Genomic DNA, 55,825 nt, shown 5'->3' on the forward strand with positions numbered 1-55,825 from the left:
CCGCCGAGCTCGCCCGCGCCCGGGCCGTGCTCAGCGCCGGGCCGGTGGCGGACGCGTACGCGTCGTTCCGCCTCGCACGCGATCTCCTGTCCGACGACGACGCGGCGCCGCGTCTCACCCTCGCCGCGACGCTCGGCGCGGCCGACGCCGCCTGGGCGGCCGGGGACCGGAACACCTGCCTGGCGGAACTCGGCCCGGCGACGGATCTCGCGGATGCCACGCCCGATCCCGCAGCCGGCCTGCTCACCGACCACCTGACCGGCCTGCGGGCGCTCCTCGAGGGCCGCACCGCCGACGCCACCACGGCCCTGCGGCGGGTGATCGCCCGGGGCGCGTCCGGGCACCGGCCGCGACACCTGCACCGGGCGGCCGTCGCGGCGCTGGTGCTCGGGGACACGGGCACCGCGGGCCAGATCGGGGCGCGGGCACTGGCCGCGGCCCGCGCGCACGGCGACGACGACCTCGTCGCCGAGGCCCTCGAGTACCTCGCCTACGCCGAGATGCGCGCCGGGCAGCACGCCCGGGCGCGCGCCCACGCGGACGCCGGGCTCCGGGCGGCCGTCCTGGCGGGACAGCACAACACGGCCGCCCACCACCGGGCCGTCCTCGCCCTGACCGCCTCCGTCGAGGGCGACACCGGCGAGGTCGCCGACCGCGCGGCCGAGGCGCTCACCGTCGCGCGCCGCCACGGCCTGGCCCAGACCCGCACGCTGGCCGAGTGGGCACTCGCGCGGGCGGACCTCGGCCGCGGGCGGGCCGAGGACGCCGCGAGCCGGCTCGCGGGGCTCGTGTCGGCGCGGCCGGGCGGCGGGCACTTCGCGATCCGGCCGCTGCTGATGCCGCAGTTCGTGGAGGCGGCCGTGATCGCCGGGCAGGCCCGCGCCGCGCTGCCGGTGGTGCAGGAGATCGAGATCTGGACGGACCTCGGGATCGACGCCGGCGCCGCCGCGCAGCTCGCCCGCTGCCGCGCGCTGCTCGCGGCCCACGACGGGAACGACGACGCCGCCGCCCGGCTCTGGGCCCGCGCGCTGGAACTGCACGGGGACGGCGGCGACGGCTTCGAGCGCGCCACCACCCAGCTGCTCTACGGGAAGTGGCTGCGCCGCAGGCGGCGCCCGTCGGCCGCCCGGGTCCAGCTGCGCGAGGCGCTGCACGCCTACGAGCGGCACGGCGCGACGGCGTGGGCGGCCCAGGCCGCCGACGAACTGCGGGCGACGGGCGAGCCGGCCGGCGCGACGTCGTCGGCCGCGACACCGGCGCTGGCCCGGCTCACCCCGCACCAGCTGCGGATCGCGCGGTACGTGGCCGACGGCGCGACGAATCGCGAGGTGGCGCGGCGGCTGTCGGTGAGCGTGCGGACGGTGGACCACCACCTGCGCAACATCTTCGTGACCCTCGGGGTGCGCAGCCGGGTGGAGCTGACCCGGGTCGTGGTGGGGTGACGCGCGCCGGAGACCGGTGAGATTGCCGATGCGCGCACGCCGGGAGTCGGGTAGATCTTGCTCCGGCGGTCAGGCCCCGATGGCCCCCCAGCCGCTGTCTACCTGGAAGAGCAAGGGAGCATCAACCGTGCACGCAGTCAGCAGCCGGCGCTCGCGCCACACCACCAGAATCTCGGCGGTCCTCGCGGCCGCCGCCCTCGGCGTCGCCGGGTACACGGCCATCGGGAGTCCCGCCGCGTCCGCCGAGAACCCCTACGAGCGCGGGCCCGCCCCGACCGAGGCCTCGATCGAGGCCACGCGCGGGGCCTACGCGACCAGCTCGCGCACCGTGTCCTCGTGGGTCAGCGGCTTCGGCGGCGGCACCATCTACTACCCGACCACGACCAGCGACGGCACGTTCGGCGCCGTGGCGATCTCCCCCGGGTACACCGCCACCCAGTCGTCGATCTCCTGGCTCGGGCCCCGCCTGGCCTCGCAGGGCTTCGTGGTCATCACGATCGACACCGACTCGCGCTACGACCAGCCGGCCTCGCGCGGCGACCAGCTCCTGGCGGCCCTCGACTACGTCGTGGCCAGCAACGACATCGGTCCCCGCGTGGACCGGAACCGGCTCGCGGTCATGGGCCACTCCATGGGCGGCGGCGGCGCGCTGGAGGCCGCCAAGGACCGGCCGGCGCTCCAGGCGATCGTGCCCCTGACGGCCTGGAACACCGACAAGACCTGGGGCGACGTGAGCGTCCCGGCGCTCGTCGTCGGCGCCGAGAACGACGACGTCGCCTCGGTCACCTCGCACTCCGAGCCGTTCTACACCACGCTCGCCGGCGAGAAGATGTACCTCGAGCTGGACGGCGCGAGCCACTTCGCGCCCAACAGCCCCAACACGACGATCGCGAAGTACAGCATCTCGTGGCTCAAGCGGTTCGTCGACGACGACGTCCGCTACGACCAGTTCCTCTGCCCGCTGCCCGACGACTCCACGTTGTCGGAGAGCCGCGGGACCTGCCCGATGAGCTGACGTACCAGGTACTCCGGCCGGCCGGGATCCTCCCACGCGCAGGGACCCCGGCCGCCCGGTCGGCTATGCTCCGGGTCATGGCAGGGCGGACAGCGTTGTCCCGGCAGCGGCCCGTACCCTCCGGGGCCGCGGAGCTCGCCCGTGCCCGCGCCCTGCTCACCGGCGGGCCCGCGCAGGACGCCTACGCCTCCTTCCGCCTCGCCCGTGACCTGCTGTCCGACGACGCCGGGCTCGTCGTGGCCGCCACCCGCGGCGCCGCGCTGGCCGCCTGGGCGGCCGGCGACCACGCCGCGTGCCTGGCCGAGCTCGCCACGGCCGCGGGCGCCCCCGCGCCGGACACCGCCGACGACGTCGTCGCCCTCGTCACCGACTACCTCACCGGGCTGCGCGCCCTGCTGGAACTGCGCATCACCGACGCCCTCGGCCCGCTGCGGCGCGTCGTCGCGCAGGGATCCGGCGACGAGCGGCCCGAGGCGCTGCACCACGCGGCCGTCGCCGCCCTCGCGCTCGGCGACGTCGGCACCGCCTGCCAGGTCGGCGCGCGGGCGCTCGCCGCGGCCCGCGCGCACGCCGCCGCGGGCCTGCGCGCCGCGGCCGGGCCGGGCCGGCGCAACACGGCGGCCCACCATCACGCGGTGCTGGCGCTGGCCGCGTCGGTGGACGGCGCCGCGGCCGAGGTCGCCGAGCACGCGGCCGAGGCCCTCAAGGCAGCGCGCCGGCACGGCCTGGAGCAGACGCGGACGCTCGCGGAGTGGGCGCTCGCGCGAGCGGATCTCGGGCAGGGCCGCGCCGAGGACGCCGTCGCGCGGTTCGGCGCCCTCGTCTCACCGGGCCCGGGCGGCGGGCACTTCGCGCTGCGGCCGCTGCTCACGCCCGGGTTCGTGGAGGCGGCCGTGCTGGCGGGGCGGGCCGAGGCCGCCCGGCCGGTCCTCGGCGAGCTGGAGATCTGGGCGAAGCTCGACCTGGACGACGCCGCCGCGGCGCGGCTGACGCGCTGCCGCGCCCTGATGGCCGCGCACGACGGCGACGCGGAGTCCGCCGGGCACCTGTGGGCACGGGCGCTGGAGCTGCACGGGGACGGGTGCGACAGCTTCGAGCGCGCCACCACGCAGTTCCTGTACGGGAGGTGGCTGCGGCGGCGGCGCCGGCCGTCGCAGGCGCGCCGCCAGCTGCGGGAGGCGCTGCAGGCGTTCGAGCGGACGGGCGCCGCGGCCTGGGCGGGTCAGGCCGCGGACGAGCTGCGGGCGGCCGGGGAATCGGCCGGGGCGGCGGCGTCGGGCATCCCCCCGGTGGCGACCGTCGCGCCGTCGTCGTCCCTCCCGGTGACGGCCGGCGACACGCGCGACGGCACGCCGCTGGACCGGCTCACCCCGCATCAGCGCAGGATCGCGCGGTACGTGGCCGAGGGCGCCACGAACCGCGAGGTCGCGTGCCGGCTGTCGCTGAGCGTGCGGACGGTGGACCATCACCTGCGGAACATCTTCGCGGCGCTCGGGGTGCGCAGCCGGGTGGAGCTGACGCGCATCGTCACCGGCTGAACGAGCTGGTCATGGTAGACATGCCCCCATGACGCTGATCGCCGTCGGGGGTTACGCCCGTCGCAGTCGCCTGGCCGAGATCGCCCGCGTGCGGGTGGGCGTGACCCGCGAAGGGCTCGAGCGCGGGCCCGTGCTCCGGGAGGCGAGCGACATCCACGCCACCCTCGTCGCCCAGCTGAAGCAGCACTCAGGCGACGGCGTCGTCGACACCTGGGAGTCCACGTCCGTGCGCGCGTACACGTACACGGAGTGGCGCGGGAAGCGCGAGAAGCGCGCCGAGCGGTTCCGCGCGACGTCGTCCGTGCAGGCCGACTTCGTGGACTTCGAGGCGCTGTCCCGCTGGCTCCCCGAGATCGCCGACGTCGACGGGGTGTCGATCGGCGGCGTCGACTGGGCCCTCAAGCGCGAGACCCGGGAGCAGATGCAGACCGAGGTCCGGGCCGACGCCGCCCGCGAGACCCGCGCCCGCGCGGCCGCCTACGCCGACGCCCTCGGCCTGGACGAGCCGCGCTGCGTGGGCCTGTTCGAATCCGGCCTCCGCCCGGGCAAGGACTCGGGCGGCTCCCCGAACTACCCGGTGCCCGCCCCCGCGGCGGCCGCCCCCTCCTTCCGCGGCGCGGCGGCCGGCGCGGCGGAACCCCCGCCCCCGCCCCAGTTCGAGCTGGAACCCCCGGAACTGGACGTCACGATCTCGATCACGGCGGACTACGAGGCGTAGGCGGACTGACCTGGGAGGCCGCGCGGAGCCTTGGTGAGGATGGGGAAACCAACCCATCCTGGGCACGCCGAAACTCGCGAGTCTGGCTTGCCCGACATATATGCTGCGGGCATGCTCATCGCTGAAGATCTCCTGCTGCTCGCCGTCGACGACGAGTCGGGCAAGACCGTGCACGTCGACAACCTGGGCGCCCGTCTCGCGGGTGCGATCCTTGCCGACCTCGCCGAGGCCGACCGGATCCTCACCCGGGGCGCGCCGGAGGCCGGCGCGTCACAGGAGGACCGCAAGAAGGCCGCCGAGGCCAACATCCTGATCACGAACAACGCGGCCACGGGCAACAAGGCCCTCGACGCCGCCCTCGAGATCCTGAAGAACGAGCGCCAGGCCGGCAAGGTCGTGAACCTGGTCGCCAAGGACGCCGAGGACAACATCCTCGAGGGCCTCGTCGAGCGCGGCATCCTGGAGAAGAAGGAGACCAAGCTCTTCGCCCTCCTGCCGCAGACCAGCTGGCCCGCGCCGGACTCGTCGCACGAGAACGCGCTGCGCGCGAACCTCCGGAAGGTGCTGCTGGAGGGCGCCGAGCCCGACGCCCGCACCGGCACGCTCATCTCCCTGCTGCACGGCACGAGCCTCGTCTCGAACGTGCTCGGCAAGGACGTCGAGAAGGACGCCCGCAAGGCCGCCGAGGCGCGCGCCGAGGAGATCGCCGGCTCCGAGTGGGGCGCCGGGAACGTCGCCGCCCAGGTCGCGATCGCGGCGTCGGCCGCCGCCGTCGTCGCCGTGGGCGCCGCCGTCGCCACCGCGATCATCCTGTCGCAGAAGAACGCCGCCGAGGCAGAGGCCGCCCCGGCCGCCCAGGCCTGAGCCCGGCGCTCGACCCGGACCGCCCGAGGCGGCATCCCCACCGGGGGTGCCGCCTCGGCCGTTGCCGCCCCGGGCGTGGCACGATCGAGTCATGACCAAACTCACCGGACAGCAGATCGCCGACCAGGGCCTTGCCGGCTGGGTGTACCTCGGGGACGCCCTGTACACGCGGATCGCCACGGGGAGCTTCACCGCCGGGCTGCAGCTCGTGAACGCCGTCGGCCTGGCCGCCGAGGAGGCGAACCACCACCCCGACGTCGACCTCCGCTACCCGCACGTCGACATCCGCCTGACCACCCACGACGCCGGAGGCGTCACGGACCGCGACATCGCGCTGGCCCGCACCGTCACGGACCTCGCCGAGGCCGCGGGCGCCGCCCTCGACGGCACCGGGCTGTCCCGCGTGCTGATCACCCTCGACACCCCGGCGCACGACGGGATCCTGCCCTTCTGGCGCGAGTTCCTCGCCTACGAACCCCCCGCCGGCAGCGAGAACGGGCCCTGGAGGGGCACCGTGCTCGGCGACCCCACGGGCCGCAACCCGAGGCTCTGGTTCCAGGAGTCGGGCGCCTCCGAGCCGCGCCAGCGCTGGCACCTCGACGTCTGGGTGGACCCGTCGCAGGTGCGCTCGCGCCTCGACGCCGCGGTCGCGGCGGGCGGCCGCGTGGTCGACGCCGGCGAGGCCCCCGCCTACTGGGTCCTCGCCGACGCCGAGGGCAACCGCTCCTGCCTGTGCACCTGGCAGTCCCGCGACTGAGGTCAGCCGACGAGGTAGGCCCGCCGCACCGTCTCGGTCACGGTGTTCCCCGCCGCGTCCGAGACCTCGGCCCGCAGTGACACGTGCCCGGCCGTGGCCGGCGCCGTGATCGCGGCCACGCCGCCGGTCACCTCGGCCGGATGCCAGGTGGCGCCGTCGTCGTCGGACCACGACAGGCCGACGACGGCGTCGCCGTCCGCGCCCGTCACGTCCAGCGCGACCTCGGTCTCGGCGGGCGCCCTGCCGTCCAGCCCGATCCCGGCCACGTCGTAGCTCACGTCGAGCAGCGCGTGCTCGCCGGACCCCGGCTCGGCGCGGAACGTCCACTCGGCCGAGACCTCGGGCGACGTCGCCCACGCGCCCGACCCGTGCGCCGCCTCCAGCGCCACCCGGTAGCCCGCGCCGCCCGCGGGCAGCGGCACGTCGACGACGCCGGCCGGCTCCTGGGCGACGAGCTCGCCGTCCTGCCACACGGTCAGCCGCACCTCCTCGTCGACGAGCGCGGAGTAGCCGTGCCCGTCCGCGTCCACCCACAGCCCCGGCGTCACGGCCAGCCGGTCCGGGGTGCGCACCGTCACGCCGACCGGCGAGTGCACGGCCCCGCCGAACGTCTCGGCCTGCTCGGACCCCGGCGCGTACGTGTCCAGCTCGGTCTCGAACGCGCCCTGCGGCCCGGCGTCGGACTGGAACCAGGTGGACTTGAACCACCGGACGTCTCCCGCGGTGACGAACTCCGTCCGGCTCGTCCCGGCGTCCACCGGCCGCAGCATGGAGAACGCGATCGAGCGGCCGGGCGGCAGCGCGCCCCAGCCGGTCTGCGCCGCCATGCCCTCGCCGGGCGCCGCGTAGGAGGCGCGCATCGCGGCCAGCTCGCCGGCCCGCACCGTGAACGTGCCGGTCGTGACGGGCTCCTGCTGGAAGGCGAGGTCGTACAGGTACGACGGCGTCGCGCCGTCGGCGACCGGTTCGGCGAGGGTCGCCTTGACGACGTGGTCGTAGCGGCCCACCGCCACCGCCCGCGTCGGCGTCACGAAGGCCGCCACCGGCGCCGGGGCGAGGAACGTGCTCGAGACCCCGGGCCCGGTCGCCGACAGCCGCTGGTCGTCCAGCCCGATCTCGACCGGCTCGGCGGACCGGGGCGCCGTGACCGACACGGGCAGCGCCTCGCGGGCGTCCAGCGTGACCGTCAGGTTCTTGTTCACCGTGAGCTCCGGCTCCAGGACGTCGGCGACCGCCTTGACCGGCCCGGCCGCGTCGGCCGTCACGAGGGTGCCCGTGATCGAGTAGGTCCCGCGCGGCACGCGGAACGTGCGCTCCGCCGTGTCCATCCCGTCGAAGTCCAGGAACTTGTCCAGGTCGTCGACGTTCATCACCGTCAGGTCCGTCCAGCCCGCGTGCGGCTGCCCGTCGCGCCCGATCGTCCTGACCGTCACCTCGAACAGCTCCGGCTCCTTCTCCCAGCCGACGGGCGTGCGCACGGCCGCCCCGTCCGCGCCCGTGGCGACGACGACGCCGCTGTACCGGCCCACGGCCCCGGCGGTCCGGTCCACGGTGACGTCCACCGTCGCGGTCCCGCCCGCGGGCACGGTCACCTGATCCCGCGAGAGCCCGAGCAGCCCGGCCGCCGGCGTCCCGTCCGGCCCGGTCACGGTCCCGGCGAGATCCAGCGTGACGTCCGCCGCGCCGCCGTTGGCGTAGGTGATCGTGTCCGTCGCCGATCCGCCGTGCGGGTACGCGAACAGCCCCAGCGACACCGACGCCGGGCTCGCCAGCACCTCCTGCCCGATCGCCGCGGGCACGTCGATCCGTCCCGCGCCCTCGTCCCAGACGGTCCCGCCGGTCGCGGCGGCCGACCCCATCAGGGCCGCCTTGGCCTGCGCCGGGGTGAGGCCGGGCCGCGCCTGCAGCAGCGCCGCCGCCGCGCCCGCGACGTGCGGCGTCGCCATCGACGTGCCGGACAGCGCGGTGTGCAGGTCGTCGACGACGTCGCCGAGCTCCGTCCCCGCGCCGCGCGCCGCCACGATCCCGTCACCGGGCGCGACGACGTCCGGCTTGATCGCGCCGTCGCCGCCGCGCGGCCCCCTGCTGGAGAACGCCGTGACCTGGTCGGCGTCGTCGACCGCCCCGACCGTGAGGGCCGACGACGCCGAGCCGGGCGTCGCGATCGTGCCGTGGTCGTGCGCGTTCCCGGCCGCGACGACGAACAGCGTCCCGTGCTCCCTCGTCAGCGTGTCGAGGGCGACCGCGGCCGGGTCGGTGCCGTCGGTGTACTCCGACGAGCCGAGCGACAGGTTCACGACGTCGGCGCCCTGCGTGGCCGCCCACTCCATCCCGTCGATCACCCACGACATCTCGCCCGCGCCGGCGTCGTCCAGCACCTTGCCGACCATGAGGTCGGCGCCGGGCGCGACGCCCTTGTTCGCGCCGTCCGACGCCGTGCCCGAGCCCGCCGCGATGGACGCGACGTGCGTGCCGTGGCCCTGGCCGTCGGCGACGCCGCCGGTCCCGGCGAAGTCCTTGCTCGCGACGACCCGGCCCGCCAGGTCCGGGTGGGTGGCGTCGATGCCGGTGTCGAGGACGGCGAGCCTCACGCCCTCGCCCGTGTGCCCGGCCGCCCAGGCCGCCGGGGCGCCGATCTGCGGCATCGAGTCGGCGTCGGAGGCCCGGAGGGTCGCGTCGAGCCAGACGTGCTCGATGCGCGGCACGCCCGACCGGGTGCTCGTGCCCGCGGCCTGCGCGGCCAGCACGTCCGCGAGCGCCGCCCCGGACTCGGGGCCGACGTCGGTGGACACCGCACCCACGGATTCCAGGCGGTGCTGGGGCTCGAGCCCGGCGGCCTGCCAGACGGTGGTGTCGGACAGCGGCCCGGCGCTGCCGGCGCCCGCCTCCTGCACGATGACGGGGAGGCGGCCGCCGGTGCCGTAGCCGCCGGCGACGAGCCCGGCGACGTCGAACAGCGCGCGGTCGAGGCGTTCGGGGACGAGGCGGCCGACGTCGGTGGGGATCACGTACAGGTGCTCGCCGTCGTCGCGGGTGACGAAGGCGACGTCCTCGCGCCCGGGGCCGGGCTGGACGGCGGCGGACCGGCGGCCGTCCGGGGTGGTGGTGAGGGTGACGCGGTCGCCGGTGACCAGGGTGACGGTGGTGGCGGCCGTGCCGTCGGCGGCCGGGGCGGGCTGGTCCGGCGGATCGGCGGACGCGGTGGCGCCGAGGAGCGCGCCCCCGCCCGCCACGAGTGCCGCTGCGATGACCGAGGCGGCTGTGGCTCTGATGCGCAAGGTTCCGTCCCTTCGTCGGGCCGGGGCGGTGCGTCCCGCCCGCGGGTGAAAAAGTGGTCCCGAAGCTACTGGGGGCGGCGGGGATGAACCACAGATTTCACCCAGGTGAAGCGATTAACAGCTATGCCGGGGCAACGAGGCGAGGCTGCGGACCGCTCCGGCGGGAAAGCTGCCGGGGTCAGGCGCGGCGCGGCAGCGGCCGCAGGACGCCGTCCTCCGTGCGGGCCTGGACCATCGACTCCGGGGAGGGCGCCGGCGGTTCCGTCATCTCCGAGGCGTCGGCGGTCGCGCGGCAGTAGACACCGCCCTGGCCGGCGCGGCACATGCCGTGCAGGCCCGCGGCGAAGGAGTACAGGTCCTCCCCCGCGGCGCCGCCGCGGCGGAAGCGGCGCGAGAGCGCCCACTGGTCGACCAGGAGCTTGACGGTGTCGGGCTGCACCTTCGCGTACAGGGACAGGACGTGCGCGGACAGCCGGATGACCAGGCGGGCGCCGTCCTCGCTCTCGGCGATCATCTGGGCCGACAGCAGCCCGTCGTCGTCCCGGCGGGCGCCGAGGAGCCGTTCGAGCTGACCGAGCACCGACGCCGGGTCCACCACCTGGGAGCGCACGGTGGCGTGCACGGGACGGCCGTCGACGGAGGCGGCGGCGGTCTCGTCGTCCGGGCTCAAGAAGTACTCGAACTGCATGCGGAGCATCATTCCCTATGTCGCGGCGTGCTCCCAAACCCGGTCAACCCGCGGGCTCAGGCGTTCGGGCTCGTGGCGAGGAAGCCGCCGAGGCCGATCATCATGACGCCGCCGGTGGCGCCGAGCCCGTCGAGCCGTTCCGGCTTGCGCGCGAACCAGGTCCGCGCGCTGCTCGCCAGCAGCACCCAGATCGCGTCGGACGCGAACGCGAGCACCGCGAAGATCGTCGCGAGCAGCAGGATCTGGGGCGCGGCGGCGGCGTCGGGCGCGAGGAACTGCGGCAGGAACGCCACGAGGAACACGATCGTCTTGGGGTTGGTCACCCCGACGACGAACCCGGCGCGCACGGCGGCGAACCCGGTGGTGCGGCGGTCGGGGGCGCCGCCGGTCAGCGCCGCGCGCGCGTCGGCGCGGTGCCGGATCGCCTGCACGCCCAGGTAGATCACGTAGGCCGCGCCGGCCAGCTTGAGCACGGTGAACGCCGTCGACGACGCCGCCACGAGCGCCCCCAGCCCGACGGCCACCGCGGCCCCCTGCACGAACATCCCGGTCGCGTTCCCCAGCACCGACAGGATGGCGTCCCGCCGCCCGGCCGTCAGCGCCCGGCCGAGCGCGAACAGCAGGCTCGGGCCGGGGATCTCGATGAGGATGATCGACGCGACCACGAACGCGGCGAGCTGGGCAAGGGTAGGCACGGGCGCCATTGTGCGGCACGCGACCGGGTGCACGGAAGCTGATTCCGCGGGCGCGGGCCGTCGGGCGGGCGGGCGACCGGTCAGTCGTCCCGTCCGACGTGCCGCTCGAGCCACGCGACCAGCGGCTCCATGGCGCGCCAGGCCGTGACGATCTCGTCCTTCGCGCGCGGCGTCGTCAGCCAGTCCGGCGACCCGAGGTCGCGGCCGCACGTCAGGGTCTTGTGGCGCAGCAGGTCGCCGCGCGGGTGCTCCTTGTCGAAGCCCGGCGGCACGCGCCGGAGCCGTTCGCCGTCGACGGTCAGCCCCGCGGCCGTCACCGCGCCGACAGCGGCGACCAGGTCCGGTCCCACCGTGTCCAGGGCGACCGCCCGCCGCAGCCGGGTCAGCTGCTCGCGCGAGGTGCGCCAGTACCCGCCCGCCACGAACAGCCCGGCCGCCGACACGTGCACGTACCGGCTCGACTCGCCGAACCAGATCCCCTGCTGGGTCTTGTAGGGCGACTTGTCCTTGCTGAACCGCACGTCGCGGTACGGCCGGAAGTACTTGCCCGGCCCGAACTCGTCCTCGACCTCCTCCGCGAGCGCCAGCAGCGGCTCCCGGACGGACCGCTCGTAGACGTCCTTGCGGGCGGTCCAGAACGCCTTGGAGTTGTCCGCCTCGAGGTCCTCGTAGAAGTCGAGCGCGGCGGTGGGGATGCCGGTGAACGCCATGGTCCCGACACTATCCGCGCTCGATGCGCGCCGCTCCCCGCGCGGCGGGCAGCGCGTCCAGGAGGCTCGTCAGGGGCGCCGGGATCCGGGCCAGGTCCACCGCGTCCGCGAGCAGGCGGCCGTAGCGTTCCTTGCGGCCCGCCGTGGTGCCGAGGAAGCGGTGCAGCTGCTCCGCGGCGGGCCGGCCGCGGTGCGCGGGCTGGTTCTGCAGCTTGCGGAACCGCGCCAGCTCGCCCTCGGCGGCGACGACGTCGAGCACGGCGGGCGTGCCGAGCGCGCGGATCATCTCGTCCTCGAGGTCCGCGACGCAGGCGTGGAAGCCGAGGGCCGCGAGCGCCTCCCGGGTGGGCGCGGGGCCGAGTCCCGCGGCCTCGGCGGCGCGCCGGAAGTAGGGCTCCTCGGCGGCGTCGTACAGCCCGGCGACGGCGAGGCCCGGCCGCGCGGCGAGTTCGCCCAGGTAGTGCCGGATGTTCGTGGCGCCGCCCATGGCGACGACCCGCACGCCTTCGGCGGCCAGGTCGCGGCCGAGGCGGGCCGCGACGGTCTCGACCGCGTTGCGGTCGCTGGCCCCCTCGACGAGGACGACGGCGCCGGTGTGCGGCGGCAGGGTGACGGGCTCCATCAGCGCGACGCTCCGGACGGGCTCATGAGGGCACCCTACGAGCGCCGCGGCCGCGGGTCACGGTGATTCCCGCGGGCCCCGCCGATGCGGCCCGATGAGTTCGTGGCGCCCGCGTCGTCGGTACCGGTGGGCGTCGTCGTGCCCTGCCCGACGACGCCGCCTGCGCGACCACCACGACCGCACGGAGGACACCATGACCGCCACCGAACAGAACGCCACGCTGCCGGGCCGCCCGCCCGTCGTCGACCGCACGACCTGGCAGACCGCGCGCGACGAGCTGCTGCTGCGCGAGAAGGCGCACACGCGCGAGGGCGACGCGATCGCCGCGGAGCGGCGGCGCCTGCCGATGGTCGAGTTCGACGGGACCACCGAGGTGACCGGCCCGGACGGGCCCGTCCCGTTCCTCGACCTGTTCCAGGGCCGTGAGGAACTGCTCGTCTACAAGCACATGTGGCACGACGGCGCGCCGCACCAGGGGCAGTGCGAGGGCTGCACGATGTCGGCCTGGCACCACCAGGTCGCGGTGCCGTACCTGAACGCGCGCGGGGTGTCGTTCGCGGTGGTCACCGAGGGGGCGTGGGAGGAGGTGCCGCCGTTCGTGGAGTTCATGGGCTACACCCAGCCGTGGTACTCGGTGCGGGGCACCCACTGGCCGGTCGGCGGGCCGATGGGGTACGTCACGTCCTACCTGCGCGACGGCGACCGCACGTTCCTCACCTACGAGACCACCGGCCGCGGCAACGAGCCCACCGAGGGCATCTTCGCCCTGCTCGACATGACCCCGTACGGCCGCCGGGAGTCCTGGCAGGAGGTCCCCGACGGCTGGCCCGAGGGCGACGGCCCCTGCTGGTACTGGCGCACGGACGTGGACGGCAACGCCACCTGGGGCGGCACCGGCCGGCCGGCGCCGCAGTGGACGCGGCCGGGGGTGACGGCGGAGGCGACCCTCGGGCGGCACGGCCACCACCACTGACCACCACCGACCACCACCGACGGGGAGTAGTCCCCGGCGACGGCGCCTGTCACCAGGCGATATGTTGTCGCCCGACCGGCGCGCCGCCCGTCCGGGCGGACCATGGGCGCCGGGTTCCCGGAAGGTGGAGACGTTGCGCAAGATCATGGTGCTCGCCCTGGCCCTCGCCGTGGGCGGGGTGCTCGGGGCGTGCTCGTTGCTGGCGGGGCCGGAGGTCGGGTCGTGCGTCGAGGAGTCGGGCGGCGGGTACGACGTCGTCGGCTGCGAGACGGCGGAACTGAAGGTGCTGGACATCGTGGACGGCGGCAGCGACGAGGGCTGCATCGCGGTGGCGGGGGTGTCGGCGACGTACTCCGGCGGCGGCTCGGACGGCACGCTGTGCCTCGGCCCGGTCGACGTCGACCCGGCCACGGCGGTCAACGTCGCGGCCAAGGGCGACTGCCTCACCGGGACCACGGGCGACGTCGCCGAGGTGCGCACCATCGGCTGTGACCGGCCGAAGGCCGAGGCCGTGGTGCTGAAGGTGGTCAAGGACGCCAGCGACCTCGGCGGCGACCCCACGGGGATCGGCGGCGCGTGCGCGAAGGTTCCGGGCACGACGTCGAGCTACACCTGGAGCCTGGACCTCACGGGCGACAGCGTGACGGCGGGCCTCGACACCTGGAGCTCGGACCTGACGTTCTGCCTCGGCGTCGTGGGCGTCGACCCCAAGGCCGCGCCCGAGCTGGCGGTCAAGGGCGACTGCCTGCGTGAGCTGCCCGAGAACCAGGGCTACGCGATCGTCGGCTGCGGCGCGAAGGAGGCCGCGTACCGGGTGACGAAGAAGGCGGACTCGTCGATCGGCGGCGCCGAGCTCGCCTGCCAGGACGCCCCGGGCACCACGTCCGCGATCGAGGGCGGTGACACCCTGACCGGCTGGATCCTCTGCGTGGCGGGCGTCTGAGCGGCGGGCCTGCGGCGATGCTTGAGGGCATGACCGATACCGGACATCCCCTCGCCCCGCCCGCCCACGAGCGGCCGCTGCTCGACGCCGCCCTGGACCTCGCCGCGGGCTTCGCCGGGACCGCGGCCGCGCTCGACGAGAGCGCGGCGATCCCGCTGGACAACCTCCGCGCGCTGCACGCCGCCGGCCTGGACGCCGCCACGCTGCCCGAGTCGCTCGGCGGGCAGGGCCTGAGCTACCGCGCGTACGGCGAGATCGTGCGCGCGGTGGCCGCCGCCGAACCGTCCACCGCCTGCATCTGGGTGATGCACATCGGCGCCGCCGGCGCCCTCGCCGCGCTCAGCCCGGAGCCGGAGGCCGCGCGGTTCGCCGAGGCGCTGCGCTCCGGGAGCCGCTTCGCCAACGCCCTGTCCGAGCCCGCGGGCGGCAACCTCTTCCTGCTGCCGCAGCAGGAGGCCGTGGCCGACGACGACGGCTGGCGCCTGTCGGGCACCAAGCGCTTCGTCTCCGGCTGCGAGATCGCGGACCACCTGCTCGTGAACGCGCTGGTGGACGGCGTCCCGACGTTCTTCGGCGTCGACCCCGACGACACGATCGGCTACGTCCCCATCTGGGACACGATGGGGATGCGCGCCACCCGCAGCCAGCTCGTCTCCTTCGACGGGACGCTCCTGCGCGGCGACCGGCGCTGCGCCCCGCCGGAGCCGGACCAGCCCAACCACGTCAGCGCGGGCCTGGCGTTCCTGTCGATCGGGATCGCCGAGGCGGCCCTCGCCGCGCTCGTCGCGCACGCGCGGGGCCGCGTCGTGCCGACCACGGGCGAACCGCTCGCGAGGATGCAGTGGGTCCAGCACGCCGTCGCCGACGCCGCCGTCCGCCTCGACGCCGCCCGGTTGTCCGCCCGCCACTCGGTCTGGCTCGCCGACCAGCGCTCGCCCGGGTTCATCCCCGCCACCCTCAACGCCAAGCTGCTGGCCGGCGAGGTCGCCAAGGACATCGCGCAGCTCGGCGTGAGCGTGGGCGGCGGCTCGGGCTACCTGCGCACCTCCCCCATCCAGCGCCACTTCCGCGACGCGCAGGCGGGCGCCCTCATGGCCTACTCGGCGGAGGTCTGCCGCACCTACATCGGCTCGGCCCTCCTGGAGGACGCGCCGGACGAGCCCTGACCTCCCGGCCTGGCTCGCCCGGCGCGCGGTCACCCGGAGATGGTGCCCTGGATCCGGTAGCGGGCGCCGTCGCCGGCGATCGCGACGTCGACGGGCTGCGGCCGGTACGGTCCCACGCTCAGCTGCGGCCCGGACAGGGGCGGGAGCAGCCGGCCGAGGGAGTCGTCGACCCCGGCGAACACGTACGCGTAGAACCCGATGACGTCGTCGGGATCGGTGAAGGACCGGAGCCAGATGCTCAGGGCCTCCCACACCGAGACCTGCAGCGCCCCGATCACGTTGCGGACCGCCCCGCCGAGGTTCGTGCCGACCTCGTTCGCGATCACCTCGGGCGGGGCCAGCAGGTCCGACACCAGCTCGCCGCCTTCGACCAGCCGGGCGAGCTCGCGGTGCAGCGCGCCCATGAGCTCGTCGATCTGGCCGCGGATCTCGTGGAACGGCGTGGCGTCGCTCTCCATCGCGACCACGAACGCGCCGAAGACCTCGGGGAACGTGCCGCCGATCAGGGCGTCCCGCGAGACGACCTGCACGCCCGGGAAGAAGAGCTCGCCCATCGACGGCGGTACGCCGGCGACGTCGCCCGGGTCGTCGAGGTCGGCGAGCTCGTGCAGGTCCCGGCCCCAGAACACCTGGGTGCTGCCGGCCGTGCGGAACCGCGACCGGAAGCCGACGAAGGCGAGGTACGGCTCGTCACCGTTGCTGCCGAAGCCGTCCTCCTGCACGTCCTCCCCCACGATCCGCTCGATCCGGAACCGGACGCCCGCCGGGACGGTGATCGTGAACCAGTTGTCGGCGGCGCCCGACCAGGGCTGCCCCTCGTGCCACCAGGAGGAGTAGACGCGCCCGTCGTTCCCGGTGACGAACAGGTCCAGGTGGTCCGGGAACCGTGCGACGGCCGCGATCGGCGCGCCGGGCGGGAAGAACCCGCCGATCGGCGCCCAGTTGTCGCCCGCACCGGACCACGGCTGGCCCTCGTGCCACCACGAGGTGTACACCCGCCCGTCGTTCCCCGTGATGAACAGGTCCAGGTGGTCCGGCGTCCGCGAGACGGCGGCGACGGGCGCACCGGCGGGGAAGAACCCGCCGATCGGGGCCCAGGAGTCCGCGGCGCCCGACCACGGCAGCCCTTCGTGCCACCACGACGTGTACACCCGCCCGTCGTTCCCCGTGACGAAGACGTCGAGGTGATCGGGCACCCGGGCGAGGGCCGTCAGCGGCGCGCCGGGCGGGAAGAACCCGCCGATGGGCGCCCAGCTGTCGGCGGCGCCCGACCACGGCAGCCCTTCGTGCCACCACGACGTGTAGACGCGCCCGTCGTTCCCGGTGATGAACAGGTCCAGGTGGTCCGGCGTCCGCGAGACGGCGGCGACGGGCGCCCCGGCGGGGAAGAAGCCCCCGATCGGGGCCCAGTTGTCCGCGGCGCCCGACCAGGGCTGCCCCTCGTGCCACCACGAGGTGTACACCCGGCCGTCGTTCCCCGTGACGAACAGGTCCAGGTGGTCCGGCGTCCGCGAGACGACCGTGACCGGTGCGCCGGGCGGGAAGAACCCGCCGATCGGCGCCCAGTTGTCGCCCGCACCGGACCACGGCTGGCCCTCGTGCCACCACGACGTGTACACCCGCCCGTCGTTCCCCGTGACGAACAGGTCCAGGTGGTCCGGCATGCGGCTGACGGACGCCACGTGCGCCCCGGCCGGGAAGAAGCCCCCGACCGAGAACTTCCCAGACCAGGGGAGCCCGTGGTGCCACCAGCTCGAGGTGACGCGCCCGTCGCCCTCGACCCAGAACACGTCCAGGTGTTCGGGGACTCGGGCGAGCGCGCTGATTCCGTTGACCATCGTCGATGTCCTCTCGAAAGGGCCCTGCTCGCAGGGCGTGAGGTGGTTCGGAGCCTGAGATGACTCCGGGCCATGCCCCACGATCGGCGGCGACGGTTCAGGTGAGGTTCAGGCCGGGTGCGGCGACGGCTCGATGTCGAGCTCCCGCATCAGGTCCGCGTAGACCTGGTAGCGCCGGCGGGCGTCGCCGCGCCGGCCGGCCTGGTCGAGCGCCAGGATGAGGGCCAGGTGCGCGCGCTCGTCGTACGGGTCGCGCTCGAGCAGCCGCAGCCAGTAGCGGGCCGCCTGCTCGTAGTGGCCGGCGCCCGCCTCGTGGTCGGCCACCCGCGCGGCCGCCTGCGCGTAGGCGAGGCGCGCCTCCTCCCGCAGCGTCGTCGCCCAGTCCGCGTACGCGTCCTCCTCACAGAAGTCCCCCGTGTACGTGGCCTCCGCGGCCCGCCAGTGCTCGAGCGCCTCGCCGCGCCGGCCGGCCTGGTCCAGCGCGGTCGCGTCGGCGACCCGGTCGAGGAAGTCGACGACGTCGACGTGCACGTGGTCCAGCTCGAGGTGGAGCGACCCCGACGTGCTCGCCACGACGTGATCGGCGGGCCAGGCGTGCGCGGGGTCGAGCACGCCCCGGAGGGTCGACACCATCACGTTCAGCCGCTTCAGCGAGACCGCGTCGGTCCCGGCGTCGGGCCAGAGCATCTCGGCCAGCTGGTCCCGGGGGATCGGGCGGCCGCGCCGGGTGACGAGCACCTTGAGCAGGTCGCGCGCCTTGCGGGACTGCCACGCCGCGGCCGGGACCGGCGCGCCGCCGCGCAGCACCCGGAACGTGCCGAGGGTCTGGACGACGACCCGCGGCTCGGCGGACGACGACGCCCGGGCGGCCAGCGCCTCGATCTCCCGGTCCAGCGCATGACAGCCGATGGCCCGCATCCGGGCCCGGACCTGCTCGGCCACCTCCGCCCCGGCCCGCGCCGGGCTCAGCCCGGCCCGCAGCAGCTCGGCCCGGGCCAGGCCGACGGGATCGCCGGTGGCCCGCCACCGCTGGACCGCCTCGTCCGCGAGGGCGGCGTCGTCGTCGAGCTGCGCCCGCAGCTCCACCACCCGGGCCAGGCTCGCGCGCTCGTTGCGCCGCGCCGCCTCCCCCGCGGCGTCGTCCAGCAGCCGCCGGGCGTCGTCGGGCCGGCCCCCGCAGATCGCGGCGCGGGCCCCGGCCAGCCACGCGGAGACGAGGTCGGTCCCGACGTGGTGCGCGGCGGCCCGGGCGGCCAGGCCTGCCGCGGCGTCCGGGTCGTCGGCCGCCAGCAGCTCCGCCAGGCCGGACAGGGCCATGCCGTGGCCCTGCGCGTCACCCGCCCGCTCGGCGAACACCGCCGCCCGGCGGTACGCGTCCGCCGCGGTGGTCGCGTGCCCGCGCAGGACGTGGATCTCGGCCTGCTTCGTCAGGCCGTAGCCCATCAGCCGGGAGCCCATGGCCCCCCAGCGCTCCACGGCGTCCCCGGCCTCGGCCGCGGCCTCCTCGAGGCGGCCCAGCCGGATCAGCGTCTCCGACCGGTTGGACCGCGCCAGCGCCGCCCACGGCGCGAAACCCGTGAGGTCGCACAGCCGGATGGCGATCTCCAGCTCGGCGAGCGCCTCGGCGAACGCGCCCTCGGTGTGCCGGTGGGAGGCCCGGTTGGTGCGGATGCGGATCTGCTGCGCCACGTCGCCCGCCCGCGCCGCGTGGTCGAGCGCCTTGAGGTAGTGGGCGTCGTTCGCCCGCCCGTCGCCGTCGTACGCGGCGAGCATCGCCAGCACCGTGTGCACCGCGGCGAGCGCCCGGTCGTCGCCGAGCCGCACCGCTCGCTCCCGGGCGGCGCCGGCGAGCGCCGCGCACTCGGCGCGGTCGCCCTGGAGCCAGCGGACGGCGGCCGCCATCGCGGTGCACGCGACCGCGTCGGCGGCGGGACGCCCGGACTCGGCGCCGCGCCGGTAGGCGGCCAGAGCGCCGTCGAGTTCCCCGCGGAGGTGGTCGATGAACCCGAGGCGGTACGCGACGGCGGCGTCGGACGCACCGGTCTCGCCCGCCCGGGCGAGCAGCGCGCTCGCGGTGTCCCAGTCGCCGCGGTCGAAATGCGCGAGCCCGGCCAGCCGCACGTGGCCGGCGTCGCCCCCGACCCGGGCGATCGCCGCGAGCAGGTCGTCGGGGTACGCCACCAGCCGCTCGCCGTGGTCGGCCAGCAGCGACTCGATCAGGGCGTCGTGGCGTGCCGCGACGGCCGCCTGGGCGGCGCGGTGCGGTGCCTGGTGGTCGAGGTACCAGCGCACCGCGATCTCGGCCACGTCGCGGGCCTCGTGGTCCTCCAGCGGGGCGTGGGAGCGGAGCAGGTGCCGGCCGACCCGGGTGAGCTGGGAGCCGTCGGCGCCGGCCGCCATGAACAGCCCGCGCGACGTGATGCCGGCCAGGGTGTCCGGCGCGACACCGAGCGCCGTGGCGAGCTGGTCGGTGACCACGGGGGCGACGGTCGCGGCCCGGAGCAGGAACCGGGCCTGCGGCGGCAGCGCGTCGAAGGCCCGGCGGGCGAGCCGTTCGAGCGCCTCCGAGGTCGCCGGGGCGCCCGCGACGACGTCGGTCCACGCGCCGGGGTCGGTCCGTGCCATGGCGTCCACGGCGGCGTGGACGGCGGCGGGCCAGCCGCCGGTCGCGGCGTGCAGCACGGGCGCGACGCCCGCCGCGGCGTCGCCGACCCGGCGGCGCAGCCAGCCGGCGGTCTCCTGGGGCGTGAGGGTCAGGTCGGTGGCGTCGAACTCGAGCACCTCGTGGACCTGGCGCAGCCGGGCGATCGGGAACGGCAGGGCGTCGCGGGACGCGATCACGACGTGCAGCTGCGGCGGGGCGGTACGGACGAGCGTGTCGACGAAGCGGACCGCGGCGGGCGACCCGGCGATGCCCTCGAGGCCGTCCAGGACGAGCACGAGGCTGCCGGTCAGGTGCGCCCCGAGCGCCTCGGACACGGCTCCGGCCAGCGCGCCCGCCCGGGCGGACTCGTCCGCGACGGCATCCGGACCGAGCGGCGCGCCGACGGCGGTGGCGATCTCGGACGGCAGGGCCGGGACGCGCAGCCGCAGGGCGGCGATCACGCCGCCGCTGAACGTGGTGAGGTCGCGGTCCCCCGGCCCGATGCGGTGGGCGGCGCCGCCCACGGCGCGCACCCAGGCGGACAGCACCGTGGACTTGCCGTACCCGGCGGCCGCGACGAGCGTCGTGAGCCGGTGGGTGAGCGCTCCGTCGAGCCGCCGGTCGAGCGCGGGGCGCAGCTGGGACCAGGTGTGATCGGCCACGCTCGCCCCCTTCGCAGTGCCCACCTGCATGGTAACCGCGGGCCCCCTCCGCGGGAGTGATACGCGTCAGCCCCGCACGGCGCTCAGTCCTGCACCGCCTTGGCGATCGCCAGGCACGCCGTCACGAAGTCCTGGTCCGGCGCGCCGTTCTCCAGCAGCTCGCCCTTGACGTTGACGAGCATCCGCAGGATCACCCAGTCGCGGGCCCGCTGCTCGTCCAGGCCCGCCGTCTCGACCAGGGTCCGGAAGCGCTGCCGGACGCCCTCGCGCAGCCGCCCCTCGTACAGCGAGTACTCGTTCCACAGCATCGGCGCGAGCTCGTAGTGCGGGTCGCCGGACAGCGGCTTGGGGTCGATGGCCAGCCAGTCCTCCCCCTCGCGGAGGCCGTGGGCGGCCAGCACGTTCTCGAAGTGCAGGTCGGTGTGCAGCAGCCGCCCGTCGGTGGCGTCGTCGGCCGCGAAGTCCCGGGCGATCGACGCCGCCTGCTCCACCAGCCGCCGCGGCAGCGGCGAACCCTTCGCGAGGCCCGACAGCTCCCCCGCCCACCGTTCCGCCTGGTCCGACAGCCGCCGCAGCTGCGGCGGCGCGGCCACGTGCAGCCGCCCGTACAGCCCGCCGACCACCTCGCACGCCCGCACGTCCCACTCCTCGCGCAGGTCACGCGTGTGCAGCCGCTCCAGCAGCAGCGCGAACCGGTGCGGGTCGGCCCGCAGCAGCCGCACCGCCCCGTTCCCGTGCCACATCCGCAGCGCGAGCGCCTCGTGCTCCGCCTCCCAATGCGGCCAGCCGGCCTTCAGCACGCACCGCGCGCCGTCGTCGGACACCACGGGCAGCACGGCCGCGGTTCTCCCGTGCCCGACGACGCCGTCCGGCGTCAGCTCCCACTCCTCCAGCAGGTCCTGCAGGAGGCGGGGCAGGCGGTCGAGCCAGCCGGCCCATTCGGGGCCGCGCCCGGCGAAGACCTGGAGCGATGCGGGGAGGGTGAGCACGGCGCCACGGTAACGCCCGCTCCTGAGGCCGGCATGCGAGCCGGCGTGCGAGCGGGCGTGATCTGCCTATTCTGGGGAGAGGTCCAGCAGAGGGCAGGCGCAGGCAGCGGCGTGGTCGCCGCTGCGCGCCGTCGCGACGACGGACGGAGAAAGACATGCCCGCCTGGCTCATCCTCATCCTGATCGGTGTCGTCCTGGTGATCCTCGGCATCGCCACGGAGATCGGTCAGTTCCTGATCTGGCTCGGCGCCGTCGTGCTGGTCATCAGCGTGGTGCTGATGCTGGTCCGGCGCACGTAGCGCCGCCGGCGCCCCACGGCGTCGTCGCCGGACACGACGCAACGGCCCCGCACGGGCCGCCGCGATGTGCCGTGTCCGACGACGCCGCCGGGCGCGAGCGGGACAGCTCGCGCTTGGGAACGGCCATCAGCCCTGCCTCGCCTTCCAGCGCGGGTTGAGCTTGTTGACGACGAACGTCCTGCCGCGGCGGCGGACGACCTGTGCGCCGGGCTTGTCCTTCAGGGAGCGCAGGGACGCGCGGACCTTCATGGGGTTCTCCTTCTACCAGCTGGACTTGGTGACGCCGGGCAGCTCCCCGCGGTGCGCCATCTCGCGCAGCCGGATCCGGGACAGCCCGAAGGTGCGCAGGTAGGCGCGGGGGCGGCCGTCGACGACGTCGCGGTTGCGCAGGCGGGTGGCGCTCGCGTCGCGCGGCTGGCGCCGCAGCTCGGCGGCGGCGCTCTCCTTCTCGGCGCCGGACGACGACGGCGCGGCGATCACGCGCTTGAGCTCGGCACGGCGTGCGGCGTACCGGGCGACGACGACGCGACGGCGCGCGTCGGCGGCGATCTTGGACTTCTTGGCCATCAGATCTTCTCCCCGCGGACGAGGATCCAGGCCACGACGGGCTGGGTGCCGGGCACCTGGCAGTGGGCGGACATGCGTTCCCCTCTTCATGACAACGGTTCTCAAGTGGCGCTACAGTACGCCTAACTGAGAACAGTTATCAACTGGGCTCGCTTCCGCGCGGGTCCCGCGACAGGAGGTCCCATGCCCCGCCCGCCACCGCCTGCCGGTCTGGCTGGGCCGCGAGGACACCCTGGCGCCGTGGCTGGGCCGGGAGGCCGGCTGAGCCTCACCCCCGTCGCTCGGCCAGGACGCGCTGGTGGTGGTCGATCGGCACGCGTGCCTCGTCGAACAGGTTCGGTCCTTCCTGCGGGACCACGGGCCAGCCGGAGCCCGGGGCGAGTTCCGCGAGCTGGGCGCTCGCCAGCGCGTACACGACGCGGCCGAGCCCCGAGCGGGCGAGGGCGCCCGTGCACATCTCGCAGGGCTGGCAGCTCGTGTACATCGTGGTGCGCGCGGCCGTGGCCGCGTCCAGGTGCTGCGCGGCCCAGCGCGCGAGCTTCAGCTCGGGGTGGGCGGTGATGTCGTCGTCGCGCCGCACGGTGTTGTGCGCCTCGACGAGGATCGTGCCGTCCTCGGCGGCGAGCAGCGATCCGTACGGGGCGTCGCCGCCCTCGACGGCCGCGGCCGCGATCTCGACGGCACGGCGGAGCAGGGACTCGTCCTCGGTGCGCATGGCAGCGCTCCTCTCGGGTCGGCGGCGACCGGCTGCGGCGTCCGGGACGCCGTCGGTCGGGAACGCCTCGATCGTAGGCCGGTGGTCGCGCCGGCACGCCGGAAGGCGGTCCTGTGCGACGAACGGCTCCGCCGCTCACGCCATCCCCGCCAGCCGGGACAGCACGAGGCTTTTCTTCGGCGGCGCCGATCCATCGGCGGACGGGCCAGGAACGTGGCGTCGTGCGTTAGCCTGGCGCCGTGACGGCGTCGGACGCGGGACTCCAACCCCGCCCACTCAGGCGGGTGTTGTCCTGAGAAGAGGACGCCGATGGCGTTTCCGAGGTTCTACCGCCGCGCCTTCCTGAACCAGCGCGGCTTCCACGCCGGCGCGTACGTCCACGCCGACATCGAGGTGGTCGACGATCGGCGTGACGGTCGCAAGGAGGTCGAGGCCTACCTGACCGTCGCCGACTGCGGCCGGGCAGCACAGCTCGACTTCAGCGCGGACGACAAGCGGTTCGCCCGCAACGCCCTGTACAAGGCGCGCCTGCTGAAGAAGACTGTCGACGCCTTCGTCGACGCGCTGGAGAAGGCGGTGGGCGAGGCCGAGCTGTCCTGAGCGAGGGACGCAAGACGTGCGGCATGCCGCCCTCGACGCGATGTCAGCGTCTCACGCTACCGTCGCGCACGTGGATGAGAACGTCCTGCTGCAGCGGTTGCGCTGGCGCGTTGCGATCGGAGTGCCGATCGACTGGATCTGGCGTCGGTTCGACGACGGAACGATCAATTCCTGTTCCTGGCACGACATCGAAGGCCAGAGAGCGATCCGCGAACGGCGCTACGAGCCCCAGGTCCCGCGTTCACCCGTCCCGACGGCGGCAATCACCAGGTTCGAGGAACGAACAGGCACAGCCTTCCCGCTGCTTCTACGGCGCCTCTACACCGAGGTCGCCGATGGTGGATTCGGGCCCGGCTACGGCTTGTTCCCGCTCGATCCACCGTCCGAGCATCCGCGGGCCGACTCCGTCACGTACCTGTACGACAAGCATCTGGGCTACCGTCGCGACAGCTATCTGCAAGGCTGCGACGAACCTCTCATCCCGATCGCCGACCACGGGTGCGCGATCACGAGCTACGCCACTCCGAGCGGCGTCGTCTGGGAACACGACCCCAACACCGACATCGAACGAGCCGTTCCCACGAACAAGTCGCTCCACGCATGGCTCACGGGCTGGCTGGGGCCTGCCCCGACCGGGCAAAGAAGTTGAGCGGCATGGGGCGTCGCGGGAGCCGGCTGTGGCTGGGAACGGTGGAAGTGCGGACGTTCCTCACGACCGGCCGGGATCTCCTGATCCCGATCGAGGAAGCCCCGAAACCGCGGTCCTGGAAAAGGGGACGGGGCGGCAGCGTCGAGATCGTGGTCAACGGTCGCGCCGTCGTCGCACGCGAGACGTGGGATGACATCGAATGGCTGTGGTCGAGCCTGGCTCGCATGATCGCGACGCTCAACGGCGGGTCGTCCTACGCGACCGAGTTGCCGTACCTGGACCAGGCGATCGACGCCGGGATCGCCCACCAAGCCGACGACATGGTGGTTCTCGTGTGCGGACACCGCGACGACCGCCGTCGCGCCGTCGCGGACAAGCACACGTTCTTCGACGCGTTCACGCGAGCAGGCCTCGACGCGTTCGACCACCTCGAACGACTCGGCGGCGGCCGGCACGCCGGTGGCCGGGAAGCGCTCGTCGACTGCCGGCACGGGCTCTACCAGAACGACTGGCCGGCCGTGCGACAACGTGCCTGCACCGGCTCGGAGGCCGAGAACGAGACAAAGGCCTTCTTCCAGGTCCACCGGCTCGCCTGGTGACCAGCAGGCCCTACCCGGCTGGCCGGAACGGTCACGTCCTCGCGGGGCTCGTGACAGGTCATCCGTCGTAGTCCCACGGGAACTCGGTGTGCCACCAGTGGTGGTAGTGGTCGAGCCGTACCGGGAACCTGGCGAGGATGCGATCGTCGAGCTCCCGGACAAGGCTCCGGAGTTCCTTGGACAAGCCGCGCGGCAGCCGATGGATCGTTCGCTCCAGGACGTCACGGTCGTCGATCGGGCTGCCACAACACTCCCGGATCCCGCAGCCGTACGCGTGACTTCTCCAGTGGTTCCGTGTCCGCGCCTCACGATCCCAGTTCGAGAGTGCTCCGGAGATCTCTCCGGGCCAGGCTTCGAGCAACGTCATCGCTGCGTGGGTCGCGCCGGACAGGCGACCGTCTTTCGCAGGCCGCCGGGTAGAACCTGCCCGGAGCCTCATGCGTCGTCGTGCGGCGCCCTGCCGCACCTGGTGAGGGCGCCTACGCGGCATGTCCCTTCGTCGTGGTCATGGTGCACGATCGTGCCACATCCCTCGCGGGGGGCGAAGCAACACACTGCTGAGGGCAGCCGGCCTTCCCGGGTTCGCGGCACCACGACGTCGTCCGAGCCGACGGCGAGCGGTCAGTTCCTGCGACGAGCGTGTCGATGTCGAGGCCTGATCGTCAGAATGCACGAGTCGACTCGCGGCCGCGGTGTGAAGGCACGCCGGGGCAGGGGGCGCCCGACAGTCACGTTCCAACGGCCCGAGTTCGCGTACCGGTCGGCAAGGCGCACTGCGGCCTGGCGCTGCATGACCAGGTCCGCGCGCGTCAGCGCCGACCCGCGCGCGGTCAGGGTCCGCACGAGCGCGGTGGTGTGCGCGTAGGGCGGGTTCGCGACCACACGGAACGGGCGTCCCGGGAGTCGCAGATCGGCCAGGTCGATCTCCAGCACGCTCACGTCCCGGCCCGCGAACTGCTCGCGCAGCCGTCGGGCGCGGCCGGGGTGGAGCTCGACGGCCAGGACCCGCGCGCCGGCGTCGAGCAGGGGGCCGGTCAGGGCTCCGGTGCCCGCGCCAAGATCCAGGACCAGATCGCCGGGGAAGACGTGTGCGGCCGTGACGATCTGGCGGGCGAACTCGTCAGAGAGCTGGTGCCATCCCCACTCGCGCCGAACCCGCTGCCCGGCCACGACGCACCATCACCATGAGAAACATGATCGGGACGCTAACAGCGCCCGGCGCTGCCGCCAAGGCATTTCGCGTCCGCCCCGGTCGCGCGTCAGGCCCCCAGGTAGCGCAGCACCGCGAGCACCCGGCGGTTGTCCGCCGCGTCGTACGGCAGGTCCAGCTTCCGGAAGATCGCCGCGACGTTCTTCTCCACCGCGCCCTGGGAGAGGAACAACTGCTCCGCGATGCCGCCGTTCGACCGGCCCTGCGCGATCAGGTCCAGCACCTCGCGCTCCCTGCCGGTCAGCCGCGAGCGGCCGGCGTCCCGGTCCGCGGCGCCCATGAGCTGCGAGACCACCTCCGGGTCCAGCACCGTCTCGCCCCGGGCCACCCGCGCGAGCGCCTGGGTGAACTCCCCCACGTCGACGACGCGGTCCTTGAGCAGGTACCCCACGCCACGCGCGTCACCCTGGAGCAGCTCACCGGCGTACCTCGTCTCCACGTACTGCGAGAAGAGCAGCACGGGCAGCCCGGGGAACCGCTCGCGCAACGCGACCACGGTGCGCAGGCCCTCGTCGGTGAACGTGGGCGGCATGCGGATGTCCGCGACCACGACGTCGGGCAGGGACGACTCGCCCGCGAGGCGCACGACCTCGCGCTCCAGGCTCTCGCCGTCCGGCACGGACGTCACCTCGTGCCCCCGCCGCGTCAGCAGGGCGACGAGCCCGTCGCGCAGGATCCCGGAGTCCTCCGCGAGCACCACCCGCAGGCCACCCGGCGCCGTCGTGCCCGGCCCGGTCATGCGCGGCCACCCGTGCCCGTGCGGCGCGCACCGGCCGTGCCCGCGCGCACCGCGGGTAGCGTCATCGTCACCACGGTCGGCCCCCCGACCGGGCTGGCCAGGTCGAACGTGCCGTCGACCGACCCGATACGCTCGGCGAGCCCCGCGAGGCCCGACCGCAACCCGGACCCGTCGGGCGCGACGACCCTCGCTCCCCCGGCGCCGTCGTCCCGCACCCGGACGCGCAGGACGCCGCTCCCGCCGTCGGCGACCGCCTCGACCCGCACGTGGACCCGCGACGCGCGTGCGTGCTTGGCCGCGTTGGTGACCAGCTCGGCGATCGAGAAGTAGACGATCGACTCGGTCGCCGGTGCCAGGCGCCCGCCCGCCTCGAGCTCGGGGTCGACGTCCACCGTGACCGGGAGCGGAGCACGTGCGGCGAGCGTCTCGAGGGCGACCGCGAGGCCGCTGTCCAGGGCCGGCGGGTGGATGCCGCGGGCCAGCTCCCGGAGCTCGGCCAGGGCGTCCTTGGTCGACGCGTGCGCCACCTCGAGGAGCTCCCCCACGGTGTCCGTCGCGCCCGAGACCAGCTGCTCGCGTGCCTCGCCGAGCTGCATGCCGACGGCGACCAGGCGCGCCTGGGTACCGTCGTGCAGGTCCCGCTCGATGCGGCGCAGGCGGGCATCGGCGTCCTCCACCGTGCCCGCGCGGGAGCGCTCCAGCTCGGCGACCCGCAGGCTGGTCGCCGTCGGTCCGAGCAGCGCCCTGGTCAGGAGCCCCAGCAGGGCGACGAAGCCCGACTGGACCCACGGCCACAGGACCAGCAGCACCAGGCCCCCCAGCGCGACGAGGGCGAGGCCGGCCACGTTGTGCCACGAGCTGTCCATGGCGAGGTCAGGGGGCAGCGACCAGAACCACGTCCAGTAGGTCACGCCGCCGAGCCCGAGGACGAGGCACGCGGTGCTCACCACGAAACCGGCGAGCGTCACCGGCAGCGCCGCGAGCATGAACAGCAGCGCGCGCCAGCCCACCGGGTCGCCGAGCGCCCCGCCGAGCCGCGGCCAGAAGCCGGTGCGCGCCCGGCGGGGCACGGGGGCCGCGACGCGCGCGTCGAGCAGGGCCCCCGCCAGGCGGCGGTAGCCGGCGCCCCACCATCGCCCGCCCACCACGAGCCCGCCCGCGGCGAACAGCCCGACGACCGTCACCGCGGCCCCTGCCGTGACCGCCACGGTGACCAGCACGTAGGCCAGGGCGAACGGCCCCAGGAGCAGCATGAACCACAGGTAGCCGTACGAACGCCAGGTGACGGAGGACGACGGCGCGCCGAGCAGGTGCGTCCAGCGGGGCCTTTGCCCGGACCGCGGCGCTCGCGGGTCGAGGGTCATGGTCTTCATCCTGCCAGCCCGTCGCGGGTGCGCCCCGCCGCCGCGGGCTCCGGGAGCACGAGCGCCGAGTGGGCGGGCTGCGGCGTCGTGGCCGGCATCGCGACCAGCTCACGGAGCATGGCGTTACGCCGTTCCAGCGCCTCGGCCGTGGTGGGGAACAGCCGGGCGCCGCCCTTGTCGACCAGTGCCTGGTTCATCGTGACGAACTCGCGGGTGTCCCGCTCGTAGGCGGCGAAGGCTTGGGCGTGGTCCCCGTAGGTGGCCAGCGACCGGGCGAGCATGTAGGCGCCGACGAGGGCCAGGCTGGAGCCCTGTCCGGTCAGGAACGACGGCGCGTGGGCGGCGTCGCCGACGAACGCCACCCGGCCGCTCGACCAGCTCGGCATGCGGATCTGGCCCGCCGTGTCGAAGAACAGGTCGTCCGCCTGGTGCATGGCCTCGACGATGCCCGGGACCTCCCAGCCCGCACCGGCGTAGGTCCTGGCGACCAGGTCCCGCTGGGCGTCCGGGTCCCGCAGGCCCTCTCGCAGGAGATGCAGCGGCTGGTCCGGCTGGTGGAAGTTCAGGAAGGCGTGCAGGTCGTCGTCCGCGCCGCCGGTGGCGTAGAGCGCGGCGGCCCGGCCCGGGGCGTTCCACATCACGAGCTCGCGCGACAGCCCGAGCGTGTTGGGCACGGTGAACACGGCGAAGGTGTAGCCGAGGTACCGGTGGAACTGCTCCTCGGGCCCGAGCACGACCTTCCGGGTGCCCGAGTGCATGCCGTCGGCGCCGACCACCAGGTCGAACGTGCGTTGCCGGCCGCCGCGGAAGGTCACGTCGACCCCGTGCTCGTGCTGGTCGAGGTGGTCGATGGAGTCGTCGAACACGAGGTCGACGTCGTCCCGGACCGTCTCGTACAGCGCGGCGGTCAGGTCCCCGCGCCCCACCTCGAGGTCCTGTCCCTCGACGCTCCCGGCGACCGCGGAGGGGTGGAGGGTGGCTACCTCGGCGCCGTCGGCGCCGAGGAAGGTGAACCGTCGGGTGTCGACGTGCGCCGCCCGCAGCCGCGGCAGGACCCCCATCCGCCGGACCACCTCGATCGCGGTGCCGCGGACGTCGATCGGGTAGCCGCCCCCGCGAGGTGCGTGCGCCTTCTCGACCACGGTGACGGCGAACCCGTACCGGTGCAGCCAGTACGCCAGGGTGGGGCCGGCGAGGCTGGCGCCGGCGATCAGGACGGTGCGGGGGGCGGTGCGCCGGGCGGCGTCGGACCGAGATGTCATGACCGGACTTCCTTCTTCAGGTGACGGACGACGAGCAGGGACAGCGCGGCCACGAGGGCTGCGACGAGGAATCCGGTGACGAACGCGGACTCGGCAGGCACCCCGGACGCCGGGTCGTTGCCCGCGTCGAGGACCGAGCCGGCGGCCTGGCCGCCCGCGACCGCGCCGATCAGGCGGATCACGACGAGGAGACTGGTCGCGATGCCGGTGTCCTTGGCGGCCACGGCGGTGGCGGTGGCGGCGAGCAGCGCCGTGGTGATCAGGCCGCCGACGAAGGCGGCGAGCGCCCGGGCGACGACGAGCTGCCACACCGTGTCGTGCAGCGCCGCGACGGCGACGAGGATGCCCGCGGTCGCCACGGCGCCCGCGGTGGCCACGGCACGCGCGCCGTGGCGCCGCACGGCGAGCCCGCCGACCGAGCCCGCCAGCACGCCGGCGACGGAGGCGGGCATCATGAACAGCCCGATGTCGGTGGTGTCGAGCCCCAGGCCGTAGCCGTCGCCCGAGACCTCGAACAGCTTGGGGACGTAGGTCTGCAGCATCGCGGAGACGGCTGCGACGGCGAGGGTGAGCACGGCCGCGCTCCACATGGCGGGCGCCGTCAGCATGCGCAGCTCGACCATCGGCGAGACGGCCCGGCGCTCGACGGCCACCCAGGCCGCACCGAGCCCTGCGACGACGAGCACGATGCCACCCACCGCGAGCGGCGGGATGCCGCCGCCGGTCACCACGAGGAGTCCCAGCAGGAGCGCAACCAGCGTGGCGCTCAGCAGTGCCACACCCGCCCAGTCGATGGTGGTGCCCTGTTCGCCCGGCGGGTCGTTCGGCATGAGCCGGAAGACGACCGCCGTCGCCGCGACGATCACGATCGTCGGCGCCGCGAAGATCCAGTGCCAGGACAGGCCCTCCGCCAGGGGCCCGGCGACGAGCGTCCCGACGATGCCCCCGGCGGTGAACAGAGCGCTGACCACCCCGACGGCCACCTGCGTCTGCCCCGTCGGGAAGTTCTTGCGCACCAGGATGAACGACAGCGGCAGCGCGCCCACCATCGCGCCCTGCAGCGTCTGACCGGCCAGCAGGACCGGCAGGTTCGGCGCGAGGCTCGATACGACGCCGCCTGCCGAGACCAGCGCCATCAGCACGAGCAGCACCCGTTTGCCGCCGTAGCGGTCGCCGAGCTTGCCCGCGATGGGTGCGACGATCGCGCCGGTGACCAGCAGCGTGCTGGCGATGAGCGCCGCGGCGGCCGAGTCGACACCCAGCTCGCGCTCCAGCAGCGGGCGCGCCGGGTCCACCACCGTCTGCAGGGTGCCGAGAGCGAGGGCGAGGACACCCAGCGCCCCGATCGCGGGCCTTCCGAGACGTGCGGGGGACGGCCTCTGCCTGGCGGCCGGGGAATCAAGGGTGAGGGTCATGTCCTCGAACCTAGGTTCCGGGCCCCGGGCCCCGGAATGGTGGGAACCGCCGAGGTCGCGGGGGATTTCCTCCGCGAGCCCCGGCCGGTCGCCCGCGCCTGCCCGGTCAGATCGAGTTCACGATCCGCTCGTGCTCCAGCTCCCCCTCGCGGGTCTGGATCCCCGCGGCCAGCAGCTCGTGCGCACGCCGCGTGACGTCCGGGCCCATCGTCGCCATCAACCCGTCGTGCTCCACCGCGTACGCCGCACGCGCGACCGCCGGCGCCACCGCGTTGACCGCCGCCTTGATCGCGGAGACGACCTCCGGCCTCAGCCGCGCGATCCGCCCCGCGAGCTCGCTCACGAAACCGTCCAGCTCCGCGGCGGGAAGGGCCCGGTTCACCAGCCCGTAGCGCTCGGCCAGCTCCGCGTCCGCGAGCTCGCCGCCCAGGAGGAGCTCAAGTGCGCGGGCCCGGCCCGCCAGGCGGGTCATGTTCACGGTCCCGCCACCGCCGGGGAGGATGCCCATCAGGGCCTCCGTCTGCGACTGACCCGACCGGCCGATCGCCGCGAACCGCATGTCGAGGTCCATGAGGAACTCGTTGCCGGCACCGCGCGCGAAGCCGGCCAGCTTGCCGATGGTGACCTGCGGCAGGTCGTGCACCTCCTCGCTCAGGGCCTGCAGGACGTTCATGCCGTCCGGCACGGGGGCGTCCCCGGCTGCGGCGATCGCGGCCCGGGTCGCCTGCGACAGGGCGTCCGGGTCGGTGAGGTAGCCCATGTCCCCGTGCGCGCTGAAGAACTGCGGGTCGGCGCTCTCGAACACGATGACGCGGATGCTCTCGTCCGTCCTGACCCGGTGGAGGAACCCGCGCAGGGACGGCAGCAGGACGCCGTCCATCAGGTTGAGGGGAGGATGGTCGAGCGTCACGGTCGCGACGCCGTCCGACGAGGTGATCCGGAGGCCGGGCAGGTTGTCGTAGCTCATGGGCGTGACCCTAGGAAGCGACCGGGTTACCGACCGGGAACCTAGACTCGTGCTATGTCCGAGCTGGCCGTCGACATGTTCGACGAGATCTGCCCGTCGCCGATGCAGCCCCTGCGGATGAAGGACAAGTGGGCGCCGATGGTCCTGCGCTGCCTGGAGGGCGGGCCGCGCAGGTTCTCCGAGCTGCGCGTCCCGCTGCACCGCACCAGCGCCAAGGAGCTCACCCGCTCGCTCCGCAACCTGCAGCACGACGGCTTCGTGTGCCGGACGGAGGCGGGACGCACCGTGACCTACGAGCTCACCGGCCTCGGACGCAGCCTGCTCGGCCTGCTCGACACCGTCTACGCGTGGAGCGACGAGCACGGGGACGACCTCCTGGACGCCTACGACCCTGATGACGCCACGGGCGGCTGACGCAGCCAAGCCCTCTTCGAGGCTCTCGTCGCGCTGGTCCGCCGGCAGTTCGCGGGCCGCCGCCGCGAGCGGCTCCACCGCTCACGCCATGCCCGCCAGCCGGTACAGCACGAGGCTGCCGGCCACGGCGACGTTGAGACTGGCGCCGACGCCCGCCATGGGGATCTCGACGCACGCGTCGACACCCGCCAGGACCTCGTCCGGCACACCATGATGTTCGTGGCCCAGCAGCACCACAGTCGGTCCCGGCGCGGGCCCGAGCCGCGGCAACGGGATCGCATCTTCCGCGAGCTCGACGGCGACGATCCGCCGCCCCTCGTCCCGCTGCCTGCCGAGCCACTCCTCCTTGGACGGCGCCACCCAGTGGATGCACGGTCTCCGGCCACGCAACGTGTCGCCCTTGGCCAGAGCCGCGCGGTAGTGCGGAGTGTTCGGCACGGCCAGGCAGGAGCCGACGGCGTCGCAGGTCCGCAGAAGCGTCCCGAGATTGGCGTCGTACGCGACCCACAAAGGTGCGACCGTGAGATGGCCGGGACAACCACGAGGGCGTGCGCGCCGGCTACGCCTGAGCTGGGCCGGCCTCGTCTTGGGCCCGCTCATCCGCGCGGGGTGGGATCTCCCGGGTTCAGGAACATGAGATGACGCCTTTCATCGGCGGCGCCGGTCCATCGCCGGACGGGTTGGATCACCCGTCGCTCCTGGTCAAGCTACCACGGCTGGGCGATCTGCCCCATGAACCAGCGCGGCTTCCAGGCCGGCGCGTACGTCCACGCCGACATCGAGGTGGTCGACGATCGGTGTGACGGTCGCAAGGAGGTCGAGGCCTACCTGACCGTCGCGGACTGCGGCCGGGCCGCGCAGCTCGACTTCAGCGCGGACGACAAGCGGTTCGCGCGCAATGCCTTGTACAAGGCCCGCCTGCTGAAGAAGACTGTCGACGCCTTCGTCGACGCGCTGGAGAGGGCCGTGGGCGAGGCCGAGCTGTCCTGAGCGAGGAACGCGGGACGTGCGGCATGCCCCCTCGCGCTGACCACTCCAGGCCTGGAACCCCGAAGGTTTCCAGGCCTGGAGTGGTCGGGCCGACAGGACTTGAACCTGCGGCCCCTTGGAGTGACCTCCGCGGAGGTGCTACGTCGCCGTGATCGTGACCGTGTTGGACCACAGCGTTCCGGTCAGGTCGTGCTCGTCACGCCGCTCGTCGTTGGCGGAGAAACTGAACGTCTGGGGGAAGTCGATCGCGAAGGTGATCGGGAAGTCGATCGCCCCCGAGTCGTCCGCGGTGGTGTCGAAGAACACCGTGGCCAGGCTCGCGTTGTTCACGACCCGGACGTGCACGACGCGGCCGGGAAGGAAGTCCTTGCCCGACACGGCGAAGGTCGGGCCGTCATGGCTGTAGGCGACGTCGATCCTCGGCCGCACGACCGCGTCAGTTCCCGTTCCCACCTGCGAATCCACCGGACGGCGCACCGGCGCCGGAGGCAGTTCCTGGTACCACGTGTCCTCGGGACCTTCCCAGGCCCCCGTCCCCTGGACCCAGGCCCGGCTCAGGACGCCGGCCCTGGTGAACGCGAACGCGGACAGCGTGGCGCCGTCCAGGAAGGCACGGACCAGGGACAGCGGTGCGCCCGGCGGGAAAACCGGTCCGCCGTGGCGGATCGGACCCTGCCACGCACCCGTCCCCACGACCCAGGCGAGGTTCAGGTGACCCTCCCGGTCGACCGCGACCGCCGTCAGGAGGTCGTCGGCCTGCTTCGCCAGCGCGATCGAGGCACCCGGCGGGAAAACCGGCCCGCCATGGCGGATCGGACCCTGCCACGCACCCGTCCCGACCACCCAGGCCAGGTTCAGGTGACCCTCCCGGTCGACGACGACCGCGGTCAGGATGTCGCCCGTCTGCTTCGTCATGGCGACCGGCGCGCCCGGGGGGAACACCGGTCCGCCGTGGCGGATCGGGCCCTGCCACGCACCCGTCCCGACCACCCAGGCCAGGTTCAGGTGACCCTCCCGGTCGACCGCGACTGCCGTCAGGAGGTCGTCGGCCTGCTTCGCCAGCGCGATCGAGGCACCCGGCGGGAAAACCGGCCCGCCGTGGCGGATCGGACCCTGCCACGCGCCGGTCCCGACGACCCACGCGAGGTTCAGGAACCCCTCGTTGTCGACCAGCACGGCGGTCATGACGTCGTCGGTCTGCTTGATCATGGCGATCGGCGCGCCCGGCGGGAACACCGGCCCGCCGTGGCGGATCGGACCCTGCCACGCGCCCGTGCCGACGACCCAGGTGAGGTTCAGGAACCCCTCGTCGTCGACCAGGGCGACGGTCAGGAGGTCCTGGGCCTGCTTGGCCGCGGCGATCGGCGCGCCGGGCGGGAAGACGGGGCCGCTGATGGGCACCATCCCCCGGAAGGTGTTGTGCGAGAGCGGCGTCCAGGCGACATGCAGGACGCCCTGCTCGTTCACGGCGAACAGATCCTCCTGACCGTTCGCCTGGATGGCCACCTCGCTGCGGGCGCCGGGCGGGAAGCCGCTGATCGGTCGCTGTCCCATGGTCGAGCTCCTCTCAGATCTTGGCGTGGTTCAGGCCGGCCTCGAGGAGGCGCAGCGTCAGGTCGCGGATCCCGGTCTCGGCCAGGCGCGCCGTGGGCAGCCGGGTCCCGAGCCGGTGGAGCTGGATCCCCGCGACGGTGTTGTACCTGGGGTCGGACACCTGGTCGATCCGGTCCTGGACCGCGTCGTCGAGACCGGTGAACGCCTCGGCGGGCAGGGACTCCAGGAGTTCCGGGGTGACCTCGGACATGTGCGGCGGGATCTCCCAGACCCACACGAACTTCCCCGTCACGGGGTTGTAGGCCAGCACGAGCTGCGGCTCGGCCAGGCCGTCACGGGGGACATCCAGCTCGTTCGTCACGTCCAGGACATCCAGCACGTAGTCCCCGGGAAACTCGTACGTCTTCTCGCTCATCGTTCCGTCCCTTCGTCGTTCCGTGGGTTCGGACGCGGTGCCGCGTCCGTGTCCCACGATCGACGACGACGGTTCAGGTGAGGTTCAGGCGGCCGCCCCTCAGCCGGTCAGGGCACGCGGGGCGAGCCCCGCGACGAGCGCGTCGGTCGACGGCGAGGGCACGATCCCGAGCTCGGAGGCCAGCGTGCGGCGGCACGCGTCGTACGCCCGGCGCACCTCGGCGATGTTCCCCTCCGCCAGGTGGATCGCGATCACGGCGCGGTGCGCGCTCTCGCGCAGGGCGTCGACCCGCAGCGCGGCGAGTGCGAACTCGAGGGCCATGCCGTACCGGCCCGAGGCCGCGAGCCGGGCGGCGGTCGACTCGAGCACGTGCAGGTGGAGCTGGAGCAAGCGCTCGCGCTCGGTGTCCAGCCAGGGATCCTCCCAGTCCGGGAGCAGCTCACCGGTCCCGAGGTCGGGCTCCGGTTCGGGGCTCTCCTGACCGCCGAGCACGGCCCGCGACCGGGCGACCAGACGATCGACGTCGACCACGGGTGACAGGCCGAGCCCGACGACCCCGTGCTCGCACACCACCAGGCCGGCAGCTGTCTTGTTCACCCGCCAGATGCCGGTGCGCAGGTTCGCGAGCGCGCGTCGCTCCTCGGTCTCCGGCCAGAGCAGGCCGGCGACCCGGCTGCGTCCGGTGCGCCCGCGCAGCGCGAGCAGGGCCACGAGCCGCTGCGCCCCCGTCGGCAGCGCCACAGGGCAACGGTCGACCTCGAGCACGAAGGTTCCCAGCAGGCGGATCGCCACCTCCGGCACACGCCGCGGCTGAGAAAGTTCCGTTGCCCCCTGAGACACGCTCCACCTCCGGATCCAGGCTCGGCACCAAGCCGCCGAGCCACCGAGCCACGCTTCACCGTAAAGGAGGTTGCGCCGCCGCGCGTGATACCGCGGTGAATGCCGCGCGGTCCGTGACATGCCGGTGACAGCACCGTGACGACGACCCGCCACGATCACCGGCATGAGCAGCTTTCCCGGTAGCCCGCGAGTCCTGGCGGGTGCGATCGTCGCCGTCGACCCGACGGCGCCGCTCGCCCGGATCGCCGTGTTCCAGTACAATCCGGATGAAGTCACGCGAACCCTGCGGCCGCGTACCCCCAGCGCCGGCGGCGCGTCGGCGTCGGACGCCCGGCGCGTGTGGGGGGCCGCGACCGAGACGATCACGATGACCGTCGAGCTCGACGCGACCGACGGGCTGGAGGCCGGCGACCCCGTCACGCAGGCGATGGGTGTGTCGGGCCGGCTCGCCGTCCTGGAGATGCAGCTGTACCCGTCGACGGCGACGGTCATCACCAACGCGGCGCTGACGGCCGCCGGCACGATCGAGGTGCTGCCGCCCGGCGGTCCGCTCACCGTCCTCGCTCTGGGTCCCGGACGTGTGGTGCCGGTCCGGCTGGACTCGCTGACGATCCGCGAGCAGGCGTTCGACGTGGCGCTCAACCCGGTCCGGGCGAGCGTCGAGGTGTCCCTCACGGTCCTGACCTACGACGACCTGCCCGCCACCGAGGTGGGGTTCGCGATGTCGCTGGCCCATCAGGTGCAGCAGGAGGTCCGGGCGTCCGTCGCGGCCGTCAGCGGCGCGGTTGGCGTCGCGTTCTCGGTGGGAGGCTGACGTGTCCCGGTACGACGACGCCGACACCACGACCCTCCAGGTCACCGACGCCGCCGGCGCCCGGCGGCTGGTGCGCTGCTACCGGCGGCGGTTCCCGCCGGACGCAGCGGGCTCCGGCACGCTGGCCGAGCACCTGGTGGCCCCGGGCGACCGGCTGGACCTGGTCAGCTTCCGGTACACGGGCGACCCGCTGGGCTTCTGGCGCATCTGCGACGCCAACGACGCGCTCGACCCGGACGACCTGACGGGCGCCGAGGCCGTGGGCACCGAGATCGTCGTCCCGTTCCCGGGGGTGGCCGCGCCGTGAGCCTCCTCGGGACGCACCTGTCGGTCCTCGCCGGCCCGACCGTGCCGCTGCCCCTGCCGCCGGACGTCACGCAGCGCGTCCGGTCGGTCACCGTCACGGAGTCCGACCGCGGCCGGTCCGCGTTCACGATCACGCTCGACGCCGGTCGCAGCGGGCCGGCCGCGGCGGCCGACACCCCGGCGCTCACCACCTCGCCGCTGCGGCCGAACGCGCGCGTCGTCGTCCTGCTCACCCGGGGCGTGCTGCCGCAGACGCTCGTCGACGGGATCGTCACCGAGACGACGTTCCAGCCCGGCGGCACGGACCAGCGCGCCGAGATCAGCGTCACCGGCCAGGACGTCTCGCTGCTGCTGGACCGGAACGAGCTGGCGGCCGAGCACATCGGCCTGGAGGACTCCCTGCAGGTGCTCAGGATCGCCGGCCCCTACGCGACCCAGCGCATCGTCCCGCTGGTGCTGCCCCCGCCCGTCATGAACCCGCCGCTGCCGATGGAGCGCACCCCCACGCAGCAGGGCACGGACTGGCAGCACCTGCAGCAGCTCGCCCGATGGCACGGCTACGTCTGCTACGTCGTGCCGGGACCGTTCCCCGGCCCGACGACGCTGTACTGGGGCCCCGCGGTCCGGGTCGGGGTGCCGCAGCCCGCGCTGTCGGTCGACCTGGGCTCCGCCACGAACGTGCGGGGCGCCGTGTCGTTCCGCACGGACGTCCTGGCGCCCGAGCTCGTCGCGGGCGAGGTCCAGGACCCGCGCGCCGGGACGACGATCCCGGTCCGGACCGTGGCGCCGACCCGCCCGCCGCTGGCCGCGTTCCCGGTGTCGGCCGAGCACCGGGCGCAGCTGCGGACGCGGCTGCTGCGTGACCCGGGAGCGGGCGCCACGAGCGCGCTCGGGCGTGCGCAGGGCGTCACCGACGCCACCGCCGACGCCGTCACCGCGACCGGGACGCTCTCCGGAGGCGAGTACGGGTCGGTGCTGCGCCCCCGCGCCCTGGTCGGGATGCGCGGCGCCGGCCTGGTCAACGACGGCCTGTGGTACGTCAAGCAGGTCGTGCACCGTGTCGCGCGCGGCAGCTACACCGCGGACTTCACGCTGACGCGCGACGGGTACGGCGCGCTCTCCCCCGTGGTGCGGGTCTGAGGGGCGGCGGCATGACCTCCGGAGACCTTCCCGCACCCCGCCGGTTCTACGGCAAGTACCGGGGCACCGTCGAGAACAACGTGGACCCGATGCAGCTCGGCCGGGTCCAGGTCAGGTGCCCCGTCGTGCTCGGCAGCGGCCGGATGAGCTGGGCCATGCCCTGCACCCCGTACGCGGGCGACGGCGTCGGCCTGTTCCTCGTGCCCCCGGTCGGCGCCCACGTGTGGGTGGAGTTCGAGGGCGGCGATCCGGACTCCCCCATCCTCGGCGGCTGCTTCTGGGGCCCGGGCCAGGTCCCGGCGTCGCCCGCGGTGGCCGAGGTCAAGATGTTCCGGACGGACTCCGTCTCGGTCGAGGTGAGCGACCTGCCCGGTGCCGGCGGCATCCGGATCAGCGTCGGCTCCCCCGCCGTGACCGGCGGCATCACGATCGACGCGACGAGCAGCGGGGTCGAGATCGCGATGGGCAAGGGCAAGATCGCCCTGTCGCCGGTCTCCGTGTCGATCAACGACGGCGCCCTGGAGGTGACGTGATGCCCGGCTACCTGCTCACCGAGACCGCCCAGGTGGCCTGCGCGCACCAGGGCCAGGCCACGCCGGCCGCCGGGTTCCCGCGGGTGAAGCTCGGCGGCGCGGCGGCCGTGCTGCAGGCGACGCCGTACGCCGTCGCGGGCTGTACGTACCCGCCGAACTCCGGCGGCCCGGACGTCACCGGGCAGTGGACCTCCGGCACCGTCCGGGTGACGGCGAACAAGCAGCCCCTGGCGATCCAGGGCCCGCCCGGCACCTGCGCCCCGACCGGCGTGCCGATGACCGCGAGCCAGACCCAGCAGCGAGTGAGGGCGACATGACCGAGACCTCGCCGAGGCGCTACACGGCGCCACGCCACGTGGGCTTCCCCCTGCGGCTGGACCTGCGGGGCCGGACCGCGCTCGCCGACGACCCGGCCTGGGTGGCCGGCCTCGTCGAGCAGGTGCTGTTCACCGCACCCGGCGAGCGGGTCAACCGGCCCGACTTCGGCAGCGGCGTCGGCCGGCTCGTGTTCGCACCGAGCGACGACGCGCTCGCCACGACCACGCGGGCGCTGGTGCAGGGCGCCCTGCAGCAGTGGCTCGGCGACCTCGTCCGGGTCGAGGACGTCCGCGTGACGTCCGCCGACTCGCGGATCGAGGTCGTCGTGGAGTACCTGCCGCTGCACGCCACCAGCCCCGAGCAACGCCGCTCCGTGACCGTGGGAGGCACGCCATGACGACGGAGACGCTGCCCTTCGCCGGCGAGATCGACCTCGAGGCCCGGCGGGCGCTGGTCCGCGGGCGCCCGGGGATCGGCCTGCCCGGCGGCCTGGACGGCATCGACTTCGTGGAGGTGCTCTCCAACCACCGGGGCACACCCGGTCACGTGCCCGGCGCGCCGGAACAGCGGACCCTGCTGGTCCACCTGCTGAACGGCCCGGTACCGGCCGGCTGGACCGGTGACGTCGTCCGCGTCGCCGGCGGCGTGCGCCAGGACCCGGAGCTCAACCCGGTGCGCGTCCGGTGGGCCTGGCCCGCGGCTGCGGTGGCCGGGCCGGCGGCCCTCGACCCGCTGGAGGGCGTGACCCCGGCCGACCGCACGCTGGTGGACCAGGCGCTCGCCGACGACGACGCCCGCGCACGCGCGCTGGTGGTGCGCACCTCGTCGAGCGGGGACCTCTCGGCCTACACGCTGCGGCTCGTCGGGCCCGGCGGGGCCGGCGCCCCGGAGGGCGTGGACCTGCCGCTGTCGGCGGCGCCGTTCGTGTTCACCGTCGACTGCCCGTCCGACCACGACTGCCACCACGACGCGCCGGGGCCCGCGCCCACCGCGGAGGACCTGCTGCCGGGCGACTACCTGGCCCGCGACTTCGAGGCGCTGCGCACCCGGCTGCTGGACCGGCTCGCCACCCTGCTGCCCGACTGGTCGGACCGCAGCCCCGCCGACCCGGCGGTCATGCTCGTCGAGCTGTTCGCCGCGGTCGGCGACCGGCTCGCGTACTGGCAGGACGCCGTCGCGGTCGAGGCCTACCTGAGCACCGCGCGGCGGCGCACGTCCGTGCGGCGGCACGCCCGGCTGCTCGGGTACGCCGTGCACGAGGGCTGCTCCGCGCGCACCCTGGTCGCCTTCGACACCGACACCACCCTCACCCTGCCCGCCGGGACCCCGGTGACCGACCTCCCGGAGCGCCCCGGGGTGGACGTGCTGAGCCCCGCCGACGCGGACGGCCTCGGCGGCACCGTGTTCCAGACCTCCGCCCCCGTCGAGCTGCGCCCGGAACGCAACGCGCTCCCGCTGTACGCCTGGGGCGACCGCGACCACAGCCTGCCCGCCGGGGCCACGGCCGCGTTCGTGTCCGCGCCCGCCGGCACCGACCCCGGCCTGCGGGCCGGGCACCTGCTCGTGCTGGCCGGCCGGCCCGTCGGCGGGGTGCCCCGGCAGGGCGACCCCGCGCGGCGGTTCGCGGTGCGCCTCATCGCCGACGCCGTCGAGCACGACGACCCGCTGGACCCGTCGGTGGCCGTGTGGGAACTGCGCTGGTCGGCCGCCGACGCACCGGCCGCCCCGCTGCCGGTGTCCACCCCCGGCACGGACGAGCCCCGCGCGGTGGCGCTGGGCAACGTCGTCGTCGCGGACCACGGCGCGAGCGTCCTGACCGAGACCCTCGTGCCGTCCACGGTCCCCGCGGACGGCGCCTACCGCCCGCGGCTGCGCCGCCCCGGCGTCGCGTACGTCGACCCGGGGCTGCCGGCGACGGCGTCCGCCTCCGCCCTGCTGCGCCCGGACCCGCGGCGCGCCGGGGCGGCGCTCCAGCTCGACGACGGGCAGCGCACCTGGACGCCCCGGCCGGACCTGCTGGCCAGCGGGCGGCTGGCCACGCACCTGGTCGTCGAGCCCGAGCCGGGCGGCGTGGCCCGCCTGCGGTTCGGGGACGGCCTGACCGGCCGGCTCCCGTCGGTGGGGGCCACCCCGCTGGCGAGCTACCGGGTGGGCACCGGGACGGCGGGCAACATCGCCCCGGACCGGCTGGTCCGGCTGCTGCCCCGCGCCGACGGCACGGACGCCACGACCGGGGCCGCGGTCGCCGCCTGGAACCCGTTGCCCGCCACCGGCGGCACCGATCCCGAGCGGCTGGAGCGGGTGCGCCAGCTCGCGCCCGCCGCGTTCCGCCGCCAGCTGCGCGCCGTGACCAGCCAGGACTACGCCGCCGTGGCCGAGGAGGTCCCGGGCACGCAGCGGGCCGTCGCCCGGCGCCGCTGGACCGGGTCCTGGTACGCCCAGGACGTCACCGTCGACGCCGTCGACGCGCGGGCGGGCGACCCGGCCCACCTCACCGAGGTCACCGCGGCGCTGGACGTGCGGCGCATGGCGGGCGTCGACGTCGAGCTCGGCCGCCCGGTGTACGTGCCGCTGGAGATCGTGCTGCGCGGCTGCACGCGGCCCGGGTACCTGCGGGCCGACGTCGGGCAGCAGGTGCGGGAGGTGTTCTCCTCGGGCGTGCGGGCGGACGGCGGCACCGGGTTCTTCCACCCCGACCGGTTCACGTTCGGCCGGCCGCTGCGGCTGTCCGACGTCGTGGCCGCGGCCATGGCCGTCGACGGGCTGGCGTGGGTCGAGCCGGTGCGATTCGCCCGGCGGGACGCGACCAGGGCGCAGGCGGCGGCCGCCCTCGCCGCGGGCGAGATCGAGGTCTCGCCGCGCGAGCTGCTGCGCTGCGACTCCGACCCGAACAACCCGGAGGCCGGACGCCTCGAGCTCCGCCTGGGAGGTGGGTCGTGAGCATCACCAACCGTCCCGGTCAGGACGAGCTGCACTGGCGGGTCGCCCCGCACGGTGCCGCCCTGGCGCGGATGCGTGCCCACCTCGCCGCCCCGGACCAGGACCTCCGGGTCCGGTCGCTGGCGGCGCAGGACGACGACCCGGCGGTCGCCCTGCTCGACACCTGGGCGGTGGTCACCGACATCGTGTCCTTCTACACCGAGCGGATCGCGCAGGAGGGGTTCCTGCGCACCGCGACCGAGACGATGTCGGTACGGCAGCAGGCACGCACGCTCGGCTACGAGCTGCGGCCGGGTGTGGCGGCGGAGGTCGAGCTCGTGTTCGAGACCGAGACCGCCCCCGGCGCGCCGGAGACCGTCGTCGTGCCGGCCGGGACGCCCGTGCAGACCGTCCCCGCGCCGGGCAAGCTGCCCCAGACGTTCGAGACGGTGGACGAGCTCGAGGCCCGCACGGCGTGGAACGCGGTACCCGCCGCCGACCGGGTGCGCCAGCCGTTCGGGTTCGGCACCACGTCGGTGTGGCTGTCCACCACCGACCCGCTGGTCCGGGTCGACGACCGCCTCCTGATCATCGGCAGCGAGCGCGCCGGCGTGCAGCCCGGCGCGCCGCACTCCGCCGCCACCGAGCAGTGGGACTTCCGGCGCGTGGTCGCCGTCGAGACCGACCCGCCGCACGCGGCCGGCTGGACCCGGCTCGACCTGGACGAGCCGGTCGGCTTCGAGCCGCGCCGCCCGCTGGCGGCCCTGGAGGACGTGCGCGTGTACCGGCTGGCGCGGCGGCTGAACCTGTTCGGCTGGAACGCCCCGGACCCGGGCCTCCTGGGCACCGAGTCGACCCGCGTCGCCCGGCTGGCCAGCGAGGCGGCGGCCGCGAGCTGGCCGGGAGCGGGCCTGGCCGGCGGGACGCTGGACGTCGAGGGGGACGTACCCGACCTGGTGCCGGGCTCCTGGCTCGTGCTCGAGCAGCCCGGCACGACCGAGGCCTACCAGGCCGTCGCGGTCACGCCCGGGGGCGCCCGGCGGTTCGCCCTGGCCGGCAAGGTCACCCAGGTCACCGTCGACCTCACCGAGAACCTGTCGGGCTTCCAGCGGGACCGCACCCTCGTGCACGCGGTGAGCCAGGAGCTGCCCACCGCCTGGATGCCCCGGCCCGGCCCGGTCGGCGCGTGGAGCGACGGCGCCGGGATCCTGCTCGAGGTCGCGATGACCGAGCCGGCGCTGCCGGCCGGCCGCCTCGTGCTGGTCGAGGGTGTCCGGTCCGGCGACGGCGGGCGCGCGGTCGAGGCCGCCACCGTGACCGCCGTGCAGGCCGCACCCGACGGCGCCCTGCGCCTGACGCTCGACCCGCCGCTGGCGCACTCGTACCACGCGGGCACCGTCGTCGTGCACGGCAACGTCGCCCGCGCGACGCACGGCGAGACCGCGGAACAGGTGCTGGGCAGCGGCGACGGCCGGGTGGCGTTCCCCCGGTTCGTGCTCCGCCGCCCGCCGCTCACCTTCGTCCGTTCCACGACCGACGCCACCGGCGCGTCCGCCGAGCTCGAGATCCGCGTGGAGGGCGTCGCGTGGACCGAGGTGCCCACGCTGCACGACGCCGGCCCGCGCGACCAGGTGTACGTGGTGCGGCAGGGCGAGGAGGGCGAGACCACCGTGATCTTCGGCGACGGCGAGCACGGCTCCCGGCTGCCGACCGGGACGGAGAACGTGCACGCCACCTACCGCGTCGGCATCGGGGCCGACGGCGCCGCCGAGCCCGGCCAGGTGATGCTCCCCGTGCGCAGGCCGCGCGGGATCGCCCGGGTCGCCAACCTCGCGGCGACCCGCGACTGGGCGCCGCCCGAGGACCTGGCCGGCGCCCGGGTGAACGCCCCGCAGCGGATCCGCACCCTGGACCGGGCGGTGTCCGTGGCCGACCACGAGGACTTCGCGCGCGGCTGGTCCGGCGTCGGGCGCGCGCGGGCCGACCTGGTGTGGGACGGGAAGGCCGACACCGTCGTCCTCTCGGTGCTGGACGCGACCGGCGCGCCCGCCTCCGGCCAGCTCCTGGCCGACCTGCGGACGACGCTCGACGCCGCCCGCGAGGCCCGCGCCCGGCGGGCGCTGCTGCCCGGCCAGGTGATCGGCTTCAGGGTGGCCCTCGACGTCGCGGTCGACCCCCGGTACGAGACCGGCGCCGTCCTCGAGGCCGTCGCGGCGGCGGTGCGGGCCCGGCACGGCGACCTCGACCTCGCCGCGCCGCTCGCGGCCGCGGTCGTGCTGGTCACCGCCGCGGGCGTGGCGGGCGTCTCGCACGCGACCATGCCCGTCCTGGCCGCCGACCTCGCTGACGCCGGATCCGCCGGGAGCCCCGGCGCCGGCGACCTGCTCGTCGCGGCCCCGGCCCGCTGGGCCTCGTCCGGCGGGCTGCTCCCGGCCCAGGCCCTGCACCTGACCGACATCCACGTAGGGGTGATCGCATGACCGTCTCGGACCTGCGCCGCGCCGGCCGCGCCCGGTACCTCGAGTCGCTGCTGCCGCCGCACGTACTGGAGCGCGACGCCGCCACCGGCGGTCTGCTGCGGGCCCTGCTGGACGCCGTGGCGGGCGAGCTCGCCGTCGTCGAGGACGACCTGGACACCCTCTACGACGCCTGGTTCGTGGAGACCGCCCCCGAGTGGGTGCTGCCCTACCTGGCCGACCTCGTCGGGCTGGCCGGCCTGCCGGGAGACCTCGGCGCCGGGACCGGAGCCGGCGTCTCGCGGCGGGGCGTGGTGGCCAACACCGTGATGTACCGGCAGCGCAAGGGCACCGTCGCGGTGCTCGAACAGGTGGTCCGCGACGTCACCGGCTGGCCCGCCGCGGCGATCGAGCACCACCCCCTGCTCGGCGTCACCACGCACGTCAACCACGTCCGGCCGGACCGTCCCGCCTGGGCGTCGGTGCGCGGCGCCGCGCAGGCGGAGCTGGAGTCGCCGCGGCTCGCGGCGGGAGCGCTCACACGGTTCGCGCACACCGCCGAGGCGCGGCACGTCGATCCCGGGCCCGCGGGCGGCAGGGGCCGGTTCGGGATCGGCAACGTCGGGATCTTCGTCTTCGGCTCGCAGGTGTACGGGGCCTCGGGCACGCCTGCCCGCCGGCCCCTCGGCGGGGCCGACGGCTGGGCGACGCATCCCCTCGGCCTGGACGAACCATGGTTCGCCCCGCCCGCCACCGAGGAGCACATCGAGCACCTGGCCGGCGAGGCGGACCTGCCGGTCCCGCTCCGCCCGCGCCGCCTGCTCGCGCTGCTGCGGGCCGCGCGCGCCGGCGGCGACGACGCCGGCCTTCCGGTGCGGGTGCGGCTGGACGACGACGCCCCGCTGCCCGCCGAGCGGGTGCGCGTCTGCCGCCTGGAGGACCTCGCCACGGACGACGCGGGCGACCCCCTGACCGGGTGGCAGGTGACCGTCGACCCGGTGCACGGCAGGATCCGCACGCTGTTCGACGGCGCACCCGCCGACCCCGGCTCGGTGCACGTCGACTACGCCTACGGCGCACCGGCCGACGTCGGCGCGGGCACCTACGACCGCAGCCTCGGCCACGACGCCGCGCTCGCCGCCGACCCGTTCACCGGCGACACCGACGAGGGCGGCGACCGCGTCGGCGCGCAGGTGCCGGTGCGCACCGGGGCCACCGAGCCCGGAACGGCGGTCAGCATCGCGGACGGGCTGGCCGACGTCGCCGCGGGCTGGTCGCCGGCCGCCCCGGACCTGACCGGCGGCACCCAGGTGCTCTCGGTCGCGGACAGCGAGACGTACACCGGCGACCTGACGATCGACGTGCCCGCCGAGAGCCGCCTCGTGCTCGTGGCGGCGCACTGGCGCGGCCGGCTGCTCCTGACGGGGGACGTCGAGGCACCGGTCCCCGGCGTCTACGCCCCCGACGGGCTGCGCCCGCGCGTGGTCGGGGACGTCCTCGTGACCGGCCAGACCGGCGCCGCCGTCCTGCTGGACGGGCTCGTGATCGAGGGCGACGTCGTGGTCGCGGCCGGCGACCTGCGGTCCCTGACCGTCAGCCAGTGCACGGTCGCCGGCCGGGTGCGGGTGCTCGGCACCCCCGCCGACGGCAACCGCGAGCTCGTCGTGGACGTGCGGCGCAGCCTGGTCGGCGGCGTCGAGCTGGCCCCGACGGCGCCCGGGCTGAGGGTGACCGACAGCGTCGTCGACCCGCGCCTGACCGACCCCGGCGCCGCACCGCCGGCCGCCGGGCCCGCCGTCGTCGCGCCCGGCACGCACGTGACCGTCGAGGGCTCCACCCTGCTGGGCGCGCTCGGCGCGCGCGTGCTCCACGTGACCTCCAGCCTCTGCGACGGCGTCGTCACGGTCGTGGACCGGCAGCGCGGCTGCGCGCGGTTCAGCTATCTGGCGCCGGGCTCGCGGGCGCCGCGCCGGTTCCGGTGCGTGCCGCCCGGCGACGCCCCGACGTACCTCGCGCGCGATCCCGCCGCACCGGCCTACCCCGCCCTCGCACCCACCGCTCCCGCGTCGATCCGGCGCGGCGGCGAGGACGGCGCCGAGATGGGCGTGCACCACCATCTGCGCCGTCCGCAACGGACCGACGCGGCCCGCCGCCTCGTCGAGCCCTACGTACCGGCGGCCATGCGAATCGGAATGCTGGGGAGCTGACATGCACGCTGATCTGACCCGAAGGACCTTCGACCCCGCCCTGGGGTTCCGGTCCGTGCTCATGCAGCAGGGCCGCGTCCTGCTCGACGCGGAGTGGAACGAACAGGCCGAGATCACCGCCCACCACGACCGGACGCGCGCCGCGGACGTCATCGGCCCTTCCGGCGGGCCCGAGCCGCTCGACGGCGGGCCGGGGCCGTTCGCCGTCGTGTCGCTGACGTCCGGCGAGCCGCCCGCCGGCCCGGTCGCCTGGGCGGACCTCGGCGTCACGCCGGGCCGCTACTACGTCGACGGGGTGCTCGCCGAGTCGGCGCCCGGCCCGGGCACCGGCGGCACCTGGCCGCTGGCCGGCCAGCCGCACCTGCGCGGCGTCGGCGGCGAGCCGGGCCTCGCCGAGCCCGCCGCCGGGACGTATGCCGCCGTCCTGGACGTGTTCGACCGCCTGGTGACCGCCGACGAGCGCCCGCAGCTGCTGGAGTCCGCGCTGGGCGGCCCGGACACCGCCGCACGGGAGCAGACGGTGTGGCAGGTGCTGCTGGAGCCCGTCGACGACGGCGCCGCCTGCTCGACGGTGCCCGCGGGCCTGTTCGGGCGCACCCCGCGCACGATGCGGGCCGGGCTGCAGGAGGCCGACGCCCCCGCGGACCCGTGCTCCGTCGCGAGCGGCGGCGGGTACCAGCTCCTGGAGAACCAGCTCTACCGGGTGGAGATCTGGCAGGCCGGCGGCACGCCCGCGTTCCTGTGGTCGCGCGAGAACGGCTCGGTGGTCGCCGGGCTGGTCACGGTCGCGGGATCGAGCGTCGGGTTCGACGCCGCCCTGACGCTCGACCGGGCCGGCCGGGACGAGGAGCTGTCGATCGGCCAGGGTGACCTGATCGAGGTGACCAGCGCCGACCTGGGGCTGCGGGGCCGGCCCGGGTACCTCGCGCGGGTGCGCCGGGTCGTGGACCTGGTCCTCGACGTCGACTGGCTCGCCGAGAACCCCGGCACGCCGCCGACGTCGGTGGCCGCGCTGGGCGGCGCCCCGGTCGTACGCCGCTGGGAGGGCGGCCCGCTGCCGCTGCGCACCACCCGTACCGACCTGGAGGGCGGCATCACCGTCGCGTTCCCGGCCGGCGGCTCCCCCGCCGTCGGCGACCACTGGCTGATCCCGGCGCGCACCGTCCGGCTGGCCTACGGCGTCAGCGCCCGCACGGGCACGATCGAGTGGCCGGGCATGCCCGGCACCCCGGCCGCGCTGCCACCCACCGGACCGGTGCACCGCCGGGCGCTGCTCGGCCTCGTCGAACGGGCCGGCGACACCTGGACGGTGCTGTCCGACTGCCGTCACCTGTTCCCGCCGCTGACCGCGACGGCGGCGCTCGACCTGCTCGGCGGCGACGGCCAGGAGGCGGCACCCGGCGTGGAACTGCCCGCTCCCGTCCGCGTGGCGGTGCGCCGGGGGTCCCTCCCGGTGGCCGGCGAGACCGTGCGGTTCACCGCCGCCGGCGGCACCCTGAGCACCGCGGCGGGCGGAGGCGGCAGCACCGGCAACCCGCTGGCCGTCCCCACCGGGGCCGACGGCGTCGCCGCCGCGTTCTGGACCCCCGACCCGCGCGGGCAGGCCGCCCAGACCCTCACCGCCGAACGGCTCACCGACGTGCTCGCACCGGCCGACGACGTCGCCGTGATCGTCACCGCACGGGTCGTCCGCCCGTCCGAGGGCCGGCCGCCCGGGCTGCACGTGGCCGGCGTGCGGCTCTCGTCCGGCCCGCTCGAGAACGACGCCGTCTACCATCCGGACGAGCTGAGCAAGCCGATCGTCGTCGCCCTCGACGACACGGTGCTCGCCGAGAGCGTCAAGGACAAGCCCGTGGGCCGCCTGCTCGTCGAGCTGCCCTGGCCCGTCGGGCCCGAGCTGGACGTGTGGGGCGGGCCCTCGTTCGCCACCCACACCGTGGAGCTGCTGGGCACCCTGGAGGCCGAGGGACCGTTCATCACCTGGTCGCCCGCGCCCGCGACGATCGAGGCCCTGCCCCGGATCGTCGAGCGGCTGCGGCAGCTCGAGGGGAACCAGCAGCTCGGCGCGCCCGGTCTGCCGGTCCTGGCACGGTTCCAGCTCGACGGGTGGGCGATCGTGCGCGAGAACGACCCGGCCCAGCACCTGAACGGGCACGCCAGCACCTTCATGGACGGCGACCGCACCCGCCTCGAGCTGCCGACGACCGACGCCGTGACCGGCGGCCGCTTCGAGACGTGGTTCCACCTCGACCCCGAGCCGGACCGGCCGGACCGGCGGTTCGTCGTCGAGGACTTCACCGGGCGCACGCTCGGGTTCGTGGAGCGCCGGGCCGCCGAGGCGGGCGTCGCGCTCCGGGTCGTCGAGGAGTCCGCGCCGGGGATCCGCGCGAACACGGTGCTCGGCACGGACGCCCGCACCGGGACCGAGCTGCGCCCGGGTGACACGCTCACCGTGCGCGTGGCGTCGGGCAGGTGACCGGGATGGAGATCATCGGACGCCACGACGACCACCACGAGCAGGAGGCGGACCGGGTCGCGGACACGGTCACGCCCGCCGTCGAGCCCGCCGCCCACGACGACGCCGGCCTGCTGCGCGGGTTCGGCGCCGAGCTCGGCCACGACTTCTCCCGGGTGCGGTTGCACGACGACGCCGCGGCCCACGCGATGACCGCCCGGCTGGGCGCGGAGGCGGTGACGATCGGACACCACGTCCTGTTCGCGCGCGGCCGGCACGACCCGGGATCCCCCGCGGGGCGCCGGCTGCTCGCGCACGAGCTGACCCACGTGCGGCAGCAGGCGACCACCGGGCCGCGGGTACAGGGCAAGTTCGTCGCCACCGGGGACACCGCCGGCTTCGTCGCCCTGGTGAACTCGATCCTGGGGGTGCAGAAGCGGATCCAGGTGTCCGCCGCCGGGGAGGTCTCGATCCATGACACCAACGTCCAGGGGCCGCCGACCCGGGACGCGACCGAGCTGCTCGCGCAGATCCAGTCGATGGTCTCCGAGCGCGCGACGATCACCATCGCGTTCACCCACGGCGGGACCGGCGTCATCGTCGGCAGCTTCGTGCTCAGCGAGGTCGACCTCGACGACCTGGCTCGGTACGGCGCCGAGAGCAGCCACTCGAGGCTGGGCGACAACACGGCGTCGATGTTGCACCATGAGCTCGTCGAACAGCACCGCAAGCAGATCTCGGGCGAGTCCTTCGGCCCGGCGCACACGGCCTCGCTGGCCGCGCAGGGCAGGCTCCTGGGCGCGACCTGGGTGGGCGACAGTCCCCCCGCCACGGTCCCCGGCGGTGTCGAGATCACCCGGACCTGGCGGTACCCCGACGGGCGGGAGGTCGATGTCATCACCACGATCGACCCCGCCACGACCACCGTCACGGCGGTCCGCCGCGTCGTACGCAACCCGCCGGCACCCACCCCTGCGAGGACACCATGAACACCACCGACGAGCTGCCCACCGACCAGGCCGTGACCTGGTCCGCGCACGCGTTCGGCCTGACGCCCGCGCTCCCCGCCGTGGACGACACCCTGCGCCAGGCCGACGTCGGGTCACTTCTCGGGCTGCTCGACGACCCGGACCGCTTCGTGACGGGACACGTCCTGCTCACCTGGGCCTCGGGCGTGCGTCACGAGGCCTTCCCGACCTGGAACGGCCTCGCCGTGGACATCCGCGCCGACGGATCGGTCGACATCGACCCGGCCCAGCGCGAGGACCTGCGGCGACGGTGGCACGCCTGGGCGGCCGCCGATCCGCGCCCGGACGAGCTGCCCGCCCGCTAGGCCCCGGCGGGCAGCAGCGCGCCCGGCCCGCCGGCGGGCAGGGCCGCACGGAGCTTCGCCTCCGGCACGCCCAGGCGACCGAGGACGTAGTGCAGACCCGAGGGGACGTCCCACAGGCGGGAGCCCTCACGCAGGCCGGCCGTGTACCGCGCTCCCGGCGCGTCGAGCTCGGCCCACGCCCGGGCCACGGCGCGGGCGAACGGCAGGTGCCGGTCGGGGGGCAGGACCAGGAGCTGATGGCCCGGCGCCAGCAGGCCGAGAAGAGCCCACGGTGACCCGAGCGCCGACGTGAACAGCCTGCTCTCCGCCTCGGCCGGCACCGCACCCCGCTGCACCGCGTCGGCGAGCAGCGCGGCCGGGACCCAGGCGTGCACGTGGACCTCGCCCGCCAGGAGCGGCGCGGGCACGAGCGCGATCAGCCCGGGCAGGGCACCGGCCTCGGCGAGCTCGACCTCCTCGGGCCACGACCCGGTGGCCAGGGCGGTGCGGATCAGGGGACGCCAGGCGCGACGCACGCTCTCGGCGTCGCCCGACAGGCTGGCCGGCAGCAGGAGGGACGGCATGGGGCGGGACCTTTCGTTCAGGGCACCGGAATCAGGTTCCGCGGCGGGAAGAGCCGCGATCCCTCCGAGATGATGAGGTAGATGGTCAGGGCCATGCCCGTCAGACCGGTGATCTCGCTGATCCGCTGCCGCAGCGACTTGTCGGAGGCCGGCTGCGTCCTGGGTGACGTCACCGGGCGCCGCACCCGCCTCCGGGGCGGCTGGCGGTAGTTGTACGTGATGACGCCGGGAACCGGCGAACGGAACACGTACCAGCCGCCAGGGGCGGGCAGCGTGCCGGCGGTTCCGGCCTCGGCCGTCGGCCCGAGGGCCATCGGCAGACCCGCCGCCGCGAACGCGGTGGCGTAGAGCACCGCCTCGGCGGCACCCACGCTCTGCGCGGTCGCGGGTTTGATCTCGTACAGGTGCCGCCTGGTCACGTTGGCGATGTCGGGCTTCAGGGCGAGCTGCGAGGCCGTGGCGCTCGACGCACCGGGCGTCGCGACCCGGGCCGCGGCGAGAATGATGGAGGAGATCGGGACGAAATTGTAGAACGCCAGGTCGGTGGCGTGAGCCGCCGCGTAGAACGCGGCGATCGCGACGTGCGCCGAGTTCCCGATGTAGAACGGGACCGGCTGGCTCCCCGGGTTCCACGGACCGGGGGTGAGCCCGGCCGTCGTGGCCGCGGCGGCACCGGGCTCGACGACCTCCTCCGGCTGCGACGCCCGGAACGTCTCCGACTCCTCGAAGGCCGCGAGGCCCTCCATGATCGCCGCGACCTCGTCGCCACGCCCCATCGAGGTGAGCACCTGCGCGAGCAGGCTGGTTCGCGTCGTCGCGGGCAGTGCGGCAACCATCCCGGCGGCGGCGATGCCCCACGACGGCGTGGACCGCGAGCCCTGCGACAGGTAGATCGTCGTGAAGAGGACCGCCGCCACCGTGGACCGGTCGCCGACCCTGACGGCACCCGCGACCTGCTCGAGCCGGCCACGCCGGTCCAGGACGACCGCGGTGTCGACGAGGTCGCCCAGCTCCAGGGTCGCGAGGTACTCGAGGGCGTCCGCACCGGCGTCGCCCCCGGTGCCGGCGCCGTCGAAGAAGTTCTGGACCTGATCGGCCGCGGTCTGGGCGAAGAGCATCTCCAGCCCGACGACGTCGCCGGCACCCGTGGGCGGCCCGCCCGCGCGCGCGAGCTCCGTGTGCGCGCGTGCGCGTGCTTCCTCCGCAGCGGAGGCGAGACGCGGGACCCTGCCCGGGACCGGTCCGGTCCCGGCCGGCGCGGTCACCGCGTGACCCAGCTCGTGCCGCAGGAGCCGTTCCGTGGCGCCCGGGCCGCGCGCGAGAGCGCCCCGTCCGACATAGATGTGCCGTCCGACGGTGAACGCCCGGGCTCCGAGCCGGGCGGCCGCCCTCCGCGACCTGCTGTCGTCGTGCACCCGCACGTCGCCCACGTCGTGCGCCGGTACCGGCGTCCGGACGAGCTCGTGCACGGGGCGGCCGCCCGAGCGCGGAAGCGACCCCCAGGACACCGAGGCGGGGCGGGGGCGGTCCGCCGCCGTCGCGTGGACGTGTGTCATCCCGGCCACCTCATCCTGGTCTCCGTACCGGGGCCGCGCCGCGGCCCGCGACCCGGCCGGACTTGCCCAGCTCCCACCGCACGGCCTGCGCGAGGTGCTCCGTCGTCAGCGACCCGCCGTCGTCGGCCGCCAGGTAGGCGGCCTGCAGCGCGGCCGCCGCGATGGCGCCGCCGGACAGGTCGGCCTCCGCCAGCCGCGCCAGGTCCACGTCACCGCGCGGCAGCGACGCGGGCAGCGCCTGGGACCACATGCGTTCGCGCGCCGCACGGTCCGGATAGGGAAAACTGACGATCGCCGAGAGCCGCCGGGTGAACGCCTGGTCGAGCGCGCTGCGGGCGTTGGTCGTGAGGATCGCCAGACCCGCGAACGACTCCAGCCGCTGCAGCAGGTAGCCGACCTCGACGTTGGCGTACCGGTCGTGGCTGTCCTTCACCTCCGACCGCTTGCCGAACAGGGCGTCGGCCTCGTCGAAGAGGAGCACCATGCCGCCGTCCTCGGCGGCGTCGAACAGCCTGGCGAGCCGCTTCTCCGTCTCGCCGAGGTACTTGTCCACCACCTGGCTCAGGTCCACGTGCACCAGGTCGAGCTCCAGGTCGTGGGCGACCACCTCGGCGGCGAACGTCTTGCCCGTCCCCGAGTCGCCGGCGAACAGCGCCGCGGCGCCGCGCCCGCGAGCCGACGCCCCGAACCCCCACCCGTCCAGCACCGTGGACCGGTGCCGGACCGATGCCACCAGCGCGCGCAGCTGGGCGAGCTGGGGGCCGGGCAGCACGAGCCGGTCCCAGCCGGCCTCCGGCTCACGCACCTGCGCGAGCGAGCCGACGTCGGCGCGCGGGCGCCGCCGGCACGCCTGCCACAGCCCGTGGCCGGCCGCCACCTCGCCGGCCACGACGTCGACGTCGGGAACCGACAGGTCGAACGCACCCGCCACGGCGGCGAGCTCCGACTCCGGCGCGCCGGCCCCGGCACGCTCGAGAGCGGCGGCGAGCACGGCGCGCCGTTCGCCCGCGCCCAGGCGCGGTACCTGCAGCACCGGCAGGCCCAGGCCCTCGACGGGCGCACCGCCCGGCCGGCTGGAGACGGTGAGCACGATCGGCGCCTCGCCCGACCGCAGTGCCCGGCCCGCCGCGGCGGCGAACGACGCGGGTGCGTCGTCGAGGTCGAGCACCCACGCGACACGACCGAGCACCGTCTCCCGCGCCAGCCGGCGGAGCAGGACGACGAGGTCGGCGGCGCCCGCGGGCAGGTCCGCGGCACCGAGCAGGCGCGGTGCGAGCCCGGCCGCGGCGCACGCCGCGGCGGCGATCGCCCGGGTCGTCCGCGCCTGCGGACCGCGCAGCACCACCGGGCCCGATGTCGCCCACCGGCGTACCACCTCGGCGACGATCGTCTCGTGCGTCGGTGCGAGCTCGACGGGGGCGTCGACGTGCCGGCTGAGCAGCTCCAGCTGCTCGTCCAGCACGTCGATGCCGACCAGGTGGTGCAGGATCCGCTCGTCCGGCACCAGCGGGCTGGCCAGGACGGAGTCCGGTTCGGCCGGGCGCAGCAGTCCCCAGTGGCGCAACGGGGCGTCGTGCGTCACGGCGTCCCAGTGCGCACCGGGCAGCTTGGCGAGCGCGGTGCCGAAGCACACGGACGGCCGCCCGGTGTGCTCGACCAGTTCCCGGCCGACCTCGCCCACCAGCTCCGGACCGCAGGCGAGCAGCAGCGTCCGGCGCTCGAACCCGGACAGGTCGAAGCACGCCTCGATCTCGTCCAGCGGCGTCGGACCGCCCGCGCGGGAGCGCAAACCGACCAGGCGCTCGTCGGCCGGTCCGGGGTCACGGCCCGCCAGGTGCGCGCGGACGACATCGAGCTCGGCGTGGACCAGGTCGCGACCCGTGGCGACGTCGCTCGTCAGCGTGGTGGCCGCCGCCGTCATGGGAGGGTCACCACCGGTGCGTCGTACGTGTCGGAGCCGGGAGACATGGCCGGCAGACTCTCCGCGCCGTCCACGGCGACCCGCACCAGCCAGGTGCCGTCGGCGATGCGGTCCTCCCCGACGTCCAGCTGGTCGAGTCCGACGTCGCCGGCCGCGACGGGCGGGAACGTCGCCGCGACCACCGCCGGGTCCCCGCCGGAGAGCCTGCCGAACGTGATCGTGGCCCGCTGGCCCTCCTGCAGCGCGGGGGCGAGGTGCACGCGGACCAGGCCGACCGGCCGGGTGACGCTCGTGACCGCCGGCCGCACCAGCAGCGGCACCCCGGCCGACCGGCCGACCACCCGCTCGGGCGCGCCCGTCACCGGGTCGGCCGGGCGCAGGTGCACCACCTGGACCAGATGGGCTCCGGCCCGGACGGCGTCGGGCACCACGACGGCGAGGCGGCCTGCCGTCGCGCCCGGCTCCGGGACCAGCCGCTGCCCGCCGATCGTGACCACCACGTGCGGTGACAGCAGGCCGCTCCCCGTGAGCAGCAGGGTCGCGCCGGTGACGGCGGGCCCGCCGCCGGAGACCGCCACGCTCTCGACCGTCACGCGCGTGAACGGACGCACCTCGATCACGGGCGCGAGGACCGGGAGAGCGCGGTGCACCGGGAGAGCCGCCTCCAGCAGCACGACGGTGGCCGTGTAGGTCTGGGAGAGCTGGTACCCCGTGCCGAGGACGCCCCACAGCCTGGAGATCTCCTCGAGGCTGAGCGGCACCGGGCTGACCTTGACGAGTTCGGCCTGGTCGGCGAGATCGGCGTCGTCGAGGAACGCCGTGCCGCCCGTGCCGTACGTGTCGACCGCCGCCTCGATGACGTCCTTGGTGAACACCGGGGTCACCGCGAGGGCGAGCGTCGCGCGGGCGATGAGCCGCTGCGGCTCGAGGACGGCGTCGTCGCCGTACGCCGACACCAGGTAATGCAGGTCGAGCGCGGCGACCGGACGGCGCACGAGCGAGCCGTCCCGGCCACGCGTCGGCAGATCGGACATGGCCCCCGCGTGGTTGGGCGTGACCTGGTAGAGATACACGTTCAGGCCGGATGCGCCGGTGCCGATGTCGTCGGCGTCGGCGAGCTGGGCGGGGCGCAACGTCGTGACGTCCGCGCCGCCCACCGGGTC

The 55,825-nt window shown here is 75.0% G+C and carries 53 protein-coding genes (2 of these 53 running past the window's edge); 27 read left to right on the plus strand and 26 right to left on the minus strand.

The genetic code is table 11. From position 1 onward, the window contains the following. The 6 genes from ABD208_RS06380 to ABD208_RS06405 form a co-directional block, all read left to right on the plus strand. Nucleotides 1-1,442, plus strand: the 3' portion of a protein-coding gene (locus ABD208_RS06380) for a helix-turn-helix transcriptional regulator (protein WP_344100697.1). Its footprint begins 49 nt before the window's first position; the window shows 1,442 of its 1,491 coding nt (coding positions 50-1,491); its start codon lies off the left edge, out of view; the stop codon is at nucleotides 1,440-1,442. Between the two features lie 127 nt (nucleotides 1,443-1,569). Next, nucleotides 1,570-2,457 (plus strand): alpha/beta hydrolase family protein, encoded by an 888-nt coding sequence (locus ABD208_RS06385; protein WP_344100699.1) that lies wholly within the window; start codon nucleotides 1,570-1,572, stop codon nucleotides 2,455-2,457. A 77-nt stretch (nucleotides 2,458-2,534) separates the two neighbouring features. Then, a complete protein-coding gene (locus ABD208_RS06390) occupies nucleotides 2,535-3,995 on the plus strand; it encodes a helix-turn-helix transcriptional regulator (protein ID WP_344100701.1) in 1,461 nt (486 codons plus the stop codon). A gap of 28 nt (nucleotides 3,996-4,023) precedes the next feature. Then, nucleotides 4,024-4,713: an SIMPL domain-containing protein gene (locus tag ABD208_RS06395; RefSeq protein ID WP_344100703.1), complete on the plus strand. Its 690-nt coding sequence runs from the start codon at nucleotides 4,024-4,026 to the stop codon at nucleotides 4,711-4,713. A gap of 111 nt (nucleotides 4,714-4,824) precedes the next feature. After that, nucleotides 4,825-5,577 (plus strand): GOLPH3/VPS74 family protein, encoded by a 753-nt coding sequence (locus ABD208_RS06400; protein WP_344100705.1) that lies wholly within the window; start codon nucleotides 4,825-4,827, stop codon nucleotides 5,575-5,577. Between the two features lie 91 nt (nucleotides 5,578-5,668). Then, nucleotides 5,669-6,334: a 4a-hydroxytetrahydrobiopterin dehydratase gene (locus tag ABD208_RS06405; RefSeq protein WP_344100707.1), complete on the plus strand. Its 666-nt coding sequence runs from the start codon at nucleotides 5,669-5,671 to the stop codon at nucleotides 6,332-6,334. A gap of 2 nt (nucleotides 6,335-6,336) precedes the next feature. Here the strand turns inward: ABD208_RS06405 and ABD208_RS06410 are convergent, their stop codons facing one another. The 5 genes from ABD208_RS06410 to ABD208_RS06430 all read right to left on the minus strand — a co-directional run bounded on the left by ABD208_RS06410 (nucleotide 6,337) and on the right by ABD208_RS06430 (nucleotide 12,327). Further along, complete coding sequence (locus tag ABD208_RS06410; RefSeq protein WP_344100709.1) at nucleotides 6,337-9,612, minus strand: S8 family serine peptidase; 3,276 nt, start codon at nucleotides 9,610-9,612, stop codon at nucleotides 6,337-6,339. Between the two features lie 178 nt (nucleotides 9,613-9,790). Further along, nucleotides 9,791-10,300, minus strand: coding sequence for a hypothetical protein (locus ABD208_RS06415; RefSeq protein ID WP_344100711.1), 510 nt, complete (start codon nucleotides 10,298-10,300; stop codon nucleotides 9,791-9,793). 56 nt (nucleotides 10,301-10,356) lie between these two features. Next, on the minus strand, nucleotides 10,357-11,004 hold the full coding sequence (locus tag ABD208_RS06420) for a LysE family translocator (protein WP_344100713.1): 648 nt from the start codon (nucleotides 11,002-11,004) through the stop codon (nucleotides 10,357-10,359). Between the two features lie 71 nt (nucleotides 11,005-11,075). Next, complete coding sequence (locus ABD208_RS06425) at nucleotides 11,076-11,705, minus strand: DUF2461 domain-containing protein (protein WP_344100715.1); 630 nt, start codon at nucleotides 11,703-11,705, stop codon at nucleotides 11,076-11,078. A gap of 10 nt (nucleotides 11,706-11,715) precedes the next feature. Next, nucleotides 11,716-12,327, minus strand: coding sequence for a TOPRIM nucleotidyl transferase/hydrolase domain-containing protein (locus ABD208_RS06430; protein ID WP_344100717.1), 612 nt, complete (start codon nucleotides 12,325-12,327; stop codon nucleotides 11,716-11,718). A 193-nt stretch (nucleotides 12,328-12,520) separates the two neighbouring features. Here ABD208_RS06430 and ABD208_RS06435 point away from each other — a divergent pair, with 193 nt between their 5' ends. The 3 genes from ABD208_RS06435 to ABD208_RS06445 all read left to right on the plus strand — a co-directional run bounded on the left by ABD208_RS06435 (nucleotide 12,521) and on the right by ABD208_RS06445 (nucleotide 15,409). Further along, on the plus strand, nucleotides 12,521-13,300 hold the full coding sequence (locus ABD208_RS06435; RefSeq protein WP_344100719.1) for a DUF899 family protein: 780 nt from the start codon (nucleotides 12,521-12,523) through the stop codon (nucleotides 13,298-13,300). Nucleotides 13,301-13,433: 133 nt separating this feature from the next. Next, entirely contained in the window at nucleotides 13,434-14,243 is an 810-nt protein-coding gene (locus tag ABD208_RS06440; protein ID WP_344100721.1) for an LppU/SCO3897 family protein, read from the plus strand. A 29-nt stretch (nucleotides 14,244-14,272) separates the two neighbouring features. Then, the gene (locus tag ABD208_RS06445) at nucleotides 14,273-15,409 is read left to right on the plus strand and encodes an acyl-CoA dehydrogenase family protein (RefSeq protein ID WP_344100723.1); all 1,137 of its coding nucleotides are present in this window, start codon (nucleotides 14,273-14,275) and stop codon (nucleotides 15,407-15,409) included. 29 nt (nucleotides 15,410-15,438) lie between these two features. Here the strand turns inward: ABD208_RS06445 and ABD208_RS06450 are convergent, their stop codons facing one another. The 3 genes from ABD208_RS06450 to ABD208_RS06460 form a co-directional block, all read right to left on the minus strand. Then, a complete protein-coding gene (locus tag ABD208_RS06450) occupies nucleotides 15,439-17,247 on the minus strand; it encodes a PLL family lectin (protein ID WP_344100725.1) in 1,809 nt (602 codons plus the stop codon). A gap of 108 nt (nucleotides 17,248-17,355) precedes the next feature. Then, nucleotides 17,356-20,577, minus strand: a complete 3,222-nt coding sequence (locus ABD208_RS06455; RefSeq protein ID WP_344100728.1) for an AfsR/SARP family transcriptional regulator — start codon at nucleotides 20,575-20,577, stop codon at nucleotides 17,356-17,358. Nucleotides 20,578-20,636: 59 nt separating this feature from the next. After that, complete coding sequence (locus tag ABD208_RS06460; RefSeq protein ID WP_344100730.1) at nucleotides 20,637-21,542, minus strand: aminoglycoside phosphotransferase family protein; 906 nt, start codon at nucleotides 21,540-21,542, stop codon at nucleotides 20,637-20,639. A gap of 155 nt (nucleotides 21,543-21,697) precedes the next feature. On the opposite strand from ABD208_RS06460, the gene ABD208_RS06465 reads away from it, so the two are divergent. Then, complete coding sequence (locus ABD208_RS06465; RefSeq protein WP_344100732.1) at nucleotides 21,698-21,841, plus strand: hypothetical protein; 144 nt, start codon at nucleotides 21,698-21,700, stop codon at nucleotides 21,839-21,841. Between the two features lie 126 nt (nucleotides 21,842-21,967). Here ABD208_RS06465 and ykgO read toward each other — a convergent pair whose 3' ends face one another. From ykgO to ABD208_RS06480, 3 genes are all read right to left on the minus strand, one after another. Continuing rightward, a complete protein-coding gene (gene ykgO, locus ABD208_RS06470) occupies nucleotides 21,968-22,090 on the minus strand; it encodes a type B 50S ribosomal protein L36 (RefSeq protein ID WP_344100734.1) in 123 nt (40 codons plus the stop codon). A gap of 12 nt (nucleotides 22,091-22,102) precedes the next feature. Next, a complete protein-coding gene (gene rpsN, locus ABD208_RS06475; RefSeq protein ID WP_344100736.1) occupies nucleotides 22,103-22,408 on the minus strand; it encodes a 30S ribosomal protein S14 in 306 nt (101 codons plus the stop codon). Nucleotides 22,409-22,676: 268 nt separating this feature from the next. Further along, nucleotides 22,677-23,123: a nucleoside deaminase gene (locus tag ABD208_RS06480; RefSeq protein ID WP_344100739.1), complete on the minus strand. Its 447-nt coding sequence runs from the start codon at nucleotides 23,121-23,123 to the stop codon at nucleotides 22,677-22,679. A 309-nt stretch (nucleotides 23,124-23,432) separates the two neighbouring features. Between ABD208_RS06480 and ABD208_RS06485 the strand changes: the two genes are divergently transcribed. From ABD208_RS06485 to ABD208_RS06495, 3 genes are all read left to right on the plus strand, one after another. Further along, nucleotides 23,433-23,723, plus strand: a complete 291-nt coding sequence (locus ABD208_RS06485; protein WP_344100741.1) for a hypothetical protein — start codon at nucleotides 23,433-23,435, stop codon at nucleotides 23,721-23,723. A 70-nt stretch (nucleotides 23,724-23,793) separates the two neighbouring features. Further along, nucleotides 23,794-24,372, plus strand: coding sequence for an SMI1/KNR4 family protein (locus ABD208_RS06490; RefSeq protein ID WP_344100743.1), 579 nt, complete (start codon nucleotides 23,794-23,796; stop codon nucleotides 24,370-24,372). A gap of 5 nt (nucleotides 24,373-24,377) precedes the next feature. Next, a complete protein-coding gene (locus ABD208_RS06495; RefSeq protein WP_344100744.1) occupies nucleotides 24,378-24,971 on the plus strand; it encodes a hypothetical protein in 594 nt (197 codons plus the stop codon). Nucleotides 24,972-25,029: 58 nt separating this feature from the next. Here ABD208_RS06495 and ABD208_RS06500 read toward each other — a convergent pair whose 3' ends face one another. The 7 genes from ABD208_RS06500 to ABD208_RS06530 all read right to left on the minus strand — a co-directional run bounded on the left by ABD208_RS06500 (nucleotide 25,030) and on the right by ABD208_RS06530 (nucleotide 31,928). Beyond that, nucleotides 25,030-25,338: a hypothetical protein gene (locus ABD208_RS06500; protein ID WP_344100746.1), complete on the minus strand. Its 309-nt coding sequence runs from the start codon at nucleotides 25,336-25,338 to the stop codon at nucleotides 25,030-25,032. 254 nt (nucleotides 25,339-25,592) lie between these two features. Then, nucleotides 25,593-26,141 (minus strand): rRNA adenine N-6-methyltransferase family protein, encoded by a 549-nt coding sequence (locus ABD208_RS06505; RefSeq protein WP_344100748.1) that lies wholly within the window; start codon nucleotides 26,139-26,141, stop codon nucleotides 25,593-25,595. 89 nt (nucleotides 26,142-26,230) lie between these two features. Further along, nucleotides 26,231-26,920 (minus strand): response regulator, encoded by a 690-nt coding sequence (locus ABD208_RS06510; RefSeq protein ID WP_344100750.1) that lies wholly within the window; start codon nucleotides 26,918-26,920, stop codon nucleotides 26,231-26,233. Beyond that, nucleotides 26,917-28,284, minus strand: coding sequence for a sensor histidine kinase (locus ABD208_RS06515; RefSeq protein WP_344100752.1), 1,368 nt, complete (start codon nucleotides 28,282-28,284; stop codon nucleotides 26,917-26,919). The genes ABD208_RS06510 and ABD208_RS06515 overlap by 4 nt, the downstream gene beginning before the upstream one ends. Before the next feature lie 5 nt (nucleotides 28,285-28,289). Then, nucleotides 28,290-29,546: an FAD-dependent monooxygenase gene (locus ABD208_RS06520; RefSeq protein WP_344100754.1), complete on the minus strand. Its 1,257-nt coding sequence runs from the start codon at nucleotides 29,544-29,546 to the stop codon at nucleotides 28,290-28,292. After that, entirely contained in the window at nucleotides 29,543-30,961 is a 1,419-nt protein-coding gene (locus tag ABD208_RS06525) for an MFS transporter (protein WP_344100756.1), read from the minus strand. The genes ABD208_RS06520 and ABD208_RS06525 overlap by 4 nt, the downstream gene beginning before the upstream one ends. A gap of 106 nt (nucleotides 30,962-31,067) precedes the next feature. Further along, nucleotides 31,068-31,928 (minus strand): enoyl-CoA hydratase/isomerase family protein, encoded by an 861-nt coding sequence (locus ABD208_RS06530; protein WP_344100758.1) that lies wholly within the window; start codon nucleotides 31,926-31,928, stop codon nucleotides 31,068-31,070. A gap of 54 nt (nucleotides 31,929-31,982) precedes the next feature. On the opposite strand from ABD208_RS06530, the gene ABD208_RS06535 reads away from it, so the two are divergent. Further along, entirely contained in the window at nucleotides 31,983-32,342 is a 360-nt protein-coding gene (locus ABD208_RS06535; RefSeq protein ID WP_344100760.1) for a winged helix-turn-helix transcriptional regulator, read from the plus strand. A gap of 81 nt (nucleotides 32,343-32,423) precedes the next feature. Here ABD208_RS06535 and ABD208_RS06540 read toward each other — a convergent pair whose 3' ends face one another. Then, complete coding sequence (locus tag ABD208_RS06540; protein WP_344100763.1) at nucleotides 32,424-32,852, minus strand: TrmH family RNA methyltransferase; 429 nt, start codon at nucleotides 32,850-32,852, stop codon at nucleotides 32,424-32,426. A 222-nt stretch (nucleotides 32,853-33,074) separates the two neighbouring features. Between ABD208_RS06540 and ABD208_RS06545 the strand changes: the two genes are divergently transcribed. After that, nucleotides 33,075-33,332, plus strand: a complete 258-nt coding sequence (locus ABD208_RS06545; RefSeq protein WP_344100765.1) for a hypothetical protein — start codon at nucleotides 33,075-33,077, stop codon at nucleotides 33,330-33,332. Between the two features lie 138 nt (nucleotides 33,333-33,470). Here the strand turns inward: ABD208_RS06545 and ABD208_RS06550 are convergent, their stop codons facing one another. The 3 genes from ABD208_RS06550 to ABD208_RS06560 all read right to left on the minus strand — a co-directional run bounded on the left by ABD208_RS06550 (nucleotide 33,471) and on the right by ABD208_RS06560 (nucleotide 36,042). Next, on the minus strand, nucleotides 33,471-34,886 hold the full coding sequence (locus ABD208_RS06550; RefSeq protein ID WP_344100767.1) for a PLL family lectin: 1,416 nt from the start codon (nucleotides 34,884-34,886) through the stop codon (nucleotides 33,471-33,473). A 13-nt stretch (nucleotides 34,887-34,899) separates the two neighbouring features. After that, nucleotides 34,900-35,301: a hypothetical protein gene (locus tag ABD208_RS06555; protein WP_344100769.1), complete on the minus strand. Its 402-nt coding sequence runs from the start codon at nucleotides 35,299-35,301 to the stop codon at nucleotides 34,900-34,902. 99 nt (nucleotides 35,302-35,400) lie between these two features. Continuing rightward, entirely contained in the window at nucleotides 35,401-36,042 is a 642-nt protein-coding gene (locus tag ABD208_RS06560; RefSeq protein ID WP_344100771.1) for an AfsR/SARP family transcriptional regulator, read from the minus strand. 262 nt (nucleotides 36,043-36,304) lie between these two features. Between ABD208_RS06560 and ABD208_RS06565 the strand changes: the two genes are divergently transcribed. From ABD208_RS06565 to ABD208_RS06620, 12 genes are read left to right on the plus strand one after another with little or no spacing between them, the layout of a single operon-like run. After that, nucleotides 36,305-36,955: a hypothetical protein gene (locus tag ABD208_RS06565; RefSeq protein WP_344100773.1), complete on the plus strand. Its 651-nt coding sequence runs from the start codon at nucleotides 36,305-36,307 to the stop codon at nucleotides 36,953-36,955. Between the two features lies 1 nt (nucleotide 36,956). Continuing rightward, nucleotides 36,957-37,262 carry a hypothetical protein gene (locus tag ABD208_RS06570; protein WP_344100775.1) on the plus strand — a complete coding sequence of 102 codons (306 nt, stop codon included), beginning with the start codon at nucleotides 36,957-36,959 and terminating at the stop codon, nucleotides 37,260-37,262. Beyond that, on the plus strand, nucleotides 37,259-38,401 hold the full coding sequence (locus ABD208_RS06575; protein WP_344100777.1) for a hypothetical protein: 1,143 nt from the start codon (nucleotides 37,259-37,261) through the stop codon (nucleotides 38,399-38,401). The genes ABD208_RS06570 and ABD208_RS06575 overlap by 4 nt, the downstream gene beginning before the upstream one ends. An 11-nt stretch (nucleotides 38,402-38,412) precedes the next feature. Next, nucleotides 38,413-38,934, plus strand: coding sequence for a phage baseplate assembly protein V (locus ABD208_RS06580; RefSeq protein WP_344100779.1), 522 nt, complete (start codon nucleotides 38,413-38,415; stop codon nucleotides 38,932-38,934). Beyond that, nucleotides 38,934-39,251: a hypothetical protein gene (locus ABD208_RS06585; RefSeq protein WP_344100781.1), complete on the plus strand. Its 318-nt coding sequence runs from the start codon at nucleotides 38,934-38,936 to the stop codon at nucleotides 39,249-39,251. The genes ABD208_RS06580 and ABD208_RS06585 overlap by 1 nt, the downstream gene beginning before the upstream one ends. After that, nucleotides 39,248-39,649 (plus strand): GPW/gp25 family protein, encoded by a 402-nt coding sequence (locus tag ABD208_RS06590; protein WP_344100783.1) that lies wholly within the window; start codon nucleotides 39,248-39,250, stop codon nucleotides 39,647-39,649. Before ABD208_RS06585 ends, ABD208_RS06590 begins: the two co-directional genes overlap by 4 nt. Further along, a complete protein-coding gene (locus tag ABD208_RS06595; protein ID WP_344100785.1) occupies nucleotides 39,646-42,192 on the plus strand; it encodes a putative baseplate assembly protein in 2,547 nt (848 codons plus the stop codon). The genes ABD208_RS06590 and ABD208_RS06595 overlap by 4 nt, the downstream gene beginning before the upstream one ends. Beyond that, nucleotides 42,189-44,651 (plus strand): baseplate J/gp47 family protein, encoded by a 2,463-nt coding sequence (locus tag ABD208_RS06600; protein ID WP_344100787.1) that lies wholly within the window; start codon nucleotides 42,189-42,191, stop codon nucleotides 44,649-44,651. The genes ABD208_RS06595 and ABD208_RS06600 overlap by 4 nt, the downstream gene beginning before the upstream one ends. Continuing rightward, nucleotides 44,648-46,834, plus strand: a complete 2,187-nt coding sequence (locus tag ABD208_RS06605; RefSeq protein ID WP_344100789.1) for a phage tail protein — start codon at nucleotides 44,648-44,650, stop codon at nucleotides 46,832-46,834. The genes ABD208_RS06600 and ABD208_RS06605 overlap by 4 nt, the downstream gene beginning before the upstream one ends. Before the next feature lies 1 nt (nucleotide 46,835). After that, entirely contained in the window at nucleotides 46,836-49,310 is a 2,475-nt protein-coding gene (locus ABD208_RS06610) for a DUF6519 domain-containing protein (protein WP_344100791.1), read from the plus strand. Between the two features lie 5 nt (nucleotides 49,311-49,315). After that, nucleotides 49,316-50,278 (plus strand): eCIS core domain-containing protein, encoded by a 963-nt coding sequence (locus ABD208_RS06615; RefSeq protein ID WP_344100793.1) that lies wholly within the window; start codon nucleotides 49,316-49,318, stop codon nucleotides 50,276-50,278. Further along, nucleotides 50,275-50,622, plus strand: a complete 348-nt coding sequence (locus ABD208_RS06620) for a hypothetical protein (RefSeq protein ID WP_344100795.1) — start codon at nucleotides 50,275-50,277, stop codon at nucleotides 50,620-50,622. The genes ABD208_RS06615 and ABD208_RS06620 overlap by 4 nt, the downstream gene beginning before the upstream one ends. Here ABD208_RS06620 and ABD208_RS06625 read toward each other — a convergent pair. The 4 genes in view from ABD208_RS06625 to ABD208_RS06640 are tightly spaced (at most 17 nt apart) and all read right to left on the minus strand, a layout consistent with a single transcriptional unit that may run on beyond the window. Beyond that, a complete protein-coding gene (locus ABD208_RS06625; protein WP_344100797.1) occupies nucleotides 50,619-51,185 on the minus strand; it encodes a hypothetical protein in 567 nt (188 codons plus the stop codon). The genes ABD208_RS06620 and ABD208_RS06625 overlap by 4 nt on opposite strands. A 17-nt stretch (nucleotides 51,186-51,202) precedes the next feature. After that, nucleotides 51,203-52,741: an eCIS core domain-containing protein gene (locus ABD208_RS06630; RefSeq protein WP_344100799.1), complete on the minus strand. Its 1,539-nt coding sequence runs from the start codon at nucleotides 52,739-52,741 to the stop codon at nucleotides 51,203-51,205. A 10-nt stretch (nucleotides 52,742-52,751) separates the two neighbouring features. After that, a complete protein-coding gene (locus ABD208_RS06635) occupies nucleotides 52,752-54,662 on the minus strand; it encodes an ATP-binding protein (RefSeq protein ID WP_344100801.1) in 1,911 nt (636 codons plus the stop codon). Continuing rightward, a protein-coding gene (locus ABD208_RS06640) for a Pvc16 family protein (RefSeq protein ID WP_344100803.1) crosses the window boundary here: on the minus strand, nucleotides 54,659-55,825 show its 3' portion. Its footprint extends 78 nt past the window's final position; the window shows 1,167 of its 1,245 coding nt (coding positions 79-1,245); its start codon lies off the right edge, out of view — the gene reads right to left on this strand; the stop codon is at nucleotides 54,659-54,661. The genes ABD208_RS06635 and ABD208_RS06640 overlap by 4 nt, the downstream gene beginning before the upstream one ends.

Source organism: Myceligenerans crystallogenes, assembly GCF_039529775.1.
Lineage (GTDB): Bacteria > Actinomycetota > Actinomycetes > Actinomycetales > Cellulomonadaceae > Myceligenerans > Myceligenerans crystallogenes.

Excerpts from the sequence above, each read along its gene's own strand:
- ABD208_RS06420 (WP_344100713.1), bottom strand. The coding sequence starts at position 11,004 with ATGGCGCCCGTGCCTACCCTTGCCCAGCTCGCCGCGTTCGTGGTCGCG.
- rpsN (WP_344100736.1), bottom strand. The coding sequence starts at position 22,408 with ATGGCCAAGAAGTCCAAGATCGCCGCCGACGCGCGCCGTCGCGTCGTC.
- ABD208_RS06595 (WP_344100785.1), top strand. The coding sequence starts at position 39,646 with ATGACGACGGAGACGCTGCCCTTCGCCGGCGAGATCGACCTCGAGGCC.
- ABD208_RS06530 (WP_344100758.1), bottom strand. The coding sequence starts at position 31,928 with ATGAGCTACGACAACCTGCCCGGCCTCCGGATCACCTCGTCGGACGGC.
- ABD208_RS06620 (WP_344100795.1), top strand. The coding sequence starts at position 50,275 with ATGAACACCACCGACGAGCTGCCCACCGACCAGGCCGTGACCTGGTCC.
- ABD208_RS06605 (WP_344100789.1), top strand. The coding sequence starts at position 44,648 with ATGACCGTCTCGGACCTGCGCCGCGCCGGCCGCGCCCGGTACCTCGAG.
- ABD208_RS06565 (WP_344100773.1), top strand. The coding sequence starts at position 36,305 with ATGAGCAGCTTTCCCGGTAGCCCGCGAGTCCTGGCGGGTGCGATCGTC.
- ABD208_RS06430 (WP_344100717.1), bottom strand. The coding sequence starts at position 12,327 with ATGGAGCCCGTCACCCTGCCGCCGCACACCGGCGCCGTCGTCCTCGTC.
- ABD208_RS06610 (WP_344100791.1), top strand. The coding sequence starts at position 46,836 with ATGCACGCTGATCTGACCCGAAGGACCTTCGACCCCGCCCTGGGGTTC.
- ABD208_RS06465 (WP_344100732.1), top strand. The coding sequence starts at position 21,698 with ATGCCCGCCTGGCTCATCCTCATCCTGATCGGTGTCGTCCTGGTGATC.
- ABD208_RS06515 (WP_344100752.1), bottom strand. The coding sequence starts at position 28,284 with ATGACCCTCGACCCGCGAGCGCCGCGGTCCGGGCAAAGGCCCCGCTGG.
- ABD208_RS06590 (WP_344100783.1), top strand. The coding sequence starts at position 39,248 with ATGACCGAGACCTCGCCGAGGCGCTACACGGCGCCACGCCACGTGGGC.
- ABD208_RS06580 (WP_344100779.1), top strand. The coding sequence starts at position 38,413 with ATGACCTCCGGAGACCTTCCCGCACCCCGCCGGTTCTACGGCAAGTAC.
- ABD208_RS06630 (WP_344100799.1), bottom strand. The coding sequence starts at position 52,741 with ATGACACACGTCCACGCGACGGCGGCGGACCGCCCCCGCCCCGCCTCG.
- ABD208_RS06400 (WP_344100705.1), top strand. The coding sequence starts at position 4,825 with ATGCTCATCGCTGAAGATCTCCTGCTGCTCGCCGTCGACGACGAGTCG.
- ABD208_RS06485 (WP_344100741.1), top strand. The coding sequence starts at position 23,433 with ATGGCGTTTCCGAGGTTCTACCGCCGCGCCTTCCTGAACCAGCGCGGC.
- ABD208_RS06500 (WP_344100746.1), bottom strand. The coding sequence starts at position 25,338 with ATGACGTTGCTCGAAGCCTGGCCCGGAGAGATCTCCGGAGCACTCTCG.
- ABD208_RS06535 (WP_344100760.1), top strand. The coding sequence starts at position 31,983 with ATGTCCGAGCTGGCCGTCGACATGTTCGACGAGATCTGCCCGTCGCCG.
- ABD208_RS06550 (WP_344100767.1), bottom strand. The coding sequence starts at position 34,886 with ATGGGACAGCGACCGATCAGCGGCTTCCCGCCCGGCGCCCGCAGCGAG.
- ABD208_RS06495 (WP_344100744.1), top strand. The coding sequence starts at position 24,378 with ATGGGGCGTCGCGGGAGCCGGCTGTGGCTGGGAACGGTGGAAGTGCGG.
- ykgO (WP_344100734.1), bottom strand. The coding sequence starts at position 22,090 with ATGAAGGTCCGCGCGTCCCTGCGCTCCCTGAAGGACAAGCCCGGCGCA.
- ABD208_RS06395 (WP_344100703.1), top strand. The coding sequence starts at position 4,024 with ATGACGCTGATCGCCGTCGGGGGTTACGCCCGTCGCAGTCGCCTGGCC.
- ABD208_RS06555 (WP_344100769.1), bottom strand. The coding sequence starts at position 35,301 with ATGAGCGAGAAGACGTACGAGTTTCCCGGGGACTACGTGCTGGATGTC.
- ABD208_RS06405 (WP_344100707.1), top strand. The coding sequence starts at position 5,669 with ATGACCAAACTCACCGGACAGCAGATCGCCGACCAGGGCCTTGCCGGC.
- ABD208_RS06625 (WP_344100797.1), bottom strand. The coding sequence starts at position 51,185 with ATGCCGTCCCTCCTGCTGCCGGCCAGCCTGTCGGGCGACGCCGAGAGC.
- ABD208_RS06425 (WP_344100715.1), bottom strand. The coding sequence starts at position 11,705 with ATGGCGTTCACCGGCATCCCCACCGCCGCGCTCGACTTCTACGAGGAC.
- ABD208_RS06435 (WP_344100719.1), top strand. The coding sequence starts at position 12,521 with ATGACCGCCACCGAACAGAACGCCACGCTGCCGGGCCGCCCGCCCGTC.
- ABD208_RS06545 (WP_344100765.1), top strand. The coding sequence starts at position 33,075 with ATGAACCAGCGCGGCTTCCAGGCCGGCGCGTACGTCCACGCCGACATC.
- ABD208_RS06450 (WP_344100725.1), bottom strand. The coding sequence starts at position 17,247 with ATGGTCAACGGAATCAGCGCGCTCGCCCGAGTCCCCGAACACCTGGAC.
- ABD208_RS06510 (WP_344100750.1), bottom strand. The coding sequence starts at position 26,920 with ATGACCGGGCCGGGCACGACGGCGCCGGGTGGCCTGCGGGTGGTGCTC.
- ABD208_RS06615 (WP_344100793.1), top strand. The coding sequence starts at position 49,316 with ATGGAGATCATCGGACGCCACGACGACCACCACGAGCAGGAGGCGGAC.
- ABD208_RS06415 (WP_344100711.1), bottom strand. The coding sequence starts at position 10,300 with ATGCAGTTCGAGTACTTCTTGAGCCCGGACGACGAGACCGCCGCCGCC.
- ABD208_RS06520 (WP_344100754.1), bottom strand. The coding sequence starts at position 29,546 with ATGACATCTCGGTCCGACGCCGCCCGGCGCACCGCCCCCCGCACCGTC.
- ABD208_RS06585 (WP_344100781.1), top strand. The coding sequence starts at position 38,934 with ATGCCCGGCTACCTGCTCACCGAGACCGCCCAGGTGGCCTGCGCGCAC.
- ABD208_RS06525 (WP_344100756.1), bottom strand. The coding sequence starts at position 30,961 with ATGACCCTCACCCTTGATTCCCCGGCCGCCAGGCAGAGGCCGTCCCCC.
- ABD208_RS06390 (WP_344100701.1), top strand. The coding sequence starts at position 2,535 with ATGGCAGGGCGGACAGCGTTGTCCCGGCAGCGGCCCGTACCCTCCGGG.
- ABD208_RS06635 (WP_344100801.1), bottom strand. The coding sequence starts at position 54,662 with ATGACGGCGGCGGCCACCACGCTGACGAGCGACGTCGCCACGGGTCGC.
- ABD208_RS06480 (WP_344100739.1), bottom strand. The coding sequence starts at position 23,123 with ATGCGCACCGAGGACGAGTCCCTGCTCCGCCGTGCCGTCGAGATCGCG.
- ABD208_RS06445 (WP_344100723.1), top strand. The coding sequence starts at position 14,273 with ATGACCGATACCGGACATCCCCTCGCCCCGCCCGCCCACGAGCGGCCG.